Below are 53,687 nucleotides of genomic sequence, written 5' to 3' on the forward strand. Positions count from 1 at the left end.
ACGAACTCCGGCCCCACGAGGCCATCTCATGGAACCGGCCCAAGGAGGTGCACCTGGGCCTAGCCGACCCCACCACCCCGACATTCAAAACCAAGGAAATCCTGCCAACTACTTGACGCGGGACAGTTTCGCGGCCTCTTGGGCTTTCCATTGGGCCACCGTGGCGCGATACTCCAGCTTCCCGCTGCGGGTAGCAGCGTTGCGGCGCAACTCCCGACTGATCGTGCCCGGATCCCGCCCAAGGGTACGCGCGATCGACCGGACACCGCGTCCCTGAGCACGCAAGATCGCGATCTCCTCTCGCTCCTCGAAACTGAGATAACGACCAGTTGGCTCCGTCAACGTCAGCGGTGGCATACCGCCAGCGTGACGGAACCACCGTGATCCGACCGGCACCGACACCCCCACCGCCAGCGCTGCCTCCGCTGTCGTGACCCCGGCCGCGATCAGGCGCCAGAATTGTCGCTGCACCGCCCTCGATGGCTGCGGTCTGCCCGGAGAGCGCATTGCTGGCCGCAACGCCCGGTCCGCGCGCCACTGCCGCCGCATCCCCTCCGGGACCTCGCTGGTCTTCATGCCCCAGTCCTTGGTCGCCATCCTTGAACACCTTTCTCACCTCAAGGTGTTGCGACGACCAGTTGAATCCGCCTTGCGATCCTCGATCGGAGTGATGGACCAGTTCAGCGATGCCTGTGGTCGCGGTGTTCAGCGCGTGCTCCAGCGCTTCTAAGGACAGCGCGTGCGTCGTCATCGATGATCTGGTCGCCCAGCCGGCGATACGGCGGGAGTACGCATCGATGACGAACGCGGTGTACACAAAGCCATACGATGTGCGCACATACGTGATGTCAGCGACCCACAGCCGGTTCGGTGCCGGTGCTTTGAAGTCTCGCATCACCAGATCCGGGCGCTCATCCGGTGTGCGCCCGGGTACCGTGGTGCGTGGTTTCCGGCCGCGGACCACGCCGCTGATTCCGGCCTGACGCATCAGCCGTGCGACCTGGTCACGGCCGATCTTCCAGCCGCTTCGGCGCATCGCATGCCACATTTTGCGAACGCCGTAGACCCCGTAATTGCGGGCATGCAGGTCCTTGATCACCACGCTCAGTTCCCGATCACGGATCTGGCGTTCGCAGGCCGGTCTGGTCTTCGCTGCCCGATAGCCACGGGACGTGATGAATCCACCCTCGCGTGCTGCAAGTGTGCGGCAGATGAGCTCGACTCCGAACTGATCACGGTACATATCGATGTAGGCGATCATTTCGGCCAGGGGCGGTCGAGCTCGGCTGCAAGAAAAGCGGAGGCAGTCTTGAGGATCTCGTTCGCCCGTCGCAGCTCCCGGTTCTCACGCCGCAGCCGTTTAAGCTCTTCAAGCTCATCTGTAGTCGCGCCCGGCTCAGTACCGGCATCACGTCTGGCCTGCTTCAACCACCCGCGCATCGTATGCGGTGAGATCCCAAGTTTCGTTCCCACCGCCTGGGCGGCCGACCACTGCGAGCACTGCGTGTCCTGAAGATGATCCTCCATCAAACGCAACGCCCGCTGCTTGCACTCCTGGGTATAGACAGTTGGCATGATCCAATTCTCCTTCAATCAGTAGAACGGAACGAAACCCAGGACGCTTCAGCCAGACAGCAGGCGGAAACGGGACGGATCAAACCGGGAACGTCGCTGGTTTGAACAACGACGCTCTGGTGCCCCCAGTGGGACTCGAACCCACACTGAATCGATTTTAAGTCGACTGCCTCTGCCGATTGGGCTATAGGGGCGACGGCAGACAGTCTAACCGAGTCAGCGCCGCCCAACGCCCTCCACCCAGGCCACCGCATAGAAAACACTGGTGGGGACCCCAGACGGGATCCCCACGAGCAGTGTTCGCAGCTCAGATGAGCGTCACGGTCAGGCTTTGGCCGGCTCTTTCTTGGGGGCCGGCTTCGAGTGTGCGGCGTCGACGAACGACTTGCGCGGCACATCGAGGTCCTTGAGCGGCATGACGTCGCGGCCGAAGACGACGTTGAGCGCCCAGTTTCCGAACACCCGGACCTTGCGGTCGATGGTTGGGATGGCGTAGCCGTGGTAGCCGCGGTGCATCGCCCAGGCGAGCACGCCGCGGGCTTCGAAGTCGCCCATCTGCGAGACACCCTTGTACAGGCCCAGACCGGCAACCGTGCCGATGGTCTTGTGGAAGTACTGGCGGAACTCGGTCTCACCGCGCAGCGCAGCGAGCACATTGGCAGCCAGCACCGGGGCCTGGCGCACAGCGTGCTGCGCGTTGGGTACGCAGTAGCCGCCCACGCCGCCGCCGGAGAGGTCCGGCACAGCAGCGTTGTCACCAGCAGCCCAGGCACCTTCGACAACACCCTCATCGCCCTCGACGCGCAGGTCGGCGCGCACGGTGACGCGGCCGCGCTCATCAAGCGGCAGGTCGGAATCGACGAGCACCGGGTTGGCCTTGACACCGGCGCTCCACACGACGGTGTCGCAGTCGAACTCCTCGCCGTTGGACAGCTGGATGTGCTTGTTGGTGCAATCCTGCAGGAAGGTCTCGAGGTAGACGTCGATGCCGCGCTCGCGCATGTGCTCGACGACCCAACGGGCCTGAGCCTCGCCGACCTCGGGCATGACGCGGCCCATCGCCTCGACGAGGACGAAGCGCAGGTCAGCCTCGGTCAGTGTCTCGTACTGTGCAACGGCGGCACGAGCCATGTCCTCGAGCTCAGCGAGGATCTCCATGCCAGCGAAGCCGCCGCCGACGAAGACGAAGGTGAGCAACCGACGGCGCTCTTCGTCGTCTTCGAGCAGAGAGGCCTCGGAGATGTTGTTCAGGACGTGGTCGCGCAGGGCGACGGCCTCTTCGATCCGCTTGAGGCCGATGGCCTCCTCAGCCAGACCCGGGATCGGCAGGGTGCGGGCCACCGAGCCTGCGGCCAGGATGATCTGGTCGTAGTCGAGCTCGAAGGGCTCGTCGCCTTCGGGTTCAACGGTGACGAACTTGTCAGCGTGGTTGATCGACCGGACGTAGCCGGTGACGACCTCCGCGCCCTTGAGGTTGCGGCGCAGCGGCACGACAGCGTGGCGCGGCTCGATCGAGCCGGCTGCCACCTCGGGCAGGAACGGCTGGTAGGTCATGTAGGGGTTGGGGTCGACGACAGTGACCGTCGCTTCGCCGCGACCCAGGTTCTTCAGCAGATTCTGGGCGGTGACGAGGCCGAGGTAGCCGCCTCCGACGATGAGAATACGAGGACGCAGTTTGCTGTTTCGAATCAGTGCCATGACCCCATTCTAGCGACCGCCCCGAGGTTTGTGAAAACTTTCACTTACCCTCCGGGGTGATGTCAGATCCCCCGCCAGACGGCCGCGCACGCCGCATCCGCGCGACCCCGGCGGTGATGAGTCCCGCACCGGCCAGCGCACCCGTGATGAGCACGGCCGGCCCTGCCGCCGAGGCGGTGGCCGGTGTGATCTGCGCTTCACCTTCAGGGGAAGTCTCCTTGCCGGAATCAGCTCCCGGTTCGGCCTGTTCGGTTGTCGCCGGTGCCCGGCGGTGCATCGTCACCCAGTCGGCCAGCTGCTGTCCGGCCTGCGGAACATCGGCGGGCACATCGGCGTCGAGTGCTGCGCCCGGGGCGAGGCGGCCGTGGCCGACGACCGGGTCGGGCTGCTCGGGTGTCGTCGTGCCGTCGTGACCGGGGACCGGGGTGGCTGTGGTGTAGAGCTTGGCGACGACCTCATCGGCGGACAGGTCCGGGTCATTGCTGCGGATGAGGGCGGCGACCCCAGCGACGACGGGTGCGGCGAACGAACAGCCGTCGCCGGTGCCATACTCACCTCCGGGCAGCGGGACGGGGATGTCTTCGGCCGGTCCCATGAGGTCGACGGCGATGCCCGGGGCGGTCGACTCGGCGCGCACCTGCCCGTTGGCGCCCAGCCCGCCGACGCCCACCACACCGGGCACGGTCGCCGGTGCCCAGGCTCTGCGCGCACCCTGCGAGCGGTTGCCGACACAGGCGATGACGACGACGTCGTGGTCGAAAGCGTAGGCGAAGGCTTCGTCCCAGTCCGGGTCCCAGGTCGGGTCGTCCCAGCCCAGAGACATGTTGACGACATCAGCACCCTCGTCGACGGCCCAGCGCAGCGCGGCCGCAGCCTGCTGCCGGGACGGCGGGGAGCTCTCGGGCCGGTTGCTGCCCAGCCACATCGAGGCCGAGAGCAAATCGGCGTCCGGGGCCACGCCCATCGGCCCGGGCCCGGAGCCGTTGCCGGCGATGACGCCTGCGACGGCGGTGCCGTGGTGGATGATCGACCCGTCGCCGAGAGGGGTGGTGCCGTCCGCACCGGTTTCGGAGAAGTCCTTGGCCTTGACGACGGTGTCGGTGAGGTTCTCATGCGCGGCCTCGACGCCGGAGTCGATGACAGCGACCGTTGTGCCCTTCCCGGTCGTCGTCTGCCACATCTCGTCGATGCCGTAGTCGGCGATGAACCACTGCCCAGGCCCTGCCTCGGGTTCGGCCGCCTGCACCGGGCCCGAGGTCAGGGTCGCCTCGGTGAGTGCCGCGCCGGTGGCCAGCGCGAGAGCTGCGGCACCGGCGGCGAGCTTCTGCCCGGCAGCCCTGGCTCGCCGGGCACCCCGGCGGCCGGCGGCGTCTCGGTCGGCGGTGGTCATGTCGGTTGCCTTCAGGTGCCGGCTCGCTGGCTGAGGCCGATGGCGATGCCGTCGAGGATGTCGGTCTCGCTCGCAAAGATCTCCGGAGGCTGCTGGGCATCGGCGGTGACGCGGTCGATGAGTGTGGCGAAGATGAGCGCCCCGGAACCGATGACGTCGACGCGGCCGGGGTGCATGAACGGCAGTGCAGCCCGCTCAGCTCGCGGCATGTGCAGCAGGTCCTGGCAGGTGGCCAGCAGCTTCTCGGGTTCCAGCCGGGCGGCGTGGATCGCCTCGGGCTCATAGGCTCTGAGTCCGAGAAGCGCGGCGGTGACAGTGGTGATCGTACCGGCGACACCGATGACGGTGCGCACACCGGAGACGTCGACATCAGCACAGGCGGCATCGTAGGCGGCGTCGATATCGGCGATCGTTGATGCGATCTCGGCATCAGTCGGCGGGTCGGAGTTGAGGTGGCGTTCGGTCAGGCGCACACACCCGATGTCCATGCTGTGCGCGCCGGTCAGCTCAGCCCCGGCGGGCCCGACTGCACCGGTGACGAGTTCGGTGGAGCCGCCGCCGAGATCCATGACGAGGAACGGGCCGGTCGGTGCCGGGTCGGCGGCTGCCTGCACGCCGACGGTCGCGCCGGTGAAGGACAGCTGCGCTTCTTCGATGCCGGTGATGACCTCCGCCTCGACGCCGAGGCGTGCTCGCACACCGGCGAAGAACTCTGCGCGGTTGGCGGCATCCCGGCTGGCAGACGTCGCAACGAAGCGCACATGTTCGGGTGCATGAGCGCGGATGAGCTCGGCGTACTCCTCGCAGGCGGCGAAGGTGCGTTCCAAGGCCTCTGAAGCGAACCGGCCGGTGGCATCGACGCCCTGGCCGAGGCGCACGATGCGCATCTCGCGTACGACATCGCTCACCTGCAGCGGCCCGCCGTCAGCGGGTGCGGTGATGTCGGCGATGAGGAGGCGGATGGAGTTCGTTCCGCAGTCGATGGCAGCAGCTCGGGTCATGCCCCCAGCTTAGACGCCGCGGGACAGCTTGCCGGTTCAGGTGACTCACACCTCGGCGACGGGCGGCACCCCGTCCATCATCGACAGGGCGAGGTCGCCGACCGGGTTGACGCCTGGCCCGGCGGCCAGGGCGTGGCCGACGAGCGCGTGGAGGCACTTGATGCGGGTGGGCATACCGCCGGCGGAGAAGTCGTCGATCTCCGGCACCTCGCCGATCCCTGCGCCGATGCCGATCTGCCGGCGGGCGGCCAGGTAGGCGGCATGCGCTTTACGGTAGCCGGCCTGCATGTCCTCGTCCTCGCCGAGCTGTTCGCTCATCTGCGCCATCACGCCGGCGGCTTCGAGCCGGGAGCATTCGGTGACGTAGTCCGGGTGGGTGAGGTAGAAGGTGGTGGGGAACGGAGTGCCGTCCTCCAGCCGGGGCGCGGTGGCGACGACGAGCGGCTCACCGGTCTTCGAGCGGGCGGCGACGCCGACGACCCCGCGCGGGACCCGGCCGAGCTGGGCGCGGATCGTGTCGAAGTCCGCTGGGGTGCATTCGGTGATCATGGGCTCTCTTCTGTTGCGAAACCGACGGCCTTGAGCGAATCTACCAGCTCGATGTACCACGGCTGCCTGCGCACGGTGCGCTTCTCCCCTGCCCCGGCGGCCGCGGTCTCGGTGGCGACCTCCTCGCCGGTGTCGTCGATGACGATGTAGACCTCTTCACCGTCCTTGGCGTAGTGGTAGTCCTCGCGGGCCCGCTGAGCGAGGTAGGCGGGATCCTTGAGCTGCTCCTGCCGCTCCTTGAGATCGGCGACCTCCTGCTCGGTGACCTCGATGTCGCGCTCCAGGGCGGCGATCTGCTGGTACTGGGCGATCCCGGTCGAGATCGAGGGCAGGAACATCGTCAGCAGCATCGCGGCGATGACGCCGAGGATGATGGTGCGCGCCGGCAGGCGGCGCCCGGCCGCGGTCGCGTCGATGTCGGTGCCTGAGAGGTCGACGACCGGCTGGGCTCTGCGTGTGCGGGCAGCAGGCGCCTGGGCCTTGGCGGATTTCGGCTTGCGGGAGGCAGCGGACTTCCGCTTGGCAGCCAGGGCGCGGCGCTGTGCTGCAGATGACGTCGGAGCCATTGCCACCTCATGAGCTGATCAGGGGAAGAAAGGTGTGTGGCACCAAGTCTGCCTGGCCTTGCAGCCGACAGCCCTCATTTGGTGCGGCGTGTTCGCACGAGCACGTGTGAGATGGGCGTATGCGCACCCCGGCCGCGCCCCACGCCCCCCGGCCGCAGCCCCACGCCCCACAACCCACGTCGCGCGCCCCACAACCCACGTCGCGCGCCCCATGCACGAGGTGGGGTGCACGCACGGTCGTGCACCCCACCTCGGGAGCGGGTCGCCTCAGCCGCACACGCCTGGCGCGGCGGGAGTGCAGCCGGTGGTCGGTCGGTGTCAGTCGCGGAAGCGCGGGAAGGCCGAGCGTCCGGCGTAGCGGGCGGCATCGGCGAGCTGCTCTTCGATGCGCAGCAGCTGGTTGTACTTCGCGACGCGCTCCGAACGGGCCGGGGCGCCGGTCTTGATCTGGCCGGCCTGCGTGGCCACAGCCAGATCGGCGATCGTGGTGTCCTCGGTCTCACCGGAGCGGTGGGAGATCATACAGGTGTAGCGGTTGGTCTGGGCGAGCATGACCGCATCGAAGGTCTCGGTCAGCGAGCCGATCTGGTTGACCTTGACGAGCAGGGAGTTCGCGGCACCGGATTCGATGCCGCGGCGCAGCCGCTCGGGGTTGGTGACGAACAGGTCGTCGCCGACGATCTGGACCTTCTCGCCGAGTTCGGCGGTGAGTTCGATCCAGCCGTCCCAGTCGTTCTCATCCAGCGGGTCCTCGATGGACACGAGCGGGTAGCGCTCGACGAGGTCGGCGTAGTAGGCGGTCATGTCGGCGGCGGTCTTCGTCTCGCCTTCGAACTGGTAGGCGCCGTCCTTGAAGAACTCGCTGGAGGCGACGTCGAGGGCGAGCGCGATGTCCTTGCCGGGCTTGCGGCCGGCCTTCTCGATCGCTTCGATGATGAGGTCGAGCGCCTCGGAGTTCGACTCCAGGTTCGGGGCGAAACCGCCCTCATCGCCCAGGCCGGTGGACAGGCCGCGATCCTTGAGCACAGCCTTGAGCGCGTGGTAGACCTCGGTGCCCCACTGCAGGGCTTCGCGGAAGCTGGCGGCCCCGATCGGGGCGATCATGAATTCCTGGATGTCGACGTTCGAGTCGGCATGCGAGCCGCCGTTGAGGATGTTCATCATCGGCACCGGCATGATGTGGGCGTTCGGGCCGCCGAGGTAGCGGTACAGCGGCAGGTCTGCAGACTGGGCGGCGGCGCGGGCGACGGCGAGTGAGACACCGAGGATGGCGTTGGCGCCGACCCGGGACTTGTTGTCGGTGCCGTCGGTGTCGATCATCGCCTGGTCGATGAGGCGCTGCTCTTCGGCTTCGAAGCCGGCGATGGCGTTGTTGAGGTCGTCGAGCACGGCATCGACGGCCTGCTGGACGCCCTTGCCGAGGTAGCGCTCGGGGTCGGAGTCGCGCAGCTCGACGGCTTCGAACTCACCGGTCGAGGCACCCGAGGGCACGCCGGCGCGGCCGACTGTTCCGTCTTCGAGCAGCACCTCGACCTCGACGGTCGGATTGCCGCGGGAGTCGAGGATCTCGCGGGCATTGGCAGCAATGATTTCGGCCACTGTGGTCTCCTTCAAGCCTGATGCATCGGCTGTGGGGCGGGAACGGGGTCTACGCGGATCAGCTTAGTCGACGTGTGCGGGGCGGACGAGAGCGGCGCGCAGCTCGTCGACCGCCTCGGGGTTCATGCTGTGGGTGCACAGGTAGCCGGCCACTCCCCCGTATTCGTCATCGAGCCGATCGAGCACTGCGGTGATGAGGCCGGCCGGTGCCTGCGTGGCGGTGTTCGAGATGTCGGCGACGATGCCCGCCTGGGCGAACTTCGCGCCGAGTGCTGCGACGAACTCGGCACCGAGGTAGCGCTCGGTCATCGTGTAGTCGGTCACGACGTGCTCGCGGTCGACGTCGAGCAGGCTGAGCACGAAGGCTGAGAGTACGCCGGTGCGGTCCTTGCCGGCTGAGCAGTGGATGAGCACCGGGGTGCGCACGCGCTCCGCGATCGTCTCGACACCGGCGGCCAGGCGGGGCCCGAATTCGTCGATCATCGTCTGGTAGATCGTCGGCAGGCTGTGATCGGGCAGTTCGACGCGCGCGGCGTTCGGGTCGAGCGGATAGTAGCGGTTGTCGAAGACCGGCAGTGAGATGTGCTCGACGTCGAGGCCGTCGAGGGCATCGGGTGCGCGATGGGATTCGCGCTCTTCGCGCAGGTCGATGACGGTGGCAAGGTTCAGCTCACGCAGCGCTGCCCGGGATGCGTCGGTGAGGTTGTGCAGGCCGTCGGAGCGGTACAGCAGCCCGCGGGCGACCGTTCCGCTGCCGGTCGGCCAGCCTCCGATGTCGCGGAAGTTGAACGTGCCGGGGATCGGGATCCGCTCAGCGACGTGCATCTGCTGTGTCATCTCCACCTTCCACGCCCTGCCTGCGGGCCTGCTCGACGGCTGCGTCCTCCACTTCGGAGGTTACCCGACGCAGCGCGGCCTCGGCGTCGAGGCCCTGCGCGTGGGCCCGGCTCACGAGCGCGAAGAGCGCCCGGCCGAGTTCGGCTTCCGCTCCCGAGGCGGCGAGCGCCTGGCCTGGGGTGGTGTCCAGGCCCGAGGTATCCGGGTCCGGGACGTCCGGGCCCGAGGTGTCCGGCTGGTCGAGTGCGAGGCGTTCGATCCGGCCGAGCACCGCCTGGGCGCGGGTGAGGGCGGGGACACTGGCGGGCAGCGAGTCGAACGATGCGCGGGCGGCGGCCGCGGCCTGCTGGCCGGTGGAGTCGAGGCTGGCAACCTGCTCTCCTGCGGCATCCGCGCCGGAAACGTGCTCCCCTGCGGCATCCGTACCGGGTGCCTGCTGCCGGGCGGCAGCGCGTTCGGCAGTCTTGATCGCCTCGTAGCGACGTTCGACTTCGTCGATGTCGACTGGCGCAGTCGAGTCGAAGACGTGCGGGTGGCGGCGGATGATCTTCTCAGCCAGTCGCGCATCGACGCGCCGGATCGCCGCTGGCGTCAGGGCCTCACCGGGCAGATCCTCGTGGTCGCGCATCGAAGCGAGTGCCTGCCCGCCGGCGGCCTTACGGTCGAGCAGGGCGGCGTGGAAGAGCACCTGGTAGAGCACATCGCCGAGCTCGACCTCCACCTCGGCGGCGGTGCGCTCATGCGGGTCAGCGGCGTAGTCGTCAAGGGCGCCGATGAGCTCGTGGGTCTCCTCGATGAGGTGCTTCTGCAGCCCGGTGTGGGTCTGGGCCGCAGCCCACGGGCAGCGCGCCAGCAGGTAGGCGACGGCCTCAGCCGCCGTCATGCCGGTGGTGTCCGGACGCTGCCAGCGCGGAGTGCTCATGCGCTCGTCTCCACCTTCGCACCGTCCTTCTTCCCAGCACCGGCCTTCTCCCCTGACCCGGCCTTCTCTGCAGCGCCGGCCGTCTCTGCGGACCTCGACTCCGCCTCGGGGGCGGGCAGGATCGCATCGAGGAACTGGTGCACCCAGTCGATGAGCTCCCGGTCGACGAGGTCCTTCTTGTCGAACCCGACCCCGGACTGCGGCTTGGGCACCTGGATCGCCCGCAGCGCCGGCTTGATGAGCGACTTCGGGTACAGCCGCTTGAGTCGCACGATCTGCGAATCGGCAAGCTCCACCGGCGCGAAGCGGATCGTATTGCCCACCGACAGGATCTCCTGCACGCCGGAGGCACGGGCGCGGATGCGCAGGCGGGCGATCTCAGCAAGCACCTCGACCGCCTCGGGGTAGGGACCGTAGCGGTCGGTGAGCTCGGCGAGCACCTCGGCGATCTCGGCATCATCGGTGGCGGCGGCGAGCTTGCGATAGGCCTCCAGCCGCAGCCGCTCATGCTCGACGTAGTCGGTCGGCAGGTGCGCGTCGATCGGCAGCTCGATGCGCATCTCCGCGACCTCCTCCTCGCCTTCGCCGCGGAAGTTCGCCACCGCCTCGCCGACGAGGCGGACGTAGAGGTCGAAGCCGACGCCTTCGATGTGGCCGGACTGCTGGCCGCCGAGCAGATTGCCGGCCCCGCGGATCTCCAGGTCCTTCATCGCCACCTGCATGCCCGCGCCGAGCTCGGTGTGGGCGGCGACGGTCTGCAGCCGGTCGTGGGCGGTCTCGGTCAGCGTCATATCGGCCGGATAGAGGAAGTAGGCGTAGGCGCGCTCACGCGAGCGGCCGACGCGGCCGCGCAGCTGATGCAGCTGGGACAGGCCCATCCGGTCAGCACGGTCGACGATGAGGGTGTTGGCGTTCGAGATGTCGATGCCGGTCTCGACGATCGTCGTGCACACGAGCACGTCATAGCGCTTCTCCCAGAAGTCGACGATGACCTGCTCCAGGCGCTGCTCGCTCATCTTGCCGTGGGCGACGGCGATGCGCGCCTCCGGGACGAGTTCGGCTAAGTGGGCGGCGGTCTTCTCGATGTCCTGGGTGCGGTTGTGGATGAAGAAGACCTGGCCTTCGCGCAGCAGCTCGCGCCGGATCGCAGCGGTGACCTGCTTGTCCTCGTATTTGCCGACGTAGGTCAGCACCGGGTGGCGGTCCTCCGGCGGGGTCGCCAGAGTCGACATCTCCCGGATCCCGGTCACCGCCATCTCCAGGGTGCGCGGAATCGGGGTCGCCGACATGGCGAGCACGTCGACATTGGTCCGCAGCGCCTTGAGTGTTTCCTTGTGCTCAACGCCGAAGCGCTGCTCCTCGTCGATGATGACGAGCCCGAGGTTCTTGAACTGCACCTCACCGGAAAGCAGCCGGTGGGTGCCGATGACGAGGTCGAGGCTGCCGTCTTTGAGGTCGTTCTTCGTCTTCTCCGAATCGGCCGGGGACTGGAAGCGGGAGAGCTTGCCGACGGTGACGGGGAAGCCGGAGTAGCGTTCGGAGAAGGTGTCGAAGTGCTGCTGGACGAGCAGGGTCGTCGGCACGAGCACGGCGACCTGCTTGCCGTCCTGGATCGCCTTGAACGCTGCACGTACCGCCACCTCAGTCTTGCCGTAGCCCACATCGCCGCAGATGAGTCGGTCCATGGGGATCGGCTTCTCCATATCGGCTTTGACTTCGTCGATGGTGGTGAGCTGGTCGGGGGTCTCCATGTAGTGGAAGGCGTCCTCGAGCTCACGCTGCCACGGGGTGTCCGGGCCGAAGGCGTGCCCGGAGGAGGCGCGGCGGGCCGAGTACAGGTGGATGAGCTCGCGGGCGATCTCTTTGACCGCTTTGCGGGCTTTCGACTTCGTCTTCGCCCAGTCCGAGCCGCCCATCTTGTTCACCGACGGTGATTCCCCGCCGACGTACCGGGTGACCTGGTCGAGGGAGTCAGAGGGCACGTAAAGGCGGTCGCCGGGTTGGCCGCGCTTGCTCGGCGCGTATTCGATGACGAGGTATTCGCGGGTGTGGGCCTGCGGCCCGCGGCCCGTTGTGCGGGCGACCATCTCGACGAACCGGCCCACCCCGTGCTGTTCGTGGACGACGTAGTCGCCGGGTTTGAGGTCGAGCGGGTCGACCTGGTGGCGCCGGCGGCGGGCCGGCAGGCGGCGCATGTCCCGGGTCGAGGTGGCTGCGGCGCGGCCGAGCACATCGGCCTCGGTGAGGACGGCGAGCTTCATCGTGTCGATGACGAATCCGCCGAAGTCCGCGGCCGTCGTCACGGTCACCGCGCCCGAGGTGGTGGGCTCGGTGAGGTCGTCTACGAACCGGGCCGGCACATCGGCTTCGGAGAACACCTCGACCATCCGCTCACCAGGACCGCGGCCCTCCGTGAGGACTACGACGTCCCAGCTGTCGTGGACGAGAGCGCGCACATCAGTGAGGATCGCCTCGACGTCGCCGGCGTAGCCGCGGGGCTGCCGGCCGGGCACCTCGAGTACGGTCTCACCGGTGGACTCGGCCAGTTCGGCATCGCGGGCGAAGCCGCCGATCTCCCACCACGGCAGACTGCGCGCAGCGGCGGCCTCGCGGGTCTCCTCCAGGGTGCGGAAGCTGGCCGGCGACAGATCGATCGGCACCTTCCCGCCTGCAGCGGCAGACGTCCATGCGGCGGCGAGGAACTCCTCGGTCGTGGCGACGAGGTCCTCGGCCCGGGCCGCGACCTTCTCCGGGGCGGTCACGAGGATCCGGGTGCCAGCCGGCAGGGTGTTAACGAAGGACTCCATCTTTCCGGCGAGCACCGGGGCGAGGGACTCCATGCCTTCGACAGCGACGCCGTCGGCGATCTTCTCGAGCATCTCAGTAGCCTGCGGCAGCTCTGGGATGAGGTCGCGGGCGCGTTCGCGGACTTCGGCGGTCAGCAGCACTTCGCGGCACGGCGGGGCCCATAGGGTGTAGACGGCGTCGTCGACGGTGGGCAGGGAGCGCTGGTCGGCGACGGAGAACGGGCGGATCTCATCGACCTCGTCGCCGAAGAACTCGATGCGCAGCGCCTGGTCATCCGTCGGCGGGAAGATGTCGAGGATGCCGCCGCGCACCGCGTACTCACCGCGCCGGGATACCATGTCGACGCGCGAATAGGCGAGGTCGGAGAGCTGCTCGGCCAGGTCGGCGAGTTCGACCTCGTCGCCGACTTTCAACTGGACGGGGGTGAGTTCGCCGAGACCGGTGACGATCGGCTGCAGCAGAGCCCGGATCGGGGCGATGACGACATTCAGTGGTTCATCGCCGGGGTGGCTGAGGCGGCGCAGCACGGACAGGCGGCGGCCGACGGTGTCTGAGCGCGGGGAGAGCTTCTCATGTGGGAGGGTCTCCCAGCTGGGGAAGACCGCGACGGAGCTGGCTGGCAGGTAGTCGGCCAGTGCCCGTTCGAGGTGATCGGCCTCCCGGCCGGTGGCGGTGACCGCGAGGATCGGCCCGGACTGGGCGGCATCGGCCATGACGGAGGGCCATAGTCCGGTGATCGCGCTGATCGACCCGCCTGCCGTCGAGCTGTCGGCGAGCGCTGCCAGGGCAGCACTGTAGGCGGAGTTGGTTTGCAGCAGGCGGGAGATTCCGGTCACAGACACGCCGTAAAGTCTACTCGGCTTCCGCGTCCGGCGGGCCCGCTCTGGCGGTGAGGCTCATGACACCGGCACGGAACCTGCGGCCTGCGCCGCACGGCTCCGCTGTGGAGGGCCCTGTCAGTTTCGTTTGCGAGAATGAGCCCATGAGCTTCGAGCCCTCTGACCTCAGCCGCACGCCTGCCCGGCAGACCGGATCGAGAACCCGGTCCGATCTCGACCTGCCCGGTGCGAATGTCGGGGCCCGGCTGCTGCAGCCGATCGTGCTGCTCGGGCTCATGTGGGTCATCGCTGCCGCCGATTTCGTGCTGCCGGGCTCATTCAACGGTTTCGGAGTCCGCTCATGGAATCCGACCGGTCTCATCGGCATCGTCTTCTCTCCGCTGCTGCATTCGGGCTGGCCGCATCTGATCGCCAACACGATCCCGTTCCTCGTCCTCGGATTGCTCGTCGCCGCCGAGGGCATCCGCCGCTTCTGGTTCGTCACCTCCGTCATCGCCGTTGTCAGCGGGCTTGGCGCCTGGGCGGTGAACCTGCCCGGCACGCTGACCGTCGGCGCCTCGGGTCTGGTGTTCGGCTACTTCGGCTATCTCATCATGCGCGCGGTCTTCACCGATTCGATCCTGCGCCGGCTGATGTTCGGCGTCATCGGCCTGCTCGTCATCATCCTCTACGGCGGCTCGATGCTCACCGGTGTGCTGCCGCTGTTCCCCGGCATCTCCTGGCAGGGCCACCTCTTCGGGGCGATCGGCGGCGGGCTGGCGGCCTGGATGGCCGGGCAGCCGCGCTGGCACTCCCTCAGCGGTGAGACCACCGCCCCGCGCCGCACCGGCGGACTGTACTGAGGGCCAGCACCGTCTCGCTTATCTCAGTACCCGCCGATCGGGTTCGGATGTTCTGACGTTTCGACCCAGATAGAACGCGGCTGGCTGTACTCATAGAGCCCCTCTTGTCCGCTGGAGCGCCCGTATCCCGAGTCTTTGAATCCGCCGAAGGGCGACATGACGTGAATTGTCTTATAGCTGTTGACCCATACGGTCCCGGCGGTCAGTTTTCCTGCTACTCGGTGCGCACGTGCAACATCGGAGGTCCACACAGCGCCAGCAAGCCCAAATCTGCTGTCGTTTGCGAGGTTGACCGCTTCCGTCTCGTCCGAGAACGGTAACGCCGCGACGACCGGGCCGAAAATCTCGGTTCTGGCTAGTTCAGCATCGTTGGACGATGGTTCCAGGATTGTCGGTCGGATATAGAATCCTGCTTCATCCGCCCCAGTGGTCGTCGGGCCGTAACCGCCGAACGCGGTCTTGCCGTCGTACGAATCAAGGAGGCTTTTCACCCGCTCGAACTGAGCCCTGTTCTGAAGTGGGCCCATCTGGACATCGGGGTCCTCAGGGTTGCCGACCCGAACCTGTGCAGCGATGTCACGCAGTTTGCAAATCACCTCATCGTAAACAGCGTCATGGATGAGCAGTCGGGAACCCGCCACGCAGCTCTGTCCTGCCCCAGAGAAGATTGCTCCTGCTGCCCCACGCGCTGCACGCTCGAGATCCGCGTCGGCAAAGATGATGTTCGCAGACTTCCCACCGAGTTCAAGAACGCAAGGCTTCAGGTGCGATGCGGCCTTCGCGGCGATGATGGCGCCCGTGTGTGGCGAGCCGATGAAGATCACTTTGCGGATTTCGGGATGTTCGACGAGCGGCTCGCCCGAGGTCAGCCCAGTGCCGGAAACAACGCTGAAGAGGCCTGCCGGCAGGCCTGCTGCGTGAGCCAGCCCGGCAAGAGCGGTTGAGGTCACCGGCGTGTGTTCGGATGGTTTGACCACGATTGCGTTCCCAGCAGCTAAAGCTGGGGCCACCTGCCACCCGCACGTGAAGATCGGAGCATTCCACGGTGTGATCGCAGCGACCACTCCATAGGGCACTCGTTGGGTGTAATTGAGATGCGTCGTCGGTACCGCGAGCACGTCACCGGTCTGTTTGTCACACCAGCCGGCGTAGTATTCAAACATCTCTGCGACAGCTTGCACCTCAGCCCGCGCATCGTGGATCGGCTTCCCGGTGTTCTGTGCTTCCAACCGCGCTAGTTCGGGGAGGGCATCGCGCACTGCACGACCGACTGCGTGCAGACGTCGGCCCCGCTCTGCGGCCGTTAGCCCGATCCATTCTCGCTGTGATTCGACTGCACGGGCGACACACGCGTCGACCTGAGCTCGCAGAGGCTCTCGATAGCGAAGGAGGCCCTGCCCCGTGGCCGGATCGTCGATGCTGATCTCTCGGCCTTCACCGAGTACCACCTCGTCCCCGGTGGAGATGCCGATTGCGGGGGAACCTGGCATATCAGGACGATTGTCAGTCATTCGGGGTTTCCTCCTGGACAGCTCTGTTTGATGTGACGATGCGATTGAAGTCTGCGTCGGCGCCGAATGATTCCCGCGCTCTCTGCCATTGCAGCAGCGCGGCATTGAGAAGAGGAGCATCTATGCCCAGCGCCCCCGCAGTCCCTGTTGCGAGCCCGACGTCCCGGGCCATCAAACCGGTGGAAAACCCGCTGTCGAAGGTGCCAGAGAGCACCCACTCGGGCACATTGAGCTCTGTAACGGCGCTGCGACCGGAAGCAGCATTCACTGCTTCGAAGATCTTCGCAGGAGGTGCGCCCCAGGCTTCAGCCAGAGCCAAGGCTTCACCGGCCGCAGCCAGATGGACGGCGCACAGCCCGTTGTTGATGAGCTTGGCGAGCTGACCATTGCCGGGGCCTCCCACCTCGGTGCAGCGACTGGTGAGCGCAGTGAGAACCGGAGTGGCACGAGCGACAGATTCCGCGCTGCCGCCGACGAATGCCGTCATCGTTCCACCGCGTGCGCCTTTCGGACCTCCACTGACTGGTGCATCGACGAACCCGACCCCTAGGTCGTCGAGCCGGCGCGCAAGCTCCTGCGCAACTCGCGGATCCCCTGTCGACATGTCGATGACAACGCTGTTCGGCCCGTTTCGTGCAGCCAGATCTTCGGCGATGCCGTTGGCTCCGATCAGCACTTCACGGGAGATGTCGCTTGACGGCAGTGAGAGAACCACCGTTGAGGCCCGCTGCGCGACATCCTCGAGTTCACTGGCGATGAGCCCACCAGCCTGGAGATCTTCACTCACTCCGACGGGATCGACACCGTAGACGTGATAGCCATGGCGAAGGAGCGTTGCAGCCATTCCGGCGCCCATCCGACCAAGACCGATGACGGCAACTGCTGGGGACTGGTTCATGAAACTCCTAGCATGAGTTCGGCGATGAGGACGGATCCAATGTAGGTACCGAGCAGGACGAGGACACCGACAATGAGGATCTTCCAGCCAGACGTACGAGCAATGGAGATCTCACGAGCGGTTATCGCCATCGCTGCATACGCCAGGCACGGGGGAGTCAGCGCAAGGAAATCGATGCTCTCAACCCAATGGAGGACCGCTCCTGCCCAGGGTGTCCCGGGAATGGTCGTGGCAATTCCGACGATTGATACCCAGGCTACAGAAGGTAGTTTGAGCATCGGCAGCAGACGGGCAAGTACGACTCCGGCGACGCCAATGCCCCCGAGCACGGTGAGACCGCCGATGATCCGTCCGACTCCAAGATCAGTCGCCATCATCTGCAGCGGAATGCAAATAATGGTGACCAGGGCGAGCAGTGTGACTTCGTGGCCCAACTTAAGCGCTTCGGTTGGTTCCGCGACGGGGACTTGCTGGCTCATGTCATTGCCTTTCCTCGACGAGCTTCAGGGCTGAAGCGTCGATAGATCCACTCGACGAGGGGAAGTGCGATGAACAGGCTTGCGTACATGCCTGTCGCGTAGGTCAGCAGGTTGCTCGCACCGGCGAGAGCGATGAGAGTGTCTGCCTGCGCTGGCACGGCTGCAGCCAACGCCCCTGAACAGGCAGCCATCATCGAACCGCTGCCGACACCGCACGCCATTGCGAGTGCCCGCGGATCGAAGACGTCGGTCGAGGCCAGTCCAGAAGCCAGCACCGAGAATACGATGGTTCCGACCAGTGTGCCGACGACGTAGACTCCCATCACTCCGGCACCTTCAGGACTCTTTAGCCCGTATCGGTCCGCGACGATCGCCAAGCTCGGTTCTCGGGCAACCGAGAAAGTCGCTCCGACGGATTCACGGCCCATCTTCAGCACCCACAGCGCCACCGGCAGCGCGAACACGATCGTGAAGAGGTTTCCGAGCTCCTGTAGAAGGAGAGCTGGCCCGGCGGCGATGATATCGCTGAGCGCAGGTCCGACAGTTGTGCCGAACTTCGCGATGAATGGAATGATCGCCACCACTACGCATGACGATGCAGCCGCGATGTGACGCGTTTTCAGCAAACCAACTGTGCGCCCGACGATGTTGGAATTCGTCAGCAGACCGAACGCGAAGGCGAAGAGGAGCGGCAACAGCAGGATGCTGCCGAGCCCTACGGGAATATCGACGATGCCGATGAGCTGAGCTAGCACAACGATGATGAGCGCCGCCGCATGCAATCGCGGTGACAATAGTTCTTGCAGTCGCATCGCGCCCCCATTGGTCGATGATTGTTGAGTTCCTTCGAACGTAACAACAGACCCGGATGGGCAGTAGTACCCAAAATCTGCACCACGCGGTTGCCCTCACAGGCAACACCAAGATGGAAAATGCCGTCCGGCAGACGTCAATTGTCGTTGAGATCCTGCACGTAGCGGCTTAGACGCGCTTCCAATTCACTTGCGGCAAGCGACACCGGCCGACCAGCCTGAGCAAGCAACGACGCTGTAACCTGGCTTACGTTCGCGGCCGAAATTGGGCGAGAAACCAGGTTGGCATACGGGCGGGTAACGAAACCCGGCAGCAGTGCGTAGCCGGCGCCGGAAGCTGCAAACGCAACAAGTGCGTTCACCGACCCAGTCTCCATCCGTACTCGAAACGCTGTCCCTTCATCACGTTGTAAGTCATCGGTCAGTGCGCGCAGACCGAAACCCGGAAGCAGGAAGGCACCTGCATGCTCGGCTAGCATCGTGCAGGTGACCATCGAGACTTCAGCAAGCGGGTGATGGGGGCTGACCGCGACGGCAAGACTGTCCGTGCTCTCAGCGATCACACTGAGCGCGGCATCCGGAACCACATGCGCGCCAATTCCGTAGTCGACATCGGCATCAATCACAGCCTGGCGAATATCACTCGTGCCGGCGTTGAGCACCTCGACGGATACGGCAGGATGTTCAGCGAAAACGCTGGGAAGGACTTCCTCTATCAAACCGGCGAGGAACCCTTCTCCTACAGCGATTCGGACTTTGCCTGAGAGTTCGTTGCGGGCGGCAGACAGTTCGTCTGCCAGGATGGCGTCCAAATCCTCGCGAGCCCGGACGTACCGTAGCAGTGCTTCGCCCGCCGGAGTCGGTCGCACTCCGGTGGCATGCCGATGCAGCAGCTCTTCACCTACCCGCTGTTCCAGGCTGCTGATCGTCCGGCTCAATGCCGGAGGACCGATGAATAGGCGCCTGGCAGCAGCTCGGATCGACCCGGCACTGACAACTTCGGCAAAATAAGTCAGCGCACGATCATCGGTGATGCTGAGGTCGGTCATATCAGCAGGATACGCCGCCGTGATGAGTCAGCTGCGCATCCGCCGCTCCGGTCCCAGACCCGGGCATCCTCCCAGCGACTCCACTAGCCGGCAACAACACTTGTAAGCGCGACATAGCTCGACCTGGCCCTTCTTCAGCTGCATAGCTCGACCTGGCCCTTCTTCAGCTGCTAGGGAAGCACAGCAGCAGCCCGCTTACTTCCCATCGGATTCGGTGAGCGGGAATGGATATCCTCTAAGGTGGCCTCGCCGCTATTTCGTTATAGTGAAGCCGATTGCAATGAGGGTCGCGTTCTCATACCCGCCCACTGCCGAGTGAGGCTTCTCCCTAGCACGCAGCCCGCTGCAGCTGAGCAGGGCTAACGCTGAGCAAAGTCACTGGTGAGAAGAGCTAGGGCTGAGCCAAACGCAGAGCTGACCAAAGTTAGAAAAGTTGTTCATGGTTGTGGCGCCGGAAACCATGAACAACTTTTCCAACTTTCGCGGCGGCCCACATTAGCCAGCGGCCTTGGCCTGAGGCGCAGTCTCAGCCTTCAGCGGGAGTGGTACTTCTGCTGGGTCTCCGTCAGCCCTTCGGTCACGAGCATCTCGACGGCATCGGCGAGATCGCTGATGAACATCGGCAGGGTCTTCTTCTCGTCAGTGCTGAAGGGCCGCAGCACGAACGAGGCCGTGTCCATGCGGCCCGGCGGGCGGCCCACACCGGCCCGCACCCGCAGGTAGTCCTTGGTGCCGAGTGCCTGGGTGATCGAGCGCAGCCCGTTGTGCCCGCCTTCTCCCCCGCCGCGTTTGAGCTTGATGGCATCGAAGTCGAGGTCGACGTCGTCGTGGACGGCGATGAGGTTGGCCGCGGGCACTGAGTAGAACTTCAGCAGCGCCTGCGTCGGCCCTCCGGTGACGTTCATGTAACCCAGCGACTTCGCCAGCACCACGCGCGGTCCCGGCCTCCCGCCGATGCTGCCGAGCCGGCCCATCGCCGCGACCGCGCCGTGCTTGGTCTTGGTGAGGTTGAGGCTCATCCGGTCGGCGAGTTCGTCGACGGTCATCTGGCCGATGTTGTGCCGGGTCGGGGCATACCGCGCCCCGGGATTGCCCAAGCCCATGACGAGCCACGTCTCATCGGCCATCGCCGTCCTCCTTCGTGATCGCCGGCTATGTTCCTGCCGGTCATGTCTACGGTAGCGACTGAGTGAGCCTCGCGTGGCTTAGATCAGGCTTACCTGTCGTGCCTGACCGCGCCCGAGGCCGTGGTGGGGTGAATGCCGCAGCGGCAGGTCCCCGGGTGGGAACCTGCCGCTGCGTGCTCAGAGGTGAGCCGGCGCTCAGCCCGGCGTCTCAGCTGAGTGAGAGGATCACTCCTCGTCGTCGCCCTCAGCCTCGGCGTCGCCGCCCTGGGCCTCGGCGTCACTCTCAGCCGGAGCACCGGTGGCCGCAGCGACCTCTTCATCCACCGCGTCGGACTCGAGTTCGGCCTCGAGCTGCTCTTCGGAGAGCTCAGCGGAGATGTTGACGATGAGCAGCTCGGGATCGTCGACGAGCTCGGTGCCCTTCGGGACGGTGACGTCGGAGGCGTAGACGTGCTCGCCGACCTCGCGGCCCTCGATGGAGACCTCGACGGACTCCGGCAGGCTGGTGGCTTCGGCCAGCAGGCGGATGACCTGGTTGTCGATGGAGACGACGGTACCGGGTGCAGCTTCGCCCTCGACGACGACCGGGACCTCGACCTCGATCTTCTCGCCGCGCTTGACGATGATGAGGTCGAGGTGCTCGATGTTCCAGGTCACCGGGTGACGCTGGATGTCACGGGCGATGGCCAGGCGGTTCTTCGAGCCGTCCGGGCTTTCGATCTCGAGCAGGGCGTTGGGCATCTTCATCGCCATCATGGTGGCGTGGCCGTCGAGTGCCAGGTGGATGGGGTCCTCGCCGTGGCCGTAGAGGACTGCAGGAACCTTGTCTGCGCGGCGGAGCCGGCGGGCAGCGCCCTTGCCGAAGTCGTCGCGGCGTTCTGCGATGAGCTTGAAGTCAGCCATTTTCTTCTCCTTCGTGGTGTGAGCACCACGGCGGACGAGCCTCGTGGTCGCTCCCGGGCCGGCACCGAGGTGGTGGCGGCGGCGCTGTGCGCCGGAGAAGGGGGCTTACGAGAACCGCGTCGATCACGGAAACATGGGTTTCCCTCGCCGAGGTAACTCGTCAAGGATACTCGCCTGGCGCCTCGGCGGCAAAACGACTCCGGCACCTCGGCGGCAAACCGACTGCGGCGCCCCGGCCGGTGCCGGGACGCCGCAGGGAGCCCGAGAGTCAGGCGCAGGTCATTCGATCTCGAACAGGCTGGTGACCGAGCCGTCTTCGAACACCTCGTGCACGGCGCGGGCGAGCAGCGGGGCGATCGAGAGCACGGTGAGCTTGTCGAACTTCTGCGAGTCCTCCAGCGGCAGCGTGTTCGTCACGATCACCTCGGAGGCGCACGAGTTCTTCAGCCGCTCGACAGCCGGGCCGGAGAAGACGGCATGTGTCGAGACGATGACCACGCCCTTCGCACCGGCTTCCATGCAGGCATCGGCGGCCTGGACGATGGTGCCGCCGGTGTCGATCATGTCATCGACGAGCACTGCGGTGCGTCCTTCGACGTCGCCGACGACGCGGTTGGCCTTCGTCTGGTTGGGCCGGTTGATGTCGCGGGTCTTGTGGATGAAGGCCAGCGGCACGCCGCCGAGGGCAGACGACCAGTTCTCGGCGACTTTGATGCGGCCGGCGTCCGGGGACACGACAGCCAGTTCGCCCGGATGGTTCTGCTTGACGTAGTCGGCCAGGATCGGCAGGGCCACGAGGTGGTCGACCGGTCCGTCGAAGAAGCCCTGGATCTGCGCGGTGTGCAGGTCGACGGCGATGAGCCGATCGGCGCCGGCGGCCTTGTACATGTCAGCGACGAGACGCGCGGAGATCGGCTCGCGGCCGCGGTGCTTCTTGTCCTGGCGGGCGTAGGGGAAGAACGGGGCGATCACGGTGATGCGCTTGGCTGAGGCGCGCTTGAGCGCATCGACCATGAGCAGCTGCTCCATCAGCCAGTCGTTGATCGGGGCGCAGTGGGACTGCATGACGAACACATCCGAGCCGCGCACCGACTCGGAGTAGCGGACGTAGATCTCACCATTGGCGAAGTTGTAGATGTCGGTGGGCAGCAGTTCAGTGCCCAGACATTCAGCGACCTGCTCGGCCAGCTCCATGTTCGCCCGGCCGGTGACGAGGACGAGCTCCTTCTCACCGGCTGCCGTAATCTTATTCACTACTCCGACTCCTTCTGCGTTTGCTGAGCAGCCTCGGCAGCCTGGGCGGCAGGCGTACCTGGACGGTTCTTCACTACCCAGTCTTCAACATTGCGCTGAGGTGCGACCGTGATGGCCAGCGCCCCAGGCGGAACATCCTTGCGGATCACGGTGCTCGCTCCCGAGTAGGCGCCGTCGCCTACTGTGACGGGGGCGACGAACATCGTGTCCGAGCCGGTGCGGCAGTAGGAGCCGATGGTGGTGTGGTGCTTGTTGATGCCGTCGTAGTTGACGAACACGGAGGCAGCGCCGATGTTGGTGTGCTCCCCGATCGTCGCATCTCCGACATAGGACAGGTGCGGGACCTTCGAGCCGGCGCCGATCTTGGCGTTCTTCGTCTCGACGAAGGTGCCGATCTTGCCCTCGGTGCCCAGCTCGGTGCCCGGGCGCAGGTAGGCGAAGGGCCCGACGGTGGCGTTCTCGCCGATGACGGCCAGCTGGCCGTGGGTGCGCACAACCTGGGCGCCGGCACGGACCTCGGTGTCCGTCAGCGTCGTGTCGGGTCCGATGACCGCGCCCGAGGCGATGTCGCAGGCGCCGTAGAGCTGCACGCCGGGCAGGATGGTCGCGTCGGCGGCGAGCACCGCATCGGCGTCGATCCACGTAGTGTCGGGGTCGACGACGGTGACTCCTGCGCGCATCCAGTTCTCGATGACGCGCTTGTTGAGCTCCTTGCCCAGCTGGGCGAGCTGCACACGGTCGTTAGCTCCCTCAACCTGCCAGAAGTCCTCGATCGCTCGGGCGGCGACAGCCCCACCGGCGGCGCGGGCGATGCCGATGACATCGGTGAGGTACTTCTCCGCCTGGGCGTTGTCGGTCGAGACCTGCGCAAGGGACTCACGCAGCACAGCCGCGTCGAAGGCGTAGATGCCGGAGTTGATCTCCGTGATCTGCTTCTCCTCGGCGCTGGCGTCTTTCTCCTCGACGATGCGTTCGAGGTTGCCGGCGGCGTCGCGGACGATGCGCCCGTAGCCGTGCGGGCGGGCGACCTCGGCGGAGAGCACAGTGACCGCCCCAGAGCGCTGCTCGTGGAAGTCGACGAGGTCCGAGAGCGTCTCAGCGGTCAGCAGCGGCACGTCGCCGTAGGTGACGACGATGGTGCCGGTGAGGTCTTCGGGCAGCTGGGTGAGCGCGCATTCGGCGGCGCGTCCGGTGCCGGGGATGTCGTCCTGGTCAGCGACGAGCACCTGCCGGTCGATCGCCTCGGCAATGGCCGAGACATGCTCGGCGACCTGCTCACGGGCGTGCCGGAGGACGACGACGAGGTGCTGGGGCTGGGCACCAGCGGCGGCATTGATCGCATGGTGGAGCAGCGACCGGCCGCCGATCGGATGCATGACCTTCGGTGTGGCGGACTTCATTCTCGTGCCTTCGCCGGCGGCCAGCACGATGACGGCTGCGGGGCGGTTGACGGTCATGTTCACTCCTTCATCCGGGTGGCCGGATCGTCGACGCGCTCCGCCCATAGGATTCGAACCTATACTGCACGGCTCCAAAGGCCGGCGTGCTGCCATTACACCAGGGCGGATCATGCAGTCCCGGCCGCCCGCAGACCCCGGGGCCGCGATTACTCGGGCACAATCTTGCCACTAGAATGAAGCCTATGGAAATTCTTCGCGATATTCTCCTGTTCCTGCACCTGCTCGGCATGGCGATCATCATCGGCGGTTACTTCGCCGCGATCCGCCGACCCCATGTCATGCCCGGAATGTTGCACGCCGCCTACCTCCAGCTCATCACCGGCATCGGTCTCGTCGGCATCATCGAGATGGCCGGTGACCCGTCTGCCGCCTTCCACATGAAGGTCGGCATCAAGGCGCTGCTCGCCATCGCCGTGGCCGTCACCGCGTTCATCGGCAACCGCAAGCAGAAGCGCGCCCACGCCACCGCCGGTGCCGGCGAACCGGCCGCTGCGACCGGCTCGGAGCCCAGCGCCGGCCTCGCCCACGCGACGTTCGCACTCGCCCTGCTGGCGGTGCTCGTCGCCGTGTTCGTCAACGTCTGAGCCGACTGCCGCTCAAGGAGATGCCGGCGCCCTGTCACGGGTGCCGGCATCGTCGTCTTCTTCCCTCGCGCCCGAGGCGGTCGGCACCTTGGCCGCGTCTGGCCCGGTTGGTAGATTGCTAAGACCATGTCTTCACTCTTCGAGTTCCTCAACACCGCCCCGGATTCCCCTCCGCCGCACGCTGCGCTGCCGGAGATGCCCGTGCCCGAGGCGCCGGCTGACTTCGCTGACATCGCCCACCCGGCTGACGACGCCGATGCTGAACTCGGCGTGCCTGAGGCGGCAGGTGAGACCGGTGCTGCAGGCGCCCACCGCCTCGGTGCCGGTGACCCGGCCGAGCTGCTCGATGGGCTCAATCCCGAGCAGTCTGCTGCGGTCACGCATGCCGGGTCGCCGCTGCTCATCGTCGCTGGCGCCGGTTCGGGCAAGACGACGGTGCTCACCCGCCGGATCGCCTATGCGCTGCGCACCGGACGCGCCCATCCCGGCCAGGTGCTCGCGATCACGTTCACGAACAAGGCCGCCAAGGAGATGCAGGAGCGCATCGGCGCGCTCATCGGCCCGCAGGCGCGCGGCATGTGGGTGTCGACGTTCCATTCGGCGTGTGTGCGGATCCTGCGGCGGGAGGCGAAGACGTTGGGCATGAAGTCGAACTTCGCCGTCTACGATGCGCAGGATTCGCTGCGGCTCATCACGCAGGTCGCCCGTGAGGCCGATGTCGATGTCAAGCGTTTCACCCCCAAGTCGCTGCAGCACCGGATCTCAGCGCTGAAGAACGACCTCATCACCGCTGAGGACTATGCCGGGCAGGCGCGGATGGACAATCCGGCCGTTCAGGCCGTCGCCGAGGTGTACCGCCGGTACGCTGAGCGGCTGCGGCTGGCCAATGCGTTCGACTTCGATGACCTCATCATGGAGACGGTGCATCTGCTCGGCGCCTTCGCCGACGTCGCCGCCTACTACCGCAGCCGGTTCCAGCACATCCTCGTCGATGAGTATCAGGACACGAACCCGGCCCAGTATGCGCTCATCCGGGCGTTGGCCGGGGCTGATGCCGATCATCTCTCGGCGGAACTGACCGTCGTCGGCGATGCCGATCAGTCGATCTACGCCTTCCGCGGGGCGACGGTGCGCAACATCGTCGAGTTCGAAAAGGACTTCCCGCAGGCGCGTACCATCCTGCTGGAGCAGAACTACCGGTCGACGCAGAACATCCTCTCAGCCGCGAATGCGGTCATCGCCAACAATGAGGACCGCAAGGACAAGCGGCTGTGGACGGCTGCCGGTGACGGTGCGCCAGTCGTCGGCTGGGTGGCCGAGAACGAGCAGGCTGAAGCGCAGTTCATCGTCGACCGGATCGATGAGCTCATCGACCAAGGCGACACCGTCTACGGCGACTGTGCGGTGTTCTACCGCACGAACGCCCAGTCCCGTGCGATCGAGGATGCGCTCGTGCGCGCCGGCATGCCCTACCGGGTCGTCGGCGGCACCCGGTTCTATGAGCGCAAGGAGATCAAGGACGCCCTCGCCTACCTGCGGGTGCTGGCGAACCCGGCCGATGACGTCAACCTGCGCCGCATCATCAACGTGCCCAAGCGCTCGATCGGCGACCGGACGGTCGCGATGCTCGGTGCGTTCGCCGAACGCGAGCGGGTGACCTTCTTCGAGGCGCTCGAACGCGCAGACGAGGTGCCGGGGCTCTCCAGCCGGGCGAAGGGCCCGCTGGAGAAGTTCCGGGCGCTTTTCGCAGACCTGCAGTCGACGGCAGAGGGCGCGCAGGTCGCCCGCGTGCTCGAATCGGTGCTCGAGCAGACCGGGTATCTGGCCGAGCTGCAGGCCAGCACAGATCCGCAGGACGAGTCGCGGGTGGACAACCTCGCCGAACTCGTCGCCGTTGCCGAGGCCTTCGATGCCCGCGGTGAGGGGGCGACGCTCGATGACTTCCTCGAGCTCGTGTCGCTGTCCTCGGATGCCGACCAGATCCCGGGTGAGGAGTCCGGGGAAGTCACGCTCATGACCCTGCACACGGCCAAGGGTCTGGAGTTTCCGACCGTGTTCCTCACCGGTATGGAGGACGGCAGCTTCCCGCACCAGCGCTCCTTCAACGATCCGTCAGAGATGTCCGAGGAGCGCCGGCTGGCCTATGTCGGGCTGACACGTGCGCAGAAGCGGCTCATCCTCACGCGCGCGGAGACCCGCAGCATGTGGGGCCAGCCGCAGTACAACCCGCCCAGCCGGTTCCTCACCGAGATCCCCGCCTCGCTCATCGAGTGGGAGAGCACCGGCACCCTGTCAGCCGAGGCCCTCACCGCTGCCTCCGGCGGTTCTGGTGCTGGCGGGTTCGGCAGTTCGTACGGCGGCAGGTTCGGCAGTTCGTACGGCGGCGGGTCCACCGGCGGCTCCTACGGCGGCGGGTTCACCGGCGGGTCGGGCTCGTTCCGCTCCAACTCGGCGGCCGGGCGCAGCTCGTCGTCGCGTGCGGCGTCGAAGTCACCGGGCACCGGGTTCCCCAACCGCATCCGGCCCAACCGCGAGGTCGTCCAGGTCGCTGCCGGCGACCGGGTTTCGCATGATTCCTTCGGCCTCGGCACCGTCATCGAGGTCAAGGGCAGCGGTGACAAGACCGTCGCCGTCGTCGACTTCAAGTCGCTGGGCACCAAACGGCTGCTCATGCGCTATGCCCCGGTCGAGAAGCTCTGACGGATCCGAGCAGCCTCGGGCGCGGTGGACACGACGCAGGCCCAGCACGGTGCGGTGCTGGGCCTGCGTGTCAGTCTGGGCCTGAATCAGCCCGTGATCTGCGTGTCGGTCTACAGGGGCGTCACTCGTTGCCGAGCTTGCCGTCTGCGGCATCCCGGCCCTTGTTGATCTGGTCGTCGAACTTGCCGCCGGAGGCATCCGAGGCCTTCTGCGACGCCTGGTCGAGGCCCTTGTCGGCGGCCTGCTCGCCCTTGTCCGAGTTCACCGCGTCCTTCGCCTTGTTGCCGAGGTCTCCGAGTCCCATATCAAACTCCTTCTCAACATCGCGTCCCGGTCAGGTGACCGGCTGTGCACTCCACCTTTGCAGGTCAGCGTCCGGCTGTAAAGGATCTCGCGCGAGTGGAAACGCTGTGTTCACGCCGTCTTCACCCAGCCGCCGGTGCCTGGCCGCGGCGGTGGGTCAGTGGCCGGGGACGACGAGGCTGAGTCCGGCGAGCGCACCGGCGAGGATGAGGATGGTGATGACGTCGGCCCGGCGCGGCCGGTTGACCCACATCTCCCCGAGTGGGCCGGGCAGCATCCGCAGGCCCGCCAGCAGGAACAGGCCGGCGGCCAAGGTCAATCCGCCCAGCCGGAAGCTCAGCAGCGCAGCGGCTGCTGACAGGACGATCCAGATGAGGCTGGCCAGCAGCACCCAGTCGCGGCGGGTGGGGTTGGAGTAGCGGCGCTTCCAGTAGATCCAGCGTTTGGAGAACCAGTTGCGTCCGCGCCCGCGTGGCAGGGGCTGGCGCTGATGGCGCGGGGACTGCTCGGCAGCCGTCGACCCGGCAGCCGGCGGTCGTCCGGCCGGCCGCCGGGACGCAGCGTGTCGGGGTTCAGTGGAAGAAATGGCGGGTTCCCGTGAAGTACATCGTCACTCCGGCCTGCTCGGCGGCTGCGATGACCTCCTCATCGCGGATCGACCCGCCCGGCTGCACGATCGCGGTGACACCGGCGCGGGTCAGCACTTCGAGACCGTCGGCGAACGGGAAGAACGCGTCCGAGGCGGCCACCGATCCCGCGACTCGGTCGCCTGCGCGCTGGACGGCCAGCTGCGCGGAGTCGACCCGGTTGACCTGGCCCATGCCGACTCCGACGGAGGCCCCGTCGGCGGCGAGCAGGACCGCATTGGACTTCACCGCCCGGCAGGCCCGCCACGCGAAGGCGAGATCGCGCAGCGTCGCCTCGTCGACGGCCCGTCCGGCGGCCAGGGTCCAGTTTGACGGGTCGTCGCCGTCGGCCTGGAAGCTGTCGCGGTCCTGGATGAGCACCCCGCCGGAGATCTGGCGGAACTCCTGGGCATCGGGCTGCCAGCCACCGAGTTCAAGCAGGCGCAGGTTCTTCTTCGTCCTGAGGATCTCCAGCGCCTCGGGGGCGAACGAGGGGGCTGCGAGCACCTCGGTGAAGATCGGCTTGACGGATTCGGCCATCGCGACGGTGACCTCGCGGTTGGCGGCGATCACCCCGCCGTAGGCCGAGACCGGATCGCAGGCGTGGGCCTTGCGGTGGGCTTCGGCGATATCAGCCGCAGTGGCGATGCCGCACGGGTTGGCGTGCTTGATGATCGCCACCGCAGGCGCGTCGAAGTCGTAGGCGGCCCGGATCGCGGCGTCGGTGTCCTGGTAGTTGTTATACGACATCTCCTTGCCGCCGAGCTGCTGGGCTCCTGCGATGCCGCCGCCTGCCGCGGTCTGGTAGACGGCAGCGGCCTGGTGCGGGTTCTCGCCGTAGCGCAGCCCGTGCTTCTTGACCGCGGTGATGCCGAAGAAGTCGCCGGGCTCGTCGCCGTCGGCGAGCTGTCCGGCCAGCCAGCCGGCGACTGCGGCGTCGTAGGAGGCGGTGTGGGCGAAGGCCTCGGCTGCGAGCCGGCGCCGGGAGGCCAGGTCGAAGCCGCCGGTCTGCGCAGCGGTGACGACGTCGCCGTACCGGGCGGGATCGGTGACGATCGCGACACTCGGGTGGTTCTTCGCCGCTGCGCGGACCATCGCCGGGCCGCCGATGTCGATCTGCTCCACGCAGGCGTCGAAGTCCGCACCCGAGGCGACGGTGTCGGTGAATGGGTAGAGGTTGACGACGACGAGGTCGAAGGCGTCGATGCCAAGCTCGGCCAGCTGTGCGCGATGGTCGTCCTTGCGGGAATCGGCGAGGATCCCGGCGTGCACCTTCGGGTGCAGGGTCTTGACGCGGCCTTCGAGGCATTCGGGGAAGCCGGTGACGTCCTCGACCGGGGTGACGTCGATTCCCGCCGCAGCGATCTGCTTGGCCGTCGAGCCGGTCGAGACGATCGACACCCCGGCCTCGGCGAGCCCGCGGGCCAGGTCGGTCAGGCCGGTCTTGTCGTAGACGCTGATGAGTGCGCGGCGGATCGGACGGTGAGCTTCCACAGCAGGCTCCTTCGGACGGAATGGGCGGAGGCGGACAGGTGATGACGGAGTCGGACAGGTGATGAGAGGTGAGCTGGTTCAGTCGATGCTATCGCGGCCGGAGAATCCGGTGACGCGGCGGCCTGCCACGTGCAGATCCCCGCTGGCCAGGTGTGTGAGGACGTCGACGAGCAGGCCGCGCTCGACCTGCCGGATGCGCTCATGCAGGGTGTCCTCGGTGTCATCGGCTTCGACGAGGACCGGCTGCTGGGCGATGATCGGGCCGGTGTCGACACCTTCATCGACGAGGTGGATCGTCGAGCCGGTGACCTTGACGCCGTAGGCGAGCGCATCGCGGACTCCGTGCGCACCGGGGAAGGACGGCAGCAGGGCCGGGTGCGTGTTGATGATGCGCTGCGGGAAGCGCGAGATGAAATCGGGCCCGAGGATGCGCATGAACCCAGCCGAGACGACCCAGTCGGGCTGATAGCCGGCCACTGCCTCGGCCAGTGCCCGGTTCCATTCGTCGCGGGAGGCGAAGTCGCGCGGGGCGACGACGAAGGTGTCGAGACCGGCACCTCGGGCACGGTCGAGGACCGGGGCGTCGGGCCGATCGGAGCCGACCGCAGCGAGCGTGACATCGGCGGCGGGTGCGGCGGTGGTGAAGGCGTCGATGACAGCCTGGGTCAGGGACCCGGATCCGGAGGCGAGGGTTACGAGGCGCACGGCTGTCATTGTATGTCAGACTGTTGCGGTGAGTCCGATCGAGCACAAGCCCAGCCAGAACGACCAGCGACCCTCTGCCGAGAAGCCCAGCGGCGATGAGGAGCTGGTGATGAAGCGCAACCGTGAGGGAATGATCTTCACGCTGCTGCTCGGCGCTGCGCTGCTGGCCGCGCTGTATCCGCTGCCGGCGAAGCTGTTCTCCGGCGTCTTCGCGATCGCTGCCCTCGTGTGGGCGGTGCGCTACTTCATCGCCGGGGTGCGCTCGAAGCAGGCCGGCGGCTGGATCGTCATGGGTGTGCTCGGGGCGCTGGCGGCCGGCTGGATGATCCTGCAGGCGATCGGCATGGCGGTGCTGTACCCGCAGCAGAAGGCCTACGAGGACTGTGTCGCCTCCGCGCTGACGGAGCAGGCCGCAGTCGAATGCCAGACCGAGCACCGCTCGCAGCTGACGAAGATGCTCGAGGACCTCGGCGCCGGCTGATCAGTGACCGCTGCTGAGTCTGCCTGCCCTGTCTGTTCCCCTATCGGCGGGTCAGTCCTGCGGTTGCGGTCTCAGTCCTGCGGTTGTGCCCGGCGGGCGGCGAGGATGAGTCCGTAGCCGGCCCACAGGCCGGCGATGACGAGCCCGCCGGTGATGAGCGGGAACATGAGTGCCGGCACCCCGAAGACCTCCAGGCCGCCGGGCCCGAGCCCGCCGGTGGAGAACAGTCCCCACATCCACATGAGCACGAGCAGCTGGGCTGAGGCGACGGTCATGACCGGCAGGTCGACGTGCTGCCAGCTGCGGCGCAGCGTCACGAGCAGCACCCCGACGATGAAGAGCAGTGCCGGTGCCGCGGCCAGGAAGGCTGGCGGGTTCTCCGGGATGATCGCCAGCAGCGGCACAGCCGGGCGCGGGCCGTCGGCTGCGGAGAAGGCCGAGGCGGTCTCGGCTGCCGACAGGTGCACGCCCGCACCGCTGAGCCAAGCAAGTGCGACGGCGAGGATCCCCGGCAGGTAGAGCAGCTGCACCACTGACAGGCCGATCGCGGCCACGAGCGGGGCACTGTAGAGGTCGACGACGGCGCTGACCTTCTCGAACTCGATGGCGAGCCCGGCAGCGACGGCGAGTGCGGCGAGGACGGCCAGCCACCAGCCGGCGCGCACGCACACCCGGTGGGCATCTTCCAGTGCTCCGGTCCACTGTTCACCGAGTCTGGCTGACAGACGTGAGTCCGCTGCAGCCGCCTGCGGGTACAGGCCGGCACCGAACACAATCGCGGTGCCGACGAGGAGGCCGACACGGGTGAAGCCGATGAGGCTCGGGGTCGCCGCCCCGAGGGCGAAGCCGAACCCGACGGTGATGAGCACAAACGCCCCGGCGATCGACAGATAGGCGCTCGTGCGCGGGGCCCGGTGGGCGGTGAGCTGGCCGGCGCGCTGCAGGCGCGCATTGGCCTCCAGTGCGGTGGCGGTGCGGGAGGCCGCATTGCGCAGCAGCAGCCACACAATGAGGCACAGCAGACTGGGTGGGAAGCTCATGAGCGCCTCACCGGGTCTGACGCTCAGCCCGGTTGCTGCGGCCAGGCCGGTGAACGCCCAGCCGGGGATCGCCGCGAGCGGGCGCTGTTCTGCGATGCCGATGAACCAGGCGATCGAGGCGAGCACGAACGCGATCGTGACGAGCACGAGGAGGATCCGCACGGTTTCGAGCGCGCCGATGACCGCTGGGTGGCGCCCGAGATGCCGGGACCCGCGGCCGCTGCTGTCAGGTGGGGAACTCACTCCCCCTATGGTGCCCGACGTGACCACCGGGCACGGAATACCGACACACCGGGTGTTGCGACTAAAGTGGTACCGTGAGCCACTCTCGCGGTGACCGTCGGCGCTGAGCGCCGGGCGCGTCATCGCCGTCCACCAGCGCTGAAGACAAGGTTGCAAAGCTTATGAACTCCGGCCCTACTCCCCCGCCGATGCCCCCACAGCCGCCGCACGGACCCGGCGGCTCGTCTGGCGCTTCCGGCCCCTACTCAGGTGGACCGCAGGGACCCTACTCAGGTGGACCCCAGGACTCAGGCCCGACCTACAGTGCCGCACCGATCGGCTCGAACCCCGCTGGTGGGGCGAGCGCCGCCTCGGGCCCGGCAGGCGGCAGCGTCCCGCAGCCGGCCCCCGCCCCCGGCTACGCACCCGGACCGGGTGGCCCGGACCAGACGCGCGGCAGGCAGCAGAAGAAGAAGTCGAAGCTGCCGCTGTTCCTGTCTCTGGGCGCCGTTGCGCTTGTGCTCATCCTCGTGCTCGTCGGCTTCTTCGTCGTGCGCAGCGTCAACAACAACAAGTACGGACCCGACACTGTCGCCGAGGAGTACCTCGCCGCCCTGGAGTCCGGCAACATGGACAAGGCCAACGAGATCACCAAGGCGACCGCCCCGGACGGTGCCAGCGAGAAGCTGCTCGTCCAGCCGATCGTCGACGGCTCCCAGGACAAGATCACCGACACGAAGGTCGTCGAGACGACCCGCAACGGCGATTCGGCGAAGATCCACACCCAGTACTCGCTCGGCGGGCAGCCCTACGACCTCGTGCTCACGGCGACGAAGGACGGCCGGCAGGGCATGTTCTTCGACAAGTGGAAGCTCGAACCGCCGGTGCTGCCGACGATCGCTCTTGAAATCCCGCCGATCGGCGGTTCGACGATCAACGGCCAGGAATTCACCCCTGAGGCCGGCCGGGTCGAGTACGCCGTGTGGCCGGGCCGCTACGACGTCACGACCCCGGAGAGCAAGTACATCACCCCCGCTGAGGGCAACGCGACCGTCGGCTTCGCCGATGAGGAGGCCCCGCAGGCGGCGACCGTCAAGCTCTCCGTCGAGGCCACCGATGCCTTCGACACCGACGTCAAGAAGCTCGTCGAGGACAAGGTCAAGGAGTGTGCCAAAGAGAAGAAGACCTCCGTCGACGGCTGCCCGATGGTCAACATCAGCTGGAATGACGACAAGGGCAAGGAAGCCGCCGACAAGGTCAACGAGAAGACCATCGAGCGCACGATCGACAAGATGCCCTCGATCCGCACGATGCTCAGCCCTGATGGTTCCGGCGGTTCCTTCTACACCGAGTCCGACAAGGTCGGGAAGATGACGATGAAGGCCAAGTCGAAGGACGGCAAGTACCGCTGGGACGGCACCGTCGACTTCGAGACCAACGGCTCGGTCAAGATGGACGGCGATAAGCTCAGCGTCGACTTCTACTGAGCTGACTCCCTTCAACAGCTGACCTGACCTGCGTCTTCGCCGGTCAGGTCAGCCTTTTCATGCCCCCGGTGGCCGGCGCCGAGGCGGTGGTACAGTCGTGGACTGTGAGTGCAGACACGTACCCGGCCGGTCAGGCGAGCGATGAAGCGCCGGTCATCTCCGCCTCGGGCCTGGCGAAGTCCTATGGCGACTTCGCCGCCGTCGACGGCATCGACTTCGCCGTCACGCCCGGTGAGAGCTTCGGGCTGCTCGGCCCGAATGGGGCTGGGAAGTCGACGACGATGCGGATGATCGGCGCGACCCTGCCGCGCACCGGCGGGCAGCTGAGCGTCCTCGGCCTCGACCCCAACGTCGACGGCCCGCAGATCCGCGCCCGGCTCGGTGTCGTCCCGCAGCAGGACAACCTCGATGAGGAGCTCTCGGTCTTCGACAACCTCGTCTTCTACGCCCGCTACTTCGGGTTCTCCCGCGCCTATGCCAAGGCGAAGGCCGATGAGCTGCTCGACTTCGCCAATCTGCGTGAGAAGCGCAGCGCCCGTGTCGATGAGCTCTCCGGCGGCATGAAGCGCCGGCTGACGATCGCCCGGTCGCTGGTCAACGATCCCAGCCTGCTCATGCTCGACGAGCCGACGACCGGCCTCGACCCGCAGGCCCGGCACATCCTGTGGGACCGGCTCTACCGGCTCAAACAGCAGGGGGTCACGCTCGTGCTCACGACCCATTACATGGATGAGGCCGAGCAGCTGTGCGACCGGCTCATCGTCGTCGACCACGGCCGGGTCATGGCCGAGGGCGCACCGAGTGAGCTCATCCGGCAGTATTCGACCCGCGAGGTCCTCGAGCTGCGTTTCGGCATCGACCGCAACGAGGAGCAGGCCCCAGCGCTCGAACGGTACTGCGAGCGCATCGAGGTGCTGCCCGACCGGCTGCTGCTCTACAGCGGCGACGGCGACAGTGCACTGGCCGCGATCCGGGAGGCCGGCTTCACCCCGCTGACCGCGCTCGTTCGCCGCTCGAGCCTCGAAGACGTGTTCCTCAGGCTCACCGGACGGAGCCTCATCGAATGAGCACCGACATCGAAGCACCCGGCACGCATGCCGACCAGCACCGTGCGGTGCGCCGGGCCGGTCCGTGGCTGGTGGCCGAGAAACAGCTGCTGTTCTCCCTGCGGTTCATCAAGACGACCCTGGCCGTCACCGTGCTCACCCCGGTGTTCTACATCTTCTCTCTCGGCCTGGGTCTGGGCACCGTCGTCGACTCCGCCCAGCCTGAGGGTGTCGGCGGTGTGCCGTATCTGCTGTTCGTGGCCCCGGCGATGCTCGCGACAGCGGCGATGATGTTCGCCGTCGAGGAATCCACCTATCCGGTCATGGCCGGGTTCCGGTGGAACCGGGGCTACTGGGCGGCAGCGGCCACCACGCTGACCCCAGCGCAGATCGCGCTCGGTGCAGCGCTGGCAACGATCATCCGGGTCGCTGCGATTACGACGATCTACTTCCTCATCATCACCCTCGTCTTCAACGCCGTGCCGAACCCGGCCACCGGCTGGCTCATGATCCCCTTAACAGCCCTGGGCGGGACCGCGCTCGGCTTCCCTGTCATGGCTTTCACCGCCACCCTCAAGCGCGACTCCGGTCAGTTCGCACTCATCCAGCGTGTCGTCGTCATGCCGCTCATGCTGTTCTCCGGCACGTTCTTCCCGCTGGCGAACCTGCCGCTGTCCGTGCAGTGGATCGGCTGGTTGTCCCCGCTGTGGCACACGACCGAACTCGGCCGGCTGCTGGCCTACCACCAGCCGATGTCCGGGCTCATGATCGCTGTGCACCTCGCCTGCATCATCATCCCCAGTGCCGCCGGCCTGCTCATCGCGATGCGCCTGTTCGCCCGGAGGCTGACGTCATGACGCAGCACAGCCCGCACACGCACACCCCGCCAGCCGGCCGCGCGCAACCCGGCAGCACCGCCTCGGCGCTGGCCACCCCGCGCCCGGGCCGGGTGCGGGCGTTCTACGCCGGCAACGCCCGGGCTGTCGTCGCCCGCGGCATGCAGGTCTTCCGGCACAACAACTTCATCCTCGTCGCCTCCGGTGTGCTCGAGCCGATCCTCTACCTGCTGGCGATGGGCCTCGGGCTCGGCTCGCTCATCGGCAGCGTCGAATACGGCGGCCAGACGATCTCCTATGCCGCCTACATCGCCCCGGCTTTGCTGGCCGCCTCGGCGATGAACGGCGCGGTGATGGACTCGACGGTCAACGTGTTCTTCCGGCTCAAACACGGCCGCCTCTACGAGGCGATGCTCACCACCTCGCTCGGGCCCCTCGATGTGGCTCTCGGCGAGATCATCATGGCGGTCTTCCGCGGGTTCCTCTACGCCTGCGGATTCGTCACCGTCATGTTCTTCCTCGGCCTGCTCGACTTTCCGTTCTCGCTCACCGCGCTCGGCGTCGCGATGCTCATGGCCTTCGCGTTCGCCGCGATCGGCATGGGGATCACGAGCTTCTTCTCCGGGTGGTATCAGCTCGACTGGATCTTCGTCATCCTCCAGCCGCTGTTCCTGTTCTCCGCGACCTTCTACCCCATCGAGGTCTACCCGGCCGCCGTCCAGTGGGTCGTCCAGGCGCTGCCGCTGTGGCACGGCGTCGAGCTCATGCGCCTGGCGATCCTCGGGGCTGCGACCAGCCCGGCCTGGATCCACATCGTCTACTTCGCCGGCATGATCGTCATCGGCCTGGCGCTGACCTCGACCCGACTGCAGAAGCTGTTCCTGCGCTGAGTCGTCAGCCCACCGTGCGCGAGGCGGTGGGCACCTGGAGTGCGGATTCGAACCATTCGGAGAGCGTCAGCACTCCGCGGTCGTCGAACCGGCGGCCGGCGACCTGCAGCCCGATCGTCCGGCCGTCAGCCGTGTAGCCGGCCGGGACGGAGGAGGCGGGCTGTTCGGACATGTTGTAGGGCACGGTGAAGGAGATGTGCTGCATCGGCTGGGTGGCGTCGTTGAACGGCATCGGCCAGTCCGCCGGGAATGCGGCCATCGGTGCGACTGGTGAGAGCACGAAATCATAGCCGGCTGTCGCTTCGACGGTGCGCCGGCGCATCTCCTGGATCGAGTGGTAGCAGCGCAGCAGCTCGGTCGCCGAGATATCGGCACCTGCCCAGCACCACTGGGCGACATAGGGAAGGATCTCACGGCGGTCGGCATCGTCGAGGGCCTTGAAGTCTGCCCAGGAGCGCACCCGCCAGAACCGATCGATATCGACGAGCAGGTCTTGGTCCATGAACGGTTGGATCCGCTCGACCGTGGCACCGGCGCTCTCGAGGACCGCAGCGGCGGCATCGACGGCGGCGGCCACCTCGGGATCGGTGTTACTGCCGCAGCCGGCATCGGTGTGCACGGCTACGCGCAGCCGGCTGATGTCGAATTCCTCGTCCCGGTAGCCGACGTCGGTGGCTGGCAGCTGGGAGTAGTCGCGGTCATCGGGCCGGCCGATGACCTCCATCGCGTCGATGACATCGCTCATCCGGCGGGCCAGGGGGCCTGCGCATCGGCCGAGGTAGGGCGCTGAGAGCGGTACTCGCCCGAAGCTCGGCTTGAGGGTGGCCAGTCCCAGCCAGGTGCCCGGCAGGCGGATCGACCCGCCGATGTCTGACCCGATGTGGATCGGCCCGTATCCGGCAGCGGCAGCCGCACCGGCGCCGGAAGACGACCCACCGGTGGTGAGCTCGGGGTTCAGCGGTGAGCGGGTGATGCCGTGGCGGGAGGAGACGCCGGAGGAGAGCATCCCCCAGTCGGGCATGACGGTCGAGGCAAAGAGCACCGCACCGGCCTCCAGCAGCCGGTCGGTGATCGGGGCGTTGGCCTCAGCGACAGTCGGTTCGCCGGCATTGTGGCCGCCGGGCATTCCGACGCCGGCCCAGGCGATGTTCTCCTTGACCGTCACCGGCACCCCGTCGAGGTCCGAGATCGGCTCGCCAGCCTGCCAGCGGGTCGCTGATGCCTCGGCGGCCTGCCGCGCTGCGTCGAAGTCGGTGTGCCACAGTGCGTTGATCGTCGGCTCGCAGGCCTCGACGCGTGCTTTCACCGCGTCGAGCACCGCGACCGGGTCGGTGCTGCCGTCTGCGTAGGCGGCGCGCAGTTCGGCAGCGCTGGCGTCGGCGAGGGTGGTGTCCATGGCGGTCCTTCCTTCTCTCAGCCGGCCCGCTCATCAAGGGCGGCGGCGAGCGTGGGTGTGGCGGCGACGAGTGAGGCGGTGTACTCGTGCTGCGGGTGGTCGTAGATCGCGGCGACGTCGCCTGCTTCGACGATCCGGCCGTCCTTCATGACGACGACGTCAGAGCACAGGTGGCGCACGACCCCGAGGTCGTGGGAGACGAACACGAGGGTGAGCTCGTAGTCGTCGACGAGGTCGGTGAGCAGATTGAGCACCTGGGCACGCACCGAGACGTCGAGGGCGGAGACCGGTTCGTCGGCGACGAGGATGCGCGGGCGGCACACGAGCGCACGGGCGATCGAGATGCGCTGGCGCTGCCCGCCGGAGAACTGGTGCGGATAGCGGGTGCGGCTCTCAGCGTCGAGCCCGACGGCTTCGAGCATCTCAATGACCTTCTCCCGCCGACGTGCGGTAGGCACGCCCATGGCCACGAGCGGTTCGGCGACGATGTCAGCGACCTGCATACGCGGATCGAGGCTGGCGAAGGGGTCCTGGAAGACGATCTGCAGCTCCTCGCGCATCGCCCGCAGCTGCGCCTGACTGGCCGAGGCGATCTCGCAGTCCCCGACGCGCACGTACCCGCTGGTCAGCGGTTCGAGTCCGGAGAGGATCTTGAGCAGCGTCGACTTGCCGGACCCGGATTCGCCGACGATCCCGAACCGCTGCCCGGCCCGGATGCTCAGCGACACATCGGTGAGCGCATCGACGGTGTCCGCCCTGCTGAACAGCCCGGACTTCGTGCGCTGATAGGTCTTGTGCAGGCCCTCGATCTCGATGAGCGGGCGCTGCTCCCCCGCAGGTGCCGGGGCTGCTTCGTGTCCCGCCGCCGATACCGGTTCCGAGGCGTTGGTGACCTGCTGTGCGCTGGTGTCACCCGCCTCGGGCGGGGTGAAGCGTGCCTGGCTGAGCCGGGCGGCGTCATAGGCGCGGGCGGTGGCGATGGTGAACAGCCGGCCGTCATCGTCGGTGGCCGTCAGGTCGGAGGCGGCGAGCAGTCCGCGGGTGTAGTCGTGCTGCGGGTCGGTGAAGATCTGCTCGGTGGCCCCGGCTTCGACGATCTCACCTTGGTACATGACCAGGACCTTCTCGCAGACGCTGGCGACAACGGCCAGGTCGTGGGTGATGAACAGCAGCCCCGTGTCCGAGGTGGTGACGGCATCGAGCACGAGGTCGAGGACCTGGCGCTGGACGGTGACGTCGAGCGCGGTGGTCGGCTCATCGCAGATGAGCAGCTGCGGGTCATTCGCCAGCGCCATCGCGAGCATCACCCGCTGCCGCTGCCCGCCGGAGAGCTGATGCGGGTATGCCCGGGCGGTGGCCGGTGGGTCGGGCAGCTGGACGAGACCGAGGAGGTCGATCGCCCGCTTCGCAGCGCTCGTCTTCGACTGGGTGCGGTGGATGCGCATGACCTCAGCGACCTGGGCGCCGACGCGCATGAGCGGGTTGAGTGCGCTCATCGGCTCCTGGAACACCATGCTCATGTTCAGCCCGCGCAGCCGGGCGATCTGCCGGTCGGAGCGCTCCAGCAGATTGCCCTGAGTGCCGGTGAGCGTGATCGAGCCGGTGGCGGTGAGCTCGTCTGGCAGCAGGCCCATGACCGCTGAGGAGGTAAGCGATTTCCCGGACCCGGATTCGCCGATGAGCCCGACCCGCTCGCCGGGGGCGATGGTGAACGACGTCGGGTGCACGAGCGTGGTCTGCGCGGTGGTGATCGACAGGTCGGTGACTTCGAGCAGGCTGCGCTTGCTCACCGGTGCCGGCGGAGTGGCGGCGCTGGCGTGGGCGGGCATGTCAGTCACGTCCTTTCAGCTTCGGGTCGAAGCGGTCGCGCAGCCCGTCGCCGAGCAGATTGAAGCCGAGCACGGCGGCGGCGATGAACAGGCCCGGCCACAGGGCGAGCATCGGGTGGGAGGACAGGTACTGCTGGGACTCCTGCAGCATCCGGCCCCATGAGGGGGTCGGTGGCTGGGTGCCCAGACCGAGGAACGACAGTCCCGCCTCGGCGAGGATGGCGAGAGCGAAGGCGACAGAGGCCTGCACGATGATCATCCCGGCGATGTTGGGCAGCACGTGGAAGACAGCGATCGGCAGGACCCGGCGGTTGGCCGCGCGGGCGGCCATGATGTACTCGGTGCTCATCACCTGCAGGGTCCCGGACCGGGCGACGCGGGCGAAGCCGGGGATCGAGGCGATGCCGAGAGCCACCATCGCAGGTCCGGTGCCGGGGCCGAACACGGCGGAGAACACGATCGCCAGCAGCAGGGCGGGGAAGGCGAGCAGCAGGTCGTTGCCGCGCATGATGAGCCCGGACAGCCACCCGTAGGTGGTCATCCCGGCCAGCACGCCGAGCGGCACGCCGATGAGGGCGGCGATGGCGACGGAGACGACGCCGACGAGCAGGGTGATGCGCGCGCCGTACATGATCCAGGTGAAGGTGTCGCGGCCGTAGCGGTCGGTGCCGAAGAGGTGCTCGGCTGACATGCCCTGCAGCCGGTCGGCAGGCATCGCCTGGGTGGGGTTGTACGGCGTCCACACGAGTGAGATGAGCGCCATGAGGATGACGATGCCGATGAGCACGAGGCCGATGATGAGTGAGGCGTCGGCTTTGAAGCGGCGGCTGGCGACGAGACGGGTGGTCATGCGGCCCTCCTGACGCGCGGGTCGAGGACCGTGTAGAGCAGGTCGACGATGAGGTTGAGCAGCAGGACGAGCACCACAAGGACCATGACGATGCCCTGGACGGTGACAAGATCGCGGTTGGCCACCGCCCGGACGAGTTCGGAGCCCATACCGGGGATGACGAAGACCTGTTCGATGACGACGGCGCCGATGAGCATGGTGGCCAGCTGGATGCCGGCGACGGTGACGACGGGGATGGCGGCGTTGCGCAGCCCGTGGCGCACGAGCGCCTGCGGTTTCGTCAAGCCTTTGGCACGCGCGGTGCGCAGGAAGTCCTCGCGCATCACCTCCAGCACCGCTGAGCGGACGTAGCGGGTGAGAATCGCCGCCTGCACCAGCGCCAGTGCCAGCACCGGCAGTGCCAGGCGGGCGAGGAACCGGCCGAACCCTTCGATCGGGGCGGCCCAGCCGCTGGAGGGGAACCAGCCGAGGCCGAGCGAGAAGATCATGATGAGGATGATCGCTGCGAGGAAGTTCGGTACGGCGATGCCGACCTGGCTGGCCGCTGAGATCGCGGTGCCCAGCGTGCGCTTCTGAAACACCGCGGCCAGTGAGCCCAGCGGCACGGCGATGAGCAGGGCGACGAGCATCGAGGCGATGACGATGATGAGGGTGACCTGGATGGAGTCGGCGATGACCGGGGTGATCGGTGCGCGGGTGACATACGAGGTGCCGAAGTCACCGGTGAGCACCCCTGAGATCCAGTCGAGGTACTGGACCGGCAGCGGCCGGTCGAGACCGTACGTGCGCTCGAGCTGGGCCACCGCCTCGGGGGTGGCGTTGGTGCCCAGGGCCACCTGCGCGGCGTTGCCGGGCAGCACCTGCATGAGCAGGAACACGATGACCGAGGCGATCGCAGCGGTGACTACGAACTGCAGCAGCCGGCGGATGAGGTATCCGGCCATGCCACCTCCTTGTGTCCGCAGCGGCTGCAACGCGGCCGCTGCGGGTCAGATGAGCGGGGCGGGCCGGGGTGTCCGGCCCGCCGGGAGCGTCACTTCCAGGCCAGAGTGGCGATCGGGAAGGAGTCGGAGACGAAGTTCTCCGGCAGTCCCTCGACCCCGGCGTCGGCGACGATGAGGTTGGGGAACAGGAACAGGAACCCGGCCGCGGCGTCCTCGGTGATGGTGCGGGCGACGTCCTTCATGCCTGCGACGTACTCCTCCTCGGTGCCGGTGTCAGCCTTCTTCGCGGCATCTTCGATCTGGGAGTAGTCATAGCCGGTGTAGTAGCCGTCGCCGAAGACGGTGAGCATGTCGTTGGCCTCGACGTGGTTGATGACCGACATGTCGTAGTCGTGATTGGTGAAGGTCTTCTCCAGCCACACCGCCGGGAACTCCTGGGTCTCGATCGTCGGCTTGAGCCCTGCCTCTTCGAGCTGGGAGACGACGATGTCGGCCACGGCGGTGGCATACGGCAGGTTGGGCACGGTGTAGGTGAAGGATTCGCCTTCGATGCCGGCTTCCTTGACGAGTTCCTTGGCCTTGTCGACGTCGTGCGGGTACACGTCGGTGAGGTCCTCATAGTACGGGGCGGTCGGCGGGACCATCCCGCCGATGAGGGTGCCGTAGCCGCCCCAAGCGGTGTCGAGGATGGCCTGCTCGTCGATGGCGTAGAGGACGGCCTCGCGGGCCTTCTTGTCGGCGAAGATGCCCTCGGCGTTGTTCATCGACAGCACGACTTCGCCGTTGGTGGTGCCCTCGACGACCTGGTAGTCATCGGGTGATTCGAAGTCGCCGGCCAGTTCGGGAGCCTGCAGGCTGGCGAGCACGTCGACTTCACCGGACTTCACGGCATTGACCGCGGCGACGGGGTCTTTGTAGTACTTGAAGGTCACCGTCTCCAGATTCGGCGCACCACCCCAGTAGTCCTCGCGAGCTGCGTAGACGATCTCCTGGCCGCGAGTGAAGGACTGCACCTCATACGGGCCGGTGCCGATGGCCGTGTTCGCCAGATCGTCAACGGCATCTTCGCTGAACACCGCGCCCACGGCGCTGGCCAGATCGTACAGCCACCCGTTCGAAGGGTCGGTCAGCGTGATCTCGACGGTCGCGTCGTCGGGAGTGTCGATCGAGTCGATGACGGCCATCTTGGCTTTGAGCCCGTTGGTCCAGGCATCGGAGTTGACGCGCTCATAGGAGAACTTCACATCTGCGGAGGTCAGCTCGTCGCCGTTGGAGAAGGTCACGCCGTCCTGCAGGTGGAAGGTGTAGGTCTTGCGGTCCTCGGAGACGTCCCACGATTCGGCGAGCGCGGGCTTGAGCTCACCGTCCTGGTCGATGCGCACGAGCGATTCGTAGACGTTCTCCATCAGTGCCTGCGGAATCGCCGCACCGCCGGTGGTGGTGAAGTCGAGATTGACCGGCTCGGCGGTGTGTGCGACGACCATGTCGGTGCGCTTCTCCTCCCCGTCTGAGCCGTTGCTGCCGGCTCCTGCGCTGCAGCCGGTGGCGGTGAGCACGACGGCGGCAAGTGCTGCCGCCCATGCAGTGAGTCGTCGCGTCATTTTTCCCTCGAGTCTCGTGTGCAGTGGTGACCGGCCCCCGCGGGCCTGAAGTCACCTTAACGGACACTCAGCGCCGGCTAAGAGATCGTCTCGCAATGTGTCCTGCGACACCCCGCGCCCGAGGCGGTGGTCGCCTGACATCCCCGTCGCGTGCGCAGATGCGGGATACAATCGACTCAGACTGCTCATCGCCGACAGGATCTTCCCATGATGTCAGCCTGGATTCGCTCATCCCCGCTCCTGGCGTTCACGGTGCTGGCCTATGGGGGTTCATGGATTGCGTGGAGCCCATGGTGGCTGGCCCGCAACGGTGTGGGCGTGCTGCCCTATGAGCTGCCGTTTCCTGCCGTCACCGGTGTGAATCAGCTCGGCCTCTTCGCGGGCCCGTTCGCCGCAGCCCTCATCGTCACCGGCGTGCGGTCCGGTCGTGCTGGTGCTTCTCGCCTGCTGGCCTCACTCGTGCAGCTGAAGGTGCGCGGCCGCTGGTACGCCCTTGTCCTCGTGGCGGTTCCGCTGGCTGCCGGGATCGGCTACCTCTTCGTCTCCGGCTTCAGCCCTGAGGTGGGCTCCAGCGGCGGGTTCCTCGTGGTGGTCCTCATCGGCAGCTATCTCATGTTCCTGCTCGGCGGGCCGCTGCAGGAGGAGCCGGGCTGGCGCGGTGTCGCGCTGCCGCTGCTGCAGCGCCGGCACCATCCGCTCACTGCGGCGATGATCCTCGGGCTCATCCACTGCGTCTGGCATGCCCCGCTGTTCGCGACCGCCGAGTGGGACACCGCCCGCGCCGGGATCGGTGACTACCTCGCCTACCTGCTGCTCATCCTCGCCCTGTCAGTCGTCATGTCCTGGGTGTTCAACGGCTCGCGCGGTTCGCTGCTGCTGGCGGTCCTGGCGCACAACGGGCTCAACTGGGCGATCCTCTCAGCCGGCGGGCTGACGGGAGCTACGGCCACGACCTGGCCGGCAGCACTCGGCCTGAGCGTGCTCGCACTCATCGCCATCGCTGCCACCCGCGGCCGGCTCGCCTATGACCCGGCAGATCCTGCCGACCCGGCCGGGATGGTCAGTCCAGTCGGAGGGCGTGCCGATGCTCAGCTGCCGGCAGACCGTGCGGCGAGGAGCTGAGCAAGGCTGCGCAGCGCCTTGCCGCGGTGGGAGATCGCGTTCTTCTGACCTGCGCTGAGCTGAGCTGCCGTCACGTCATGACCGTCGGGGTAGAAGATCGGGTCGTAGCCGAAGCCCTGCTCACCGATCGGCTCCCGGCCGAGCCGCCCGGTCATCCGGCCCTCGGCTACCACCGCCTCGGGAGCGGGACCCTCGTTGGGGTCGATGAACACGGCGGCACAGCAGAACGCGGCCTGCCGGTGCTCATCGGGCACATCGGCCAGCTGGGCGAGCAGCAGCTCGTAGTTCGCGACGTCGTCGCCGTGCCGGCCGGACCAGCGGGCTGAGAAGATCCCCGGCGCGCCCCCGAGCACGTCGACGGCCAGCCCGGAGTCATCGGCGATCGCCGGCAGCCCGGTGTGCGCAGCTGCCGAACGGGCCTTGAGCTCGGCGTTGACGGCGAAGGTCACCCCGTCCTCGACGACCTCGGGCAGGTCGACGTCAGCGGCGGTGAGCACGGTGATCGGCCGATCGAGGACGTCGCGCAGGATCTCTTCGAGTTCCTTCCGCTTGCCCTCATTGCGGGTGGCGATGATGATGCGCTCGAACATGCTGGCTCCTGTCGGTCAGTCCTTCGATCAATCTGCCGGCCGGCCGGCAGGCAGGTCAGCAGCGGCCATCAGCTGCGCGGGCGGGCGAGGGCTTCGCGCTGCAGCTCGGTGAGCTTCGCGCAGCCGGTCTCTGCCAGGCTGAGCAGGGTGTCGAGTTCGGTGCGGTCGAACGCCTGCTGTTCGGCCGTGCCCTGGATCTCGACGAACCGGCCGGAGCCGGTCATGACGACGTTCATGTCGGTGTCGGCTGCTGAGTCCTCGACATACGGCAGGTCGAGGGCCGGCTTTCCGTCGACGATGCCGACGCTGATCGCGGCAATCGAGTCGGTCAGCGGTTCGGCAGCGGCCGGGATCCAGCCGCGGGAGCGTCCGGTGTCGATCGCATCGGCCAGTGCGACGTAGGCGCCGGTGATGGCTGCGGTGCGGGTGCCGCCGTCTGCTTGGAGGACGTCGCAGTCGAGCTGGATGGTGTTCTCCCCCAGCTTGTCCATATCGACGACTGCGCGCAGGGCCCGGCCGATGAGGCGGGAGATCTCGTGGGTGCGGCCGCCGATCTTGCCCTTGACGGATTCGCGCGGGCTGCGGTCATGGGTGGCCCGGGGCAGCATCGCGTATTCGCCGGTGACCCAGCCGCGGCCGGACCCCTTGAGCCAGCGGGGCACGCCCTCGGTCAGGGAGGCCGCGCACAGCACGCGTGTGTCGCCGAACTCGATGAGCACGCTGCCTTCGGCGTGGGTGAGCCAGTCGCGGGAGATGCGCACCTCGCGCAGCTCGTCGTGGGCGCGGCCGTCAGGACGGGTCATGGGATCTCCTTGTGCGAGGCGGTACGGGGCCGGCCGCGCAGGTGAGGCGGCCGTGTGTGTTCAGGCTACAGCTGCCAGGTGTTGCCGGGCCGGGCGAGTTCGATCGGCCCGGAGAACTCGGCGGCGGCTTCGGCGCGGACCATGCAGGCATCGGTCCACGGCGGGATGTGGGTGAGCACGAGGTTCTTCGCCTCGGCGGCATCGGCCACGCGGCCGGCGCGCAGGCCGGTGAGGTGGATGCCGCGGGCGGCATCGCGGTCCTCCTGGAAGGCGGCTTCGCAGACGAACACGTCAGCACCGCGAGCGGCCTCGACGAGGCCGTCGCACTCATCGGAGTCACCGGAGTAGGTGATGACGTGCCCGGACTGGTCCTCGATGCGCAGCGCATAGGCCTCAACGGGGTGCTCGACGAGGAATGCGGTGATCGTCAGCGGCCCGATCGTGAACGCAGCACCCGGGGTGAGGTCGTGGAAGGCGAACACCGTTGACAGGTCGGTCGGGTGCGACTGGCCTGCCACCGGGCTCAGTCCCGGCTCGGTGTGGTAGGCGGCAGCCAGGCGTTCGTGTGTGCCGGCCGGGCCCCAGACGGGCAGGGAGGCGCGGATCGCGCCGGTGTCGGTGTGGGCGTCGCCGCAGTTGAAGTACTTCGGGTCGTAACTGCGGTAGACGTACAGGCCGGTGACATCGAGGCAGTGGTCCGGGTGCAGGTGGGACAGCACGACGGCATCGAGGTTGCTGGGGTCGACGTAGTTCTGCAGCGCGCCGAGTGCTCCGGAGCCCAGATCGATGACGACCCGGTACTCCCGGTGGTCGACGGCTGCCTCCAGCAGGTAGCAGCTGGCAGCCGAGGCGGGCCCGGCAAAGGAGCCCGAGGTGCCAATTGCGGTCAGTCGCATCATGCCTGTTGTTCCTCCTCCATCAGGCGTCTTCCTCCTCGTCCTCTGCACCGGAGCCGAGGCCCGAGAGCAGGATCGTCGTCAGGCGTTCCTGCGCCCAGGTGAGGAAGTCGTAGACGGTGAGCATCGTGGCCTGCTGGTCATCGAGCTCATCGGCGGCCTCCCGGGCATAGAGGTCTTCGACATCGGATTCGCTGGCCATGCTCATCCGGGTGGCGAGCACGAGCCTGACGTCATTGAGCGCCATCGACCAGGCTCGCGTGTGCGCGTCGTCGAGTTCGATCCGGCCGGTCAGCGATAGGTCGTACAGGGCGATGCGGATGTTGGCGAGCTTCGATTCGCGCAGGTCGTGTTCGGTCAGCCGGCGGAACTCCGCAGATCGTTCGGCGTCATCGCCGTCGACGTCGGGCAGCAGCCGCAGCACGGCCGGGTCCTCGGGCCGTTCGGCCGTGGAGATGCCGACCAGCCGGGCGAGGTCATCGGCACTGACCTCACGCTCGCCGGTCTCCCCCGCCTCGGGCGAGGTGTCCTCCGGTTCACCGGAGAGCGCATCGAGTTCGTCCTCGCCGCCGAGCATGACGGCGACATCGGAGAGCAGGGAGCGGAAGATGTGCTTCTCACCGGCTTCGAGATCGAGCACGGCGAAGGCACGCGCAGTCGAGTGGATCTTCATAAGGGCCCCTTCGGGCTCACACCTCACCACCGGTCGGGGCGGGCCGGCAGGTGGCCCACAGGCCGAAGCCGTGCATGGCGGCGGTGTCGCGCTCCATCTGCTCGCGGCTGCCGGTGGCCACAACGCTGCGGCCGAGTTCGTGGACTTCGAGCATGAGCTTCTCGGACTTCGCCCGCGAGTAGCCGAAGTAGCTCTGAAACACGTACGTCACGTAGCTCATGAGGTTGACCGGGTCATTCATGACGATGCACGCCCACGGCGAATCCGGCCGAGTCTCGTGCAGAGTCTCAGCCTGGGGATCGATCACCGCTTGGGATGAGTCGCCGGTTGACATCACGCCTTTCACTGTAGGCGAATTCATGGTTCACCCAGTAATCCTGCAGTGGCCTATCATCGTTCCTATGAGTGATCTCACACCGGCTTCCCCGCGGGGTTCTGCCCCGTTCCGCCCGTCGACAGCACTGCTGACCGACCATTATGAACTCACAATGCTGCAGGCCACCCTCGATTCGGGCCGCGCTGAGCGCCGCAGCATCTTCGAGGCCTTCGGACGCCGCCTGCCGGCCGGGCGCCGCTACGGGATCGTCGCCGGCACCGGCCGGATCCTGGAGATGCTCGCCGACTTCACGTTCACGTCCGAGGAGCTGACGTTCCTCGAATCGACGAAGGTCGTCGACTCGACGACGCTGGACTGGCTGGCTGACTTCCGGTTCTCCGGCGACATCCGCGGGTATGCCGAGGGCGAGGTGTACTTCCCCGGTTCGCCGCTGTTGAGCGTGGAGGCGACCTTCGCCGAGGCGGTGGTGCTGGAGACGATGATCCTCTCGGCTCTCAACTACGATTCGGCAGTCGCCTCGGCGGCCTCCCGGATGAGCCGGGTCGCCGGCTCCCGGCCGTGTGTCGACATGGGCTCACGGCGCACACACGAGCAGTCGGCCGTCGCCGCTGCCCGGGCGACCGTGGTCGCAGGCTTCACCTCGACGTCGAACCTGGAGGCCGGGCGCCGCTACGGGCTGACCACCGTCGGCACCGCTGCGCACTCCTTCACCCTCATCCACGACTCCGAACGCGAGGCCTTCGAAGCCCAGGTGCGGTCGCTGGGCTCGGACACGATCCTGCTGCTCGACACCTATGACGTCGACGAGGCGCTCAAGACCGCGATCGCCGTCGCCGGCACCGAGCTCGGCGGAGTCCGGCTCGATTCCGGTGACCTGGGCATCCAGGCCGCCGAGGTGCGCGAGAAGCTCGACGCGCTCGGCGCGATCAACACCCGCATCACCGTGACGAGCGATCTTGATGAGTATGCGATCGCCGGCCTGGCAGCCGCCCCGGTCGACGCGTACGGCGTCGGCACCCGGGTCGTCACCGGTTCGGGTGCCCCGACGGCGAGCCTGGTGTACAAGCTCGTCGCCCACAGCGATGACGCCGGTGAGTGGGTGTCGGTGCAGAAGAAGGCAACCGGCAAGTCCTCGACCGGTGGCATGAAGGAGGCTGCCCGCATCATCGACGGCACGATCGCCGTCGAGGAGGCCATCGGCATCCCGCGCCTGGAGTTGCCCGATGATCTTCAGGCCCGCCCGCTACAGGTGCCGCTGGTCACCGATGGAGAGATCGATCATTCCTACACCGGTCCCGAGGGGGTGCAGCGTGCCCGTCAGCGTCACGCGGCCTCGATGGCTGAGCTGCCGCGCACGGCACACCGCCTGCAAGCCGGTGAACCGGCGATCCCGACGGTCTTCTACAGCGCCTGAGGCGGGTTCACCGGCGGCCGACGAACCATGCCTGCAGCTTGGTGATGCGGGCCTGGATCTCCTTGCGGCTCGCCTCAGCGACCGGCGGCCCTCCGCAGGCTTTGCGCAGGTCGACGTGGATGGCGGCATGAGGTTTGCCTGTGCGCCTGGCCCACGCGCCGACCATTGTCTGCAGCTTGCTGCGCTCTTCCTTCAGCAGCCGGTGATCATGTTCGGCCAGCTCCGCGGTCGGCACCGCCGTCTGGTTCCTCGCGCCTGAGCGGGCACGGCGCTTCGTCTGCTCGGCCTGGCGGGTGCGCAGCAGCTCGGTGACCTGTTCGGGTTCGAGCAGGCCGGGGATGCCGATGAAGTCGAGCTCGTCCTCAGAGCCGATCATGCCGCCGGAGCCGAACTCACCGCCGTCGAAGAGCACCCGGTCGAACGAGGCCTGCGAGTCAAGGGCTTCATAGGAGCCGAGCAGATCATCGGAGGCTGATTCGCTGGCATTGGCCTCGACGAGTGCCTCATCGTCGAAGACGACCTCGTTCTCGGCGTCCGGGTCCGGCCGGCGGTCGAGTGCGTGGTCGCGCTGGAGCTCGAGCTGATTGGCCAAAGCCAGCAGGATCGGCACCGAGGGCAGGAAGATCGAGGCGGTCTCACCGCGGCGGCGGGCCCGCACGAAGCGGCCGATCGCCTGGGCGAAGAACAGCGGCGTCGACGACGAGGTCGCATACACGCCTACGGCCAGGCGCGGGACATCGACGCCTTCAGAGACCATGCGCACGGCGACCATCCACCGGCGTTCGGAGTTCTGGAACTCCTCGATCCGCTTCGAAGCGCCCTCTTCATCGGAGAGGACGACGGTGACCGGTTCGCCGCAGATCTCGCGCAGCTGCTTGGCATAGGCGCGGGCGACCTCCTGGTCGGTGGCGATGACGAGCCCGCCGGCGTCGGGGACGCTCCGGCGGACCTCGGACAGCCGCAGATCGGCGGCCTTGAGCACGGCAGGAACCCACTCGCCCTTCGGGTTGAGCGCGGTGCGCCAGGCCTGGGCGTGGATGTCCTTCGTCGCCTCAGCGCCAAGCACGGCAGACATCTCATCGCCGGCCTTGGTGCGCCAGCGCATCTCACCGGAGTAGGTCATGAACAGGACCGGACGCACGACGCCGTCCTTGAGCGCCTGGGCATACCCGTAAGTGTAGTCGGCCTTGGAGGTGCGGATGCCCTCCTCGTCTGGGACGTATTCGACGAACGGGATCGCAGCGGTATCGGACCTGAACGGCGTGCCGGTCAGGGCGAGCCTGCGCCGGGCCGGGCCGAACGCCTCGCGCACGGCATCGCCCCAGGACAGGGCGTCACCGGCGTGGTGGATCTCATCGAGGATGACGAGCGTCCGGGCAGCCGCCGTGCGGTTGTGGTGCAGCACCGGTTTCGCCGCGACCTGCGCGTAGGTGACGGCCACGCCGTGGAATTCCTTGCCGTGGCGGCCCTGGGAGTTCTTGAAATTCGGGTCGATGCGGATGCCGACACGCGAGGCGGCGTCGGCCCACTGGGTCTTGAGGTGCTCGGTGGGGGCGACGACGGTGATCCGGTCGACTTTGCGCTGGGCGAGCAGCTCGGCGGCCAGTCGGAGGGCGAAGGTCGTCTTTCCGGCTCCCGGGGTCGCGACGGTGAGGAAGTCGCGCGGCTCTGTATCGAAGTAGCGTTCCAGGGCTTCGGCCTGCCAGGCACGCAGTTTGCCCGCCGTTCCCCACGCGGCACGTTCGGGAAAGGCTGGTGAGAGGTGTTCTGCTGCTGAAGTTCCTGGGATCCGTGTCGGACCCGACATTTACTCCTGCGGTCCTTCAGGCATCGATTCGTAGATCTCCTTGCACTTCGGGCAGACCGGGAAGCGCTCAGGATCGCGGGTAGGGATCCACACTTTTCCGCACAGCGCGATGAGCGGAGTGCCGGTGACCATGGATTCCATGATCTTGGCCTTCGGCGCGTAGTGCGAGAACCGCTCGTGATCGCCGGGCTCAGCAAGCTGGTCCTGTGTCTGGCGCTCGATCGTGGCGGCGCCACCTGTTGCGGGCATCGTGTCGGACATAGCCACCATTCTAGCGCTGGTCGCTGACTAGACTAATCGGCATGGCCGACAGTGACGCACCCCTCTCGTTCTTCCCCGCGCCCGAGGCGCCGGCTGACGAGGACCTCATCCGCACCTACCGGCAGGTCGCCGGGCAGATGGTCCGACCGGTGGCGGTGGTGGCGTGTCTGCGGGGCCGGCAGCCGCATGCGGTCACCGTCGATTCGTTCCTCGATGTCTCCTATGATCCGCCGACGATGGCGGTGAGCATCTACTCGGGTTCCCGGATGATGGAGTCCCTGGAGATCGCTGAGGCGATGACGATCAGCGTGCTGGCAGCTGAGCAGAAGAACATCGCCCAGTGGCTCGGTGAGCCCGGTCAGCCGCTGTATGGGGTGCTCGATACGGTGCCGACGCATGCGGCTCCTTCCGGTGTGCCCTACATCGCCGGTGCTGCTGCGGTGTTCGACTGCCGGATCACCAACCGTCTGGAGATTGCCACGCACACGCTCGTCGTCGGCGAGGTGCGCAGCTGTGCTGAGACGGTCGGCGTGCGGCCGCTGGCGCGCTGGCAGGACGACTACGGGACCGTCACCGGGCGCTGAGATGTACAAAGCGCCGGTGCCTCTCAGGGCACCGGCGCTTCGCGCTGCGCAGCATCAGACGACGCCGAGGCTGTGCATCGCGTCGGCGACGCGGACGAAGCCTGCGATGTTGGCTCCGGTGACGAGGTCGCCGGGCTGGCCGTATTCGTCTGCGGCTGAGGCGCAGCGTTCGTGGATGCCGGTCATGATCTCATCGAGCTTGTGCTCGGTGTAGTCGAAGTCCCAGCTGTCCCGTGAAGCGTTCTGCTGCATCTCCAGGGCGCTGGTGGCCACGCCGCCGGCGTTGGCGGCTTTGCCGGGGCCGAAGAGCACCTTGTTGTCGCGGAAGATCCGCACAGCCTCGGGCGTGCAGGGCATGTTCGCGCCTTCGGCGACGACGCGCACGCCGTTGTCGACGAGCATCTGCGCGGATTCGCCGTTGAGCTCGTTCTGGGTGGCGCACGGCAGGGCCACGTCGGTTTTGATCGACCAGACGTTGCCGCCTTCTTCGAAGCGTGCGCTCTCACGTCGCTTGGCGTATTCGCCAACGCGTTCGCCTTCGACGAGCTTGACTTGCTTCAGCAGCGCGATGTCCATGCCCTTGGGGTCGTGGACGAAGCCTGAGGAGTCGGAGACGCCGATGACGGTCGCACCGAGCTCCTGGGCCTTCTGGGCGGCGTGGACGGCGACGTTGCCGGAGCCGGAGACGACGACGGACTTGCCTTCGATCGTCCGGTTGGTCTCCTTGAGCATTTCGCGGACAAAGAACACCGTGCCGAAGCCGGTGGCTTCGGTCCGCACCATGGAGCCGCCGTAGCCGAGGCCCTTGCCGGTGAGAACGCCTGCTTCGTAGCGGTTGGTGATGCGCTTGAACTGGCCGAAGAGGAAGCCGATCTCCTCTTCACCGACGCCGATATCACCTGCCGGCACGTCGGTGTATTCGCCGATGTGTCGGTAGAGCTCGGTCATCATGGACTGGCAGAAGCGCATGATCTCAAGGCGGGACTTGCCCTTGGGGTCGAAGTCGGAGCCGCCCTTGCCGCCGCCGATCGGCATGCCGGTCAGGGCGTTCTTGAAGGTCTGCTCGAAGCCGAGGAACTTGATGATGCCGGAGCTCACCGTCGGGTGGAACCGCATGCCGCCCTTGTAGGGGCCGAGGGCGGAGTTGAACTCGACGCGGTAGGCGCGGTTGATCTGGACTTCACCATTGTCATCGACCCATGGAACGCGGAAGATGATCTGCCGTTCGGGCTCGCAGAGACGCTCAACGGCGGCGAGGGCGAGGAACTCGGGATGCTTGTCGACGACAGCACCGAGCGAATGCAGGACTTCGTGGACAGCCTGGTGAAACTCGGACTCGCCGGGGTTGCGGCGCAGCACGGTGTCGAACAGAGGCTGTAGATTCGGGTGCAATGACATGAGTCGATTGTAAGTGTTGCACGCGATGTTCCGCGCAGTGGGTCGGATTGCGGATACTTGACGACCCCCAGCACGCTCCCCCGACTGCACACAACTCAGGTAGACGTGCAGGTCACGATCCTATTTGACGAGCAGTCAGAGCGGCAAACGAAGCGAATGCGGTGCGGAAAAACGTTCCGAATTCCGGGCACAGTCTGCATAGACCCTCATGGCCATGAGAAATCATGCACTCGATGAGCGGCGCCCCCAGCGTGCAGGAAGCCGGCAGCAGGGCGTGTGAGCAGCACCGGCAGCTGGGTCAGCAGGAGCTCATGGAGCAGGCTCACCAGAGCGCTGCTGGTCACCCGCGGCAGGGACAGAAGAAATCATGCCTCTGACTGTCAGACAGTCAGAGACACTGGATCTTCTTACGCGGCGTCGGTTCAGTCTCGGCGGCCGACGGATCCGAGATGAATAAGCGCGAGCCCGGGGAGCAGTGCTCAACCCGGGCTCGACTTTCTTTATGCGAAATTGCGGCGGTGACTTACTCTCCCACACCCTGTCGAGTGCAGTACCATCAGCGCTGGCAGGCTTAGCTTCCGGGTTCGGAATGGGGCCGGGCGTTTCCCTGCCGCTATAGCCGCCGCAAAACCATGTGTGTTGCTGGTTT

The 53,687-nt window shown here is 67.0% G+C and carries 48 protein-coding genes, 2 tRNA genes, 1 rRNA gene and 2 pseudogenes; 11 read left to right on the forward strand and 42 right to left on the reverse strand.

The genetic code is table 11. The annotated features are described in order from the left end of the window. Positions 1–126: 126 nt before the first annotated feature. The 13 genes and pseudogenes from HLA91_RS12735 to mfd form a co-directional block, all read right to left on the reverse strand. Positions 127–576, reverse strand: a pseudogene (locus tag HLA91_RS12735) (helix-turn-helix domain-containing protein); the annotation flags it as partial. A gap of 130 nt (positions 577–706) precedes the next feature. After that, positions 707–1,261, reverse strand: a pseudogene (locus HLA91_RS13965) (IS3 family transposase); the annotation flags it as partial. Then, positions 1,258–1,575, reverse strand: a complete 318-nt coding sequence (locus HLA91_RS12740) for a transposase (RefSeq protein WP_170275004.1) — start codon at positions 1,573–1,575, stop codon at positions 1,258–1,260. The pseudogene HLA91_RS13965 and the gene HLA91_RS12740, both read right to left, overlap by 4 nt. A gap of 117 nt (positions 1,576–1,692) precedes the next feature. After that, positions 1,693–1,769 (reverse strand) — tRNA-Leu (locus HLA91_RS12745). A gap of 130 nt (positions 1,770–1,899) precedes the next feature. Continuing rightward, positions 1,900–3,273 carry an NAD(P)/FAD-dependent oxidoreductase gene (locus HLA91_RS12750; RefSeq protein ID WP_165883373.1) on the reverse strand — a complete coding sequence of 458 codons (1,374 nt, stop codon included), beginning with the start codon at positions 3,271–3,273 and terminating at the stop codon, positions 1,900–1,902. Positions 3,274–3,313: 40 nt separating this feature from the next. Further along, complete coding sequence (locus HLA91_RS12755) at positions 3,314–4,663, reverse strand: S8 family serine peptidase (protein WP_170275005.1); 1,350 nt, start codon at positions 4,661–4,663, stop codon at positions 3,314–3,316. 11 nt (positions 4,664–4,674) lie between these two features. Beyond that, positions 4,675–5,664, reverse strand: coding sequence for a Ppx/GppA phosphatase family protein (locus HLA91_RS13970; protein ID WP_239557064.1), 990 nt, complete (start codon positions 5,662–5,664; stop codon positions 4,675–4,677). Between the two features lie 45 nt (positions 5,665–5,709). Then, on the reverse strand, positions 5,710–6,213 hold the full coding sequence (locus tag HLA91_RS13975) for a DUF501 domain-containing protein (RefSeq protein ID WP_239557065.1): 504 nt from the start codon (positions 6,211–6,213) through the stop codon (positions 5,710–5,712). After that, the gene (locus HLA91_RS12765; RefSeq protein WP_170275006.1) at positions 6,210–6,779 is read right to left on the reverse strand and encodes an FtsB family cell division protein; all 570 of its coding nucleotides are present in this window, start codon (positions 6,777–6,779) and stop codon (positions 6,210–6,212) included. The genes HLA91_RS13975 and HLA91_RS12765 overlap by 4 nt, the downstream gene beginning before the upstream one ends. Positions 6,780–7,097: 318 nt before the next feature. Continuing rightward, positions 7,098–8,378, reverse strand: coding sequence for a phosphopyruvate hydratase (gene eno / locus HLA91_RS12770; RefSeq protein WP_170275007.1), 1,281 nt, complete (start codon positions 8,376–8,378; stop codon positions 7,098–7,100). Positions 8,379–8,441: 63 nt separating this feature from the next. Continuing rightward, positions 8,442–9,215, reverse strand: a complete 774-nt coding sequence (locus HLA91_RS12775) for a tyrosine-protein phosphatase (RefSeq protein ID WP_239557066.1) — start codon at positions 9,213–9,215, stop codon at positions 8,442–8,444. Continuing rightward, complete coding sequence (locus HLA91_RS12780) at positions 9,190–10,137, reverse strand: MazG nucleotide pyrophosphohydrolase domain-containing protein (RefSeq protein ID WP_170275008.1); 948 nt, start codon at positions 10,135–10,137, stop codon at positions 9,190–9,192. Before HLA91_RS12780 ends, HLA91_RS12775 begins: the two co-directional genes overlap by 26 nt. After that, on the reverse strand, positions 10,134–13,787 hold the full coding sequence (gene mfd, locus HLA91_RS12785) for a transcription-repair coupling factor (RefSeq protein WP_338076754.1): 3,654 nt from the start codon (positions 13,785–13,787) through the stop codon (positions 10,134–10,136). Before mfd ends, HLA91_RS12780 begins: the two co-directional genes overlap by 4 nt. A 140-nt stretch (positions 13,788–13,927) precedes the next feature. Between mfd and HLA91_RS12790 the strand changes: the two genes are divergently transcribed. Then, positions 13,928–14,626, forward strand: a complete 699-nt coding sequence (locus tag HLA91_RS12790) for a rhomboid family intramembrane serine protease (protein WP_170275009.1) — start codon at positions 13,928–13,930, stop codon at positions 14,624–14,626. Positions 14,627–14,649: 23 nt separating this feature from the next. On the opposite strand, the gene HLA91_RS12795 is transcribed toward HLA91_RS12790, so the two are convergent. The 10 genes from HLA91_RS12795 to HLA91_RS12840 all read right to left on the reverse strand — a co-directional run bounded on the left by HLA91_RS12795 (position 14,650) and on the right by HLA91_RS12840 (position 24,226). Then, positions 14,650–16,137 carry an aldehyde dehydrogenase family protein gene (locus tag HLA91_RS12795; RefSeq protein WP_204514202.1) on the reverse strand — a complete coding sequence of 496 codons (1,488 nt, stop codon included), beginning with the start codon at positions 16,135–16,137 and terminating at the stop codon, positions 14,650–14,652. Further along, positions 16,130–17,035, reverse strand: a complete 906-nt coding sequence (locus HLA91_RS12800; RefSeq protein WP_170275010.1) for an NAD(P)-dependent oxidoreductase — start codon at positions 17,033–17,035, stop codon at positions 16,130–16,132. The genes HLA91_RS12795 and HLA91_RS12800 overlap by 8 nt, the downstream gene beginning before the upstream one ends. Continuing rightward, complete coding sequence (locus tag HLA91_RS12805; protein WP_170275011.1) at positions 17,032–17,514, reverse strand: hypothetical protein; 483 nt, start codon at positions 17,512–17,514, stop codon at positions 17,032–17,034. Before HLA91_RS12805 ends, HLA91_RS12800 begins: the two co-directional genes overlap by 4 nt. Beyond that, on the reverse strand, positions 17,511–18,326 hold the full coding sequence (locus HLA91_RS12810; RefSeq protein WP_170275012.1) for a DUF3100 domain-containing protein: 816 nt from the start codon (positions 18,324–18,326) through the stop codon (positions 17,511–17,513). Before HLA91_RS12810 ends, HLA91_RS12805 begins: the two co-directional genes overlap by 4 nt. Positions 18,327–18,463: 137 nt before the next feature. Then, positions 18,464–19,375: a LysR family transcriptional regulator gene (locus HLA91_RS12815; RefSeq protein WP_170275013.1), complete on the reverse strand. Its 912-nt coding sequence runs from the start codon at positions 19,373–19,375 to the stop codon at positions 18,464–18,466. A 533-nt stretch (positions 19,376–19,908) separates the two neighbouring features. Continuing rightward, a complete protein-coding gene (gene pth / locus HLA91_RS12820) occupies positions 19,909–20,502 on the reverse strand; it encodes an aminoacyl-tRNA hydrolase (protein WP_170275014.1) in 594 nt (197 codons plus the stop codon). A 225-nt stretch (positions 20,503–20,727) separates the two neighbouring features. Then, positions 20,728–21,405: a 50S ribosomal protein L25/general stress protein Ctc gene (locus HLA91_RS12825; RefSeq protein ID WP_170275015.1), complete on the reverse strand. Its 678-nt coding sequence runs from the start codon at positions 21,403–21,405 to the stop codon at positions 20,728–20,730. Positions 21,406–21,684: 279 nt separating this feature from the next. Continuing rightward, positions 21,685–22,659, reverse strand: a complete 975-nt coding sequence (locus HLA91_RS12830; protein ID WP_102163142.1) for a ribose-phosphate diphosphokinase — start codon at positions 22,657–22,659, stop codon at positions 21,685–21,687. Continuing rightward, positions 22,659–24,116, reverse strand: a complete 1,458-nt coding sequence (gene glmU / locus HLA91_RS12835) for a bifunctional UDP-N-acetylglucosamine diphosphorylase/glucosamine-1-phosphate N-acetyltransferase GlmU (RefSeq protein WP_102163143.1) — start codon at positions 24,114–24,116, stop codon at positions 22,659–22,661. Before glmU ends, HLA91_RS12830 begins: the two co-directional genes overlap by 1 nt. A 38-nt stretch (positions 24,117–24,154) precedes the next feature. After that, a tRNA-Gln gene (locus HLA91_RS12840) sits at positions 24,155–24,226 on the reverse strand. Between the two features lie 75 nt (positions 24,227–24,301). Between HLA91_RS12840 and HLA91_RS12845 the strand changes: the two genes are divergently transcribed. Both HLA91_RS12845 and pcrA read left to right on the forward strand, forming a co-directional pair. Next, positions 24,302–24,703, forward strand: coding sequence for a hypothetical protein (locus tag HLA91_RS12845; protein WP_102163144.1), 402 nt, complete (start codon positions 24,302–24,304; stop codon positions 24,701–24,703). Between the two features lie 126 nt (positions 24,704–24,829). Continuing rightward, positions 24,830–27,403, forward strand: a complete 2,574-nt coding sequence (gene pcrA / locus HLA91_RS12850) for a DNA helicase PcrA (protein WP_204514203.1) — start codon at positions 24,830–24,832, stop codon at positions 27,401–27,403. A gap of 121 nt (positions 27,404–27,524) precedes the next feature. Here the strand turns inward: pcrA and HLA91_RS12855 are convergent, their stop codons facing one another. The 4 genes from HLA91_RS12855 to purN all read right to left on the reverse strand — a co-directional run bounded on the left by HLA91_RS12855 (position 27,525) and on the right by purN (position 30,531). Further along, positions 27,525–27,707, reverse strand: a complete 183-nt coding sequence (locus tag HLA91_RS12855; protein WP_102163146.1) for an antitoxin — start codon at positions 27,705–27,707, stop codon at positions 27,525–27,527. 156 nt (positions 27,708–27,863) lie between these two features. Continuing rightward, complete coding sequence (locus HLA91_RS12860) at positions 27,864–28,097, reverse strand: hypothetical protein (RefSeq protein WP_239557067.1); 234 nt, start codon at positions 28,095–28,097, stop codon at positions 27,864–27,866. 181 nt (positions 28,098–28,278) lie between these two features. Continuing rightward, positions 28,279–29,826: a bifunctional phosphoribosylaminoimidazolecarboxamide formyltransferase/IMP cyclohydrolase gene (purH, locus tag HLA91_RS12865; RefSeq protein WP_170275016.1), complete on the reverse strand. Its 1,548-nt coding sequence runs from the start codon at positions 29,824–29,826 to the stop codon at positions 28,279–28,281. Between the two features lie 78 nt (positions 29,827–29,904). Next, complete coding sequence (gene purN / locus HLA91_RS12870) at positions 29,905–30,531, reverse strand: phosphoribosylglycinamide formyltransferase (protein WP_204514204.1); 627 nt, start codon at positions 30,529–30,531, stop codon at positions 29,905–29,907. A 28-nt stretch (positions 30,532–30,559) separates the two neighbouring features. Between purN and HLA91_RS12875 the strand changes: the two genes are divergently transcribed. Then, complete coding sequence (locus HLA91_RS12875; protein WP_170275018.1) at positions 30,560–31,012, forward strand: hypothetical protein; 453 nt, start codon at positions 30,560–30,562, stop codon at positions 31,010–31,012. Positions 31,013–31,083: 71 nt separating this feature from the next. On the opposite strand, the gene HLA91_RS12880 is transcribed toward HLA91_RS12875, so the two are convergent. Next, a complete protein-coding gene (locus tag HLA91_RS12880) occupies positions 31,084–32,295 on the reverse strand; it encodes a cell division protein PerM (RefSeq protein ID WP_170275019.1) in 1,212 nt (403 codons plus the stop codon). Positions 32,296–32,456: 161 nt separating this feature from the next. Here HLA91_RS12880 and HLA91_RS12885 point away from each other — a divergent pair, with 161 nt between their 5' ends. From HLA91_RS12885 to HLA91_RS12900, 4 genes are read left to right on the forward strand one after another with little or no spacing between them, the layout of a single operon-like run. Further along, positions 32,457–33,761 carry a hypothetical protein gene (locus HLA91_RS12885; protein ID WP_170275020.1) on the forward strand — a complete coding sequence of 435 codons (1,305 nt, stop codon included), beginning with the start codon at positions 32,457–32,459 and terminating at the stop codon, positions 33,759–33,761. A 59-nt stretch (positions 33,762–33,820) separates the two neighbouring features. Continuing rightward, complete coding sequence (locus HLA91_RS12890; RefSeq protein WP_170275021.1) at positions 33,821–34,828, forward strand: ABC transporter ATP-binding protein; 1,008 nt, start codon at positions 33,821–33,823, stop codon at positions 34,826–34,828. Next, positions 34,825–35,664, forward strand: coding sequence for an ABC transporter permease (locus tag HLA91_RS12895; protein ID WP_102163154.1), 840 nt, complete (start codon positions 34,825–34,827; stop codon positions 35,662–35,664). The genes HLA91_RS12890 and HLA91_RS12895 overlap by 4 nt, the downstream gene beginning before the upstream one ends. Beyond that, positions 35,661–36,533, forward strand: a complete 873-nt coding sequence (locus tag HLA91_RS12900; protein ID WP_170275022.1) for an ABC transporter permease — start codon at positions 35,661–35,663, stop codon at positions 36,531–36,533. Before HLA91_RS12895 ends, HLA91_RS12900 begins: the two co-directional genes overlap by 4 nt. Positions 36,534–36,537: 4 nt before the next feature. Here HLA91_RS12900 and HLA91_RS12905 read toward each other — a convergent pair whose 3' ends face one another. From HLA91_RS12905 to HLA91_RS12925, 5 genes are all read right to left on the reverse strand, one after another. Next, entirely contained in the window at positions 36,538–37,929 is a 1,392-nt protein-coding gene (locus tag HLA91_RS12905) for an amidase (RefSeq protein ID WP_170275023.1), read from the reverse strand. Positions 37,930–37,946: 17 nt separating this feature from the next. After that, positions 37,947–39,758, reverse strand: coding sequence for a dipeptide ABC transporter ATP-binding protein (locus tag HLA91_RS12910; RefSeq protein ID WP_170275039.1), 1,812 nt, complete (start codon positions 39,756–39,758; stop codon positions 37,947–37,949). A 1-nt stretch (position 39,759) separates the two neighbouring features. Further along, entirely contained in the window at positions 39,760–40,608 is an 849-nt protein-coding gene (locus tag HLA91_RS12915) for an ABC transporter permease (RefSeq protein WP_170275024.1), read from the reverse strand. After that, the gene (locus HLA91_RS12920) at positions 40,605–41,552 is read right to left on the reverse strand and encodes an ABC transporter permease (protein ID WP_170275025.1); all 948 of its coding nucleotides are present in this window, start codon (positions 41,550–41,552) and stop codon (positions 40,605–40,607) included. Before HLA91_RS12920 ends, HLA91_RS12915 begins: the two co-directional genes overlap by 4 nt. 89 nt (positions 41,553–41,641) lie before the next feature. Next, positions 41,642–43,153, reverse strand: a complete 1,512-nt coding sequence (locus HLA91_RS12925; protein WP_170275026.1) for an ABC transporter substrate-binding protein — start codon at positions 43,151–43,153, stop codon at positions 41,642–41,644. Between the two features lie 210 nt (positions 43,154–43,363). Here HLA91_RS12925 and HLA91_RS12930 point away from each other — a divergent pair, with 210 nt between their 5' ends. After that, on the forward strand, positions 43,364–44,275 hold the full coding sequence (locus tag HLA91_RS12930; RefSeq protein ID WP_212754382.1) for a CPBP family intramembrane glutamic endopeptidase: 912 nt from the start codon (positions 43,364–43,366) through the stop codon (positions 44,273–44,275). Here HLA91_RS12930 and rdgB read toward each other — a convergent pair. The 5 genes from rdgB to clpS form a co-directional block, all read right to left on the reverse strand. Next, the gene (rdgB, locus tag HLA91_RS12935; protein WP_170275028.1) at positions 44,242–44,865 is read right to left on the reverse strand and encodes an RdgB/HAM1 family non-canonical purine NTP pyrophosphatase; all 624 of its coding nucleotides are present in this window, start codon (positions 44,863–44,865) and stop codon (positions 44,242–44,244) included. The genes HLA91_RS12930 and rdgB overlap by 34 nt on opposite strands. A 68-nt stretch (positions 44,866–44,933) precedes the next feature. Further along, complete coding sequence (gene rph / locus HLA91_RS12940) at positions 44,934–45,668, reverse strand: ribonuclease PH (RefSeq protein WP_170275029.1); 735 nt, start codon at positions 45,666–45,668, stop codon at positions 44,934–44,936. Between the two features lie 65 nt (positions 45,669–45,733). After that, entirely contained in the window at positions 45,734–46,567 is an 834-nt protein-coding gene (locus HLA91_RS12945; RefSeq protein WP_338075983.1) for an MBL fold metallo-hydrolase, read from the reverse strand. 19 nt (positions 46,568–46,586) lie between these two features. Next, positions 46,587–47,237 carry a DUF2017 family protein gene (locus tag HLA91_RS12950; RefSeq protein ID WP_170275030.1) on the reverse strand — a complete coding sequence of 217 codons (651 nt, stop codon included), beginning with the start codon at positions 47,235–47,237 and terminating at the stop codon, positions 46,587–46,589. Positions 47,238–47,253: 16 nt separating this feature from the next. Continuing rightward, on the reverse strand, positions 47,254–47,571 hold the full coding sequence (gene clpS / locus HLA91_RS12955; protein WP_102163165.1) for an ATP-dependent Clp protease adapter ClpS: 318 nt from the start codon (positions 47,569–47,571) through the stop codon (positions 47,254–47,256). Positions 47,572–47,638: 67 nt separating this feature from the next. Between clpS and HLA91_RS12960 the strand changes: the two genes are divergently transcribed. Further along, positions 47,639–48,988 carry a nicotinate phosphoribosyltransferase gene (locus HLA91_RS12960; RefSeq protein WP_170275031.1) on the forward strand — a complete coding sequence of 450 codons (1,350 nt, stop codon included), beginning with the start codon at positions 47,639–47,641 and terminating at the stop codon, positions 48,986–48,988. Between the two features lie 7 nt (positions 48,989–48,995). Here HLA91_RS12960 and HLA91_RS12965 read toward each other — a convergent pair whose 3' ends face one another. Beyond that, complete coding sequence (locus tag HLA91_RS12965; RefSeq protein WP_170275032.1) at positions 48,996–50,795, reverse strand: DEAD/DEAH box helicase; 1,800 nt, start codon at positions 50,793–50,795, stop codon at positions 48,996–48,998. Continuing rightward, the gene (locus HLA91_RS12970; RefSeq protein WP_165883404.1) at positions 50,796–51,056 is read right to left on the reverse strand and encodes a DUF3039 domain-containing protein; all 261 of its coding nucleotides are present in this window, start codon (positions 51,054–51,056) and stop codon (positions 50,796–50,798) included. Positions 51,057–51,097: 41 nt separating this feature from the next. On the opposite strand from HLA91_RS12970, the gene HLA91_RS12975 reads away from it, so the two are divergent. Further along, positions 51,098–51,640: a flavin reductase family protein gene (locus tag HLA91_RS12975; protein WP_170275033.1), complete on the forward strand. Its 543-nt coding sequence runs from the start codon at positions 51,098–51,100 to the stop codon at positions 51,638–51,640. A gap of 54 nt (positions 51,641–51,694) precedes the next feature. Here the strand turns inward: HLA91_RS12975 and gdhA are convergent, their stop codons facing one another. Both gdhA and rrf read right to left on the reverse strand, forming a co-directional pair. After that, positions 51,695–53,032: an NADP-specific glutamate dehydrogenase gene (gene gdhA / locus HLA91_RS12980; protein WP_204514261.1), complete on the reverse strand. Its 1,338-nt coding sequence runs from the start codon at positions 53,030–53,032 to the stop codon at positions 51,695–51,697. 516 nt (positions 53,033–53,548) lie between these two features. After that, positions 53,549–53,665, reverse strand: a 5S ribosomal RNA gene (gene rrf, locus HLA91_RS12985). Between the last annotated feature and the right edge of the window lie 22 nt (positions 53,666–53,687).

The organism is Brevibacterium luteolum (assembly GCF_013004595.1).
GTDB lineage: Bacteria > Actinomycetota > Actinomycetes > Actinomycetales > Brevibacteriaceae > Brevibacterium > Brevibacterium luteolum.

What these genes read in the sequence shown, in the direction of transcription:
- rph (WP_170275029.1), bottom strand. Translation starts at nt 45,668, where the DNA reads ATGACCCGTCCTGACGGCCGCGCCCACGACGAGCTGCGCGAGGTGCGC.
- rdgB (WP_170275028.1), bottom strand. Translation starts at nt 44,865, where the DNA reads ATGTTCGAGCGCATCATCATCGCCACCCGCAATGAGGGCAAGCGGAAG.
- HLA91_RS12790 (WP_170275009.1), top strand. Translation starts at nt 13,928, where the DNA reads ATGAGCTTCGAGCCCTCTGACCTCAGCCGCACGCCTGCCCGGCAGACC.
- HLA91_RS12885 (WP_170275020.1), top strand. Translation starts at nt 32,457, where the DNA reads ATGAACTCCGGCCCTACTCCCCCGCCGATGCCCCCACAGCCGCCGCAC.
- HLA91_RS12895 (WP_102163154.1), top strand. Translation starts at nt 34,825, where the DNA reads ATGAGCACCGACATCGAAGCACCCGGCACGCATGCCGACCAGCACCGT.
- HLA91_RS12925 (WP_170275026.1), bottom strand. Translation starts at nt 43,153, where the DNA reads ATGACGCGACGACTCACTGCATGGGCGGCAGCACTTGCCGCCGTCGTG.
- HLA91_RS12970 (WP_165883404.1), bottom strand. Translation starts at nt 51,056, where the DNA reads ATGTCCGACACGATGCCCGCAACAGGTGGCGCCGCCACGATCGAGCGC.
- HLA91_RS12950 (WP_170275030.1), bottom strand. Translation starts at nt 47,237, where the DNA reads ATGAAGATCCACTCGACTGCGCGTGCCTTCGCCGTGCTCGATCTCGAA.
- HLA91_RS12765 (WP_170275006.1), bottom strand. Translation starts at nt 6,779, where the DNA reads ATGGCTCCGACGTCATCTGCAGCACAGCGCCGCGCCCTGGCTGCCAAG.
- pcrA (WP_204514203.1), top strand. Translation starts at nt 24,830, where the DNA reads ATGTCTTCACTCTTCGAGTTCCTCAACACCGCCCCGGATTCCCCTCCG.
- glmU (WP_102163143.1), bottom strand. Translation starts at nt 24,116, where the DNA reads ATGACCGTCAACCGCCCCGCAGCCGTCATCGTGCTGGCCGCCGGCGAA.
- HLA91_RS12975 (WP_170275033.1), top strand. Translation starts at nt 51,098, where the DNA reads ATGGCCGACAGTGACGCACCCCTCTCGTTCTTCCCCGCGCCCGAGGCG.
- HLA91_RS12965 (WP_170275032.1), bottom strand. Translation starts at nt 50,795, where the DNA reads ATGTCGGGTCCGACACGGATCCCAGGAACTTCAGCAGCAGAACACCTC.
- HLA91_RS12805 (WP_170275011.1), bottom strand. Translation starts at nt 17,514, where the DNA reads ATGAGCCAGCAAGTCCCCGTCGCGGAACCAACCGAAGCGCTTAAGTTG.
- HLA91_RS12795 (WP_204514202.1), bottom strand. Translation starts at nt 16,137, where the DNA reads ATGACTGACAATCGTCCTGATATGCCAGGTTCCCCCGCAATCGGCATC.
- HLA91_RS12810 (WP_170275012.1), bottom strand. Translation starts at nt 18,326, where the DNA reads ATGCGACTGCAAGAACTATTGTCACCGCGATTGCATGCGGCGGCGCTC.
- HLA91_RS12905 (WP_170275023.1), bottom strand. Translation starts at nt 37,929, where the DNA reads ATGGACACCACCCTCGCCGACGCCAGCGCTGCCGAACTGCGCGCCGCC.
- HLA91_RS12890 (WP_170275021.1), top strand. Translation starts at nt 33,821, where the DNA reads ATGCCCCCGGTGGCCGGCGCCGAGGCGGTGGTACAGTCGTGGACTGTG.
- HLA91_RS12920 (WP_170275025.1), bottom strand. Translation starts at nt 41,552, where the DNA reads ATGGCCGGATACCTCATCCGCCGGCTGCTGCAGTTCGTAGTCACCGCT.
- HLA91_RS12740 (WP_170275004.1), bottom strand. Translation starts at nt 1,575, where the DNA reads ATGCCAACTGTCTATACCCAGGAGTGCAAGCAGCGGGCGTTGCGTTTG.
- HLA91_RS12845 (WP_102163144.1), top strand. Translation starts at nt 24,302, where the DNA reads ATGGAAATTCTTCGCGATATTCTCCTGTTCCTGCACCTGCTCGGCATG.
- HLA91_RS12800 (WP_170275010.1), bottom strand. Translation starts at nt 17,035, where the DNA reads ATGAACCAGTCCCCAGCAGTTGCCGTCATCGGTCTTGGTCGGATGGGC.
- HLA91_RS12930 (WP_212754382.1), top strand. Translation starts at nt 43,364, where the DNA reads ATGTCAGCCTGGATTCGCTCATCCCCGCTCCTGGCGTTCACGGTGCTG.
- pth (WP_170275014.1), bottom strand. Translation starts at nt 20,502, where the DNA reads ATGGCCGATGAGACGTGGCTCGTCATGGGCTTGGGCAATCCCGGGGCG.
- clpS (WP_102163165.1), bottom strand. Translation starts at nt 47,571, where the DNA reads ATGTCAACCGGCGACTCATCCCAAGCGGTGATCGATCCCCAGGCTGAG.
- HLA91_RS12755 (WP_170275005.1), bottom strand. Translation starts at nt 4,663, where the DNA reads ATGACCACCGCCGACCGAGACGCCGCCGGCCGCCGGGGTGCCCGGCGA.
- HLA91_RS12945 (WP_338075983.1), bottom strand. Translation starts at nt 46,567, where the DNA reads ATGATGCGACTGACCGCAATTGGCACCTCGGGCTCCTTTGCCGGGCCC.
- HLA91_RS12855 (WP_102163146.1), bottom strand. Translation starts at nt 27,707, where the DNA reads ATGGGACTCGGAGACCTCGGCAACAAGGCGAAGGACGCGGTGAACTCG.
- HLA91_RS12750 (WP_165883373.1), bottom strand. Translation starts at nt 3,273, where the DNA reads ATGGCACTGATTCGAAACAGCAAACTGCGTCCTCGTATTCTCATCGTC.
- HLA91_RS12910 (WP_170275039.1), bottom strand. Translation starts at nt 39,758, where the DNA reads ATGCCCGCCCACGCCAGCGCCGCCACTCCGCCGGCACCGGTGAGCAAG.
- HLA91_RS13970 (WP_239557064.1), bottom strand. Translation starts at nt 5,664, where the DNA reads ATGACCCGAGCTGCTGCCATCGACTGCGGAACGAACTCCATCCGCCTC.
- HLA91_RS12900 (WP_170275022.1), top strand. Translation starts at nt 35,661, where the DNA reads ATGACGCAGCACAGCCCGCACACGCACACCCCGCCAGCCGGCCGCGCG.
- HLA91_RS12960 (WP_170275031.1), top strand. Translation starts at nt 47,639, where the DNA reads ATGAGTGATCTCACACCGGCTTCCCCGCGGGGTTCTGCCCCGTTCCGC.
- HLA91_RS13975 (WP_239557065.1), bottom strand. Translation starts at nt 6,213, where the DNA reads ATGATCACCGAATGCACCCCAGCGGACTTCGACACGATCCGCGCCCAG.
- HLA91_RS12775 (WP_239557066.1), bottom strand. Translation starts at nt 9,215, where the DNA reads ATGACACAGCAGATGCACGTCGCTGAGCGGATCCCGATCCCCGGCACG.
- HLA91_RS12825 (WP_170275015.1), bottom strand. Translation starts at nt 21,405, where the DNA reads ATGGCTGACTTCAAGCTCATCGCAGAACGCCGCGACGACTTCGGCAAG.
- HLA91_RS12915 (WP_170275024.1), bottom strand. Translation starts at nt 40,608, where the DNA reads ATGACCACCCGTCTCGTCGCCAGCCGCCGCTTCAAAGCCGACGCCTCA.
- HLA91_RS12815 (WP_170275013.1), bottom strand. Translation starts at nt 19,375, where the DNA reads ATGACCGACCTCAGCATCACCGATGATCGTGCGCTGACTTATTTTGCC.
- HLA91_RS12780 (WP_170275008.1), bottom strand. Translation starts at nt 10,137, where the DNA reads ATGAGCACTCCGCGCTGGCAGCGTCCGGACACCACCGGCATGACGGCG.